This is a genomic window from Neorhizobium populisoli, assembly GCF_019430945.1.
Lineage (GTDB): Bacteria > Pseudomonadota > Alphaproteobacteria > Rhizobiales > Rhizobiaceae > Neorhizobium > Neorhizobium populisoli.
The window spans coordinates 387,949-443,240 of sequence record NZ_JAHYCB010000003.1 but is presented as its reverse complement, the minus strand read 5'-3'; the positions used below and the strand labels follow the sequence as shown (position 1 = coordinate 443,240).

The following is a 55,292-nucleotide window of genomic DNA, read 5'->3' as shown; positions in this document are numbered from 1 at the left end:
CCGACAGGCGGATGAGGGGCTCCCGCACTATACGACACAACAATCCCAAGGAGGACTAAACCATGAGCACAGGCTTTTTCGGCGACATCCAGAAAATCAAATACGAAGGCCCGGACAGCACCAATCCGTTTGCTTTCCGCCATTACAATCCGGACGAGATCGTTGCCGGCAAGCGGATGGAAGACCATCTGCGGTTTGCGATCGCCTATTGGCACACTTTCACCTGGCCGGGCGGCGACCCGTTCGGCGGTCAGACCTTCGAGCGCCCGTGGTTCTCGGACACGATGGAAGCGGCGAAGATGAAGGCAGATGTCGCCTTCGAATTCTTCTCGCTGCTCGGGGCGCCGTTCTACTGCTTCCATGACGCCGACGTGCGTCCGGAAGGCAATAACTTTGCCGAAAACACCAAGAACCTCAACGAGATCGTCGATTACTTCGAGAAGAAGCAGGCCGAAACCGGCACCAAGCTTCTGTGGGGCACGGCGAACCTCTTCTCCAACCGCCGCTTCATGTCGGGTGCCGCGACCAATCCGGATCCGGATGTGTTCGCGTTCTCGGCTGCGACGGTCAAGGCCTGCATGGACGCCACCAAGCGTCTCGGCGGTGCGAACTACGTTCTGTGGGGCGGTCGTGAAGGTTACGAGACGATCCTCAACACCGACTTCACCCGCGAGCTCGACCAGCTTGGCCGCTTCCTCAACCTCGTTGTCGAGTACAAGTACAAGATCGGCTTCGAAGGCACGATCCTGATCGAGCCGAAGCCGCAGGAGCCGACCAAGCACCAGTACGACTACGACGTCTCGACCGTCTACGCCTTCCTGCAGAAGAACGGCCTCGACAAGGAAGTGAAGGTCAATATCGAGCAGGGCCACGCCATCCTCGCCGGCCATTCCTTCGAGCATGAAATCGCCATGGCGAACACGTTCGGCATTTTCGGCTCGATCGACATGAACCGCAACGACATGCAGTCCGGCTGGGATACCGACCAGTTCCCGAACAACGTGCCGGAAATGGCGCTGGCCTTCTATCACGTCTTGGCAGGCGGCGGTTTCAAGAACGGCGGCACCAACTTCGACGCGAAACTGCGCCGCCAGTCGCTCGATCCGCAGGATCTGCTGATCGGCCATATCGGTGGCATGGATTGCTGCGCCCGCGGCCTGAAGGCTGCCGCCAAGATGATCGACGACGGCGCACTGAAGGCTCCGCTCGACGCTCGTTACGCCAAGTGGGATAGCCCGGAATACCAGAAGATGCTGCGCGGCGAATACAAGCTCGACGACATCGCTTCCTGGGTCGAGAAGCAGAACATCAACCCAGAGCCGGTTTCCGGCCGCCAGGAATATCTGGAAAATATCGTCAACCGTTACGTCTGATTGGTTTTCGAGAACGAAAAGCCCGAGCTTCGGCTCGGGCTTGGATTGCTTATAGAGGCCTGAAACCTCTCCTCCGTCATGCTCGGGCTTGTCCCGAGCCTCTGTCCGCGTTCAATGCGTGGTGATGTGGTTAGATTCTCGGCACAAGGCCGAGGATGACGCCGGTTTCCAGTAAACGCCTCAACGAACGAAGCCTGAGCGCGGCTTTTTTCACGTTCATCTCAGTCGATCGGCGGGCCGGCAATTCGTGCAGGTGTATTGATGCGCCTTCTGCCGGGCTGGGTAATTGCGACCATGCGGATACATGCTGTCTATCCGCCATATCGCGTTGAAGATAAGCGCTTTTGTGCAGCTTTTGACTGAGCGTATCGCCGGTCATCCGGACCTTGCGTGCCGAACATTACGTCTGTGTTTTCGGGGCCGTGACTCACGACGCAATCACACGTTTCTTGCTTTACGTACCTCAGAATTTAGGCTAGCTTTTGGCCTGGGAGGAATTCAAGTGCTGTCTGCTATCTACAGGTGTGCTGCTGGCGATGCGGCGTTCCGGTGCCGGAACGTGCGTCCTGCTGTTTTGACCGGTGCCGGCAGATGAGCGCGGCTGTTCCTGGTGCAGTTGCACCTCTCTTGGAAGCGACAGGCCTTTCCAAAACCTTCAGTATCGTTGAAGTCCTCAAGGATATCAATATCACCGTCCGTCCGGGTGAGGTTCACGCCATCATCGGCGAAAATGGCGCCGGCAAATCGACGCTGATGAAGATCCTGGCCGGCAATCAGCCGCCGACGCGCGGTGAGATGCGATTGGGCGGCGAAGTCGTGAGCTTTTCCGGCCCCGTCGATGCGGAAAGCCGTGGCATCGTGCTGGTGCACCAGGAAATCCTGCTGGCGCCCGATCTCACCGTCGCCCAGAACATCTATCTCGGCCGCGAAATCCGCAAAGGGTTGACGCTCGACGACCGCACCATGAACGAGGGCGCCGCCAAGGCGATCCGCGATCTCGGTGGCGATCTCGATCCACGGACCATCGTCGCCAACCTTTCGATCGCGCAGCGGCAGCTGGTACAGATCGCCCGTGTTCTGCTCGTGCCGCACCGCATCGTCATCTTCGACGAGCCGACCGCTTCACTGACGCCGCATGAGACCGAAGCTCTGCTCAAGGTCATCAAGGATATCCGCGCTAAGGGCGTCGGCGTGCTCTATATTTCCCATCGCCTGCCCGAGGTGAAGGAGATCGCCGACCGGGTGACGGTGCTGCGCGACGGCCGCTTGATCGCGACGCATGACGCGAGCGAACTGCAGCCCGCCGACATGGCGCGGCTTATGGTCGGGCGCGATGTCGCAAAGCTTTATCCGGATCGTCACGCGGCGGAAGTGCGAGAGGTCGTGCTGGATGTCGAGCATTTCAATGCGCCGGGTTATGCGCAGGATGCGTCGTTCAAGCTGCGCAAGGGCGAAATTTTGGGCTTTGCTGGGCTCGTCGGTGCCGGGCGCACGGAGCTGATGGAAGGTATTGTCGGGCTTCGAACAGGTCGCGGTCCGGTTCGCCTCAACGGCAATCCGGTTGCTTTTACCGATGTACATTCCAGCCTCAAGGCCGGCATTGCCTACCTTTCGGAAGACCGCAAGGGCAAGGGCTTGTTGCTCGCCAAGGACCTGCTGGTCAACCTGACGCTTGCCTCGCTGAGCAAGTTCACCGGTCTTTTGCAGATCGACCGGAAAAAGGAGGCGGCGGCACTCGATCAGGCGATCCGTGATTTCGATATCCGCACCGGCACCAAGAACATCCTGGCCGGTCAGCTTTCCGGCGGCAACCAGCAGAAGCTGTTGCTGGCCAAGATGATGATGCTCGATCCGCAGGTCGTCATCATCGATGAGCCGACCCGTGGTATCGATATCGGCAACAAGGAACAGATCTACAAATTCATCGCCAAGCTGGCTGAGGAGGGGCGTTCGATCATCGTCGTGTCCTCCGAAATGCCAGAGCTGATCGGCATCTGCGACCGCATCCTCGTCATGCGCTCCGGCCGGATCGTCGGCGAGGTGACGGGAGACCACATGAACGAAAACGAGATCGTCCAGCTGGCAACGGGCGTCAAATCCGGGGAGGCCGCCTGAGCATGACATCCGTTGCCACTGATACGACGAAGGCGCCGAAAACGTCGCGCGATTGGGATATGGCGGCGATCGCGCCGTTCATCGCGTTGGCGCTGCTGCTGGTGCTCGGTTATTTCGCCAATCCGAATTTCGTCTCGATCGCCAACCTTTCCAACGTCGTCACCCGCAGCGCGTTCATTGCCATCATCGCGCTCGGTGCAACCTATGTGATGACCGCCGGCGGGCTCGATCTTTCGGTCGGCTCGATGCTCGCTTTCGTGGCGAGCCTGATGATCATGTTCATGAATTCCGGATCGATCGCCGATCCGATGCTGATGCTGCTGGCGGCCATGGGCGTGGCGCTGGCGCTCGGCGCCGCTTGCGGATTGGCGAACGGGCTGATCACCACGGTCGGCCGTATTGAGCCTTTCATCGCCACGCTCGGCACGATGGGGATTTATCGTGGCCTCACCTACTGGCTTTCCCAGGGCGGTGCGATCACCGTTCGCGATCGCGATCTGCTGACGCTCTACCGGCCATTCTATTCGGGCTCGTTGCTTGGCGTACCGGTACCGATCATCGTCATTCTCGTGACGACCGCGATCTGCGCCTTCATCCTGTATCGCACCCGCTATGGCCGACATGTGACCGCCGTCGGGTCGAACGAGGACGTGGCAAAATATTCCGGTATTTCGATCAACAGGGTCCGCACGATCACCTATGTGATCCAGGGGCTCTGCGTGGGGGTCGCAGTGCTGCTCTACGTGCCGCGGCTTGGCTCGACGTCGGCCACGACCGGCAGCTTCTGGGAGTTGCAGGCGATTACCGCCGTCGTGGTCGGCGGCACGGCGCTTCGCGGCGGCGTCGGGCGCGTCTGGGGCACGGTCTGCGGCGCGATCATTCTGGAAGTGGTCGGCAATATCCTGCTGCTTTCGAACTTCGTCAGCGAATATCTCATCCAGGCCTTGCAAGGCGCGATCATCATCATCGCCATGCTGGTGCAGAGGTCGCTGATGCGGAAATAACATCGGCTGCGGAGGCGGCCGATGCGGGGCGAAAGCCCCGATGATGGAGGGATTGATCGGGCTTATGGGTCGCGCCCGGTCTTGAAATCAAAGACCTGGAATAAATTGTGGGAGAGAGAAAATGCGTAGAAGAACTTTCGGGATCGCCGCTGCGGCGCTTGCCGCTTCGGTTGCGATTGCCCCCAGCTTTGCGCTGGCGCAGGACAAGAAGGTGACGATCGGCGTTTCCATTCCGGCAGCCGACCATGGCTGGACCGCCGGTGTCGTATTCCATGCCGAACGCGTCGCCAAGCTCCTGATGAAGGAGCATCCGGGCCTCAACGTTATCGTCAAGACCTCGCCGGATGCCGCATCCCAGGCGAACGCCGTGCAGGATCTTGCCGTTCAGGGTCTCGACGCACTGGTCATCCTGCCGAACGATCCGGACCAGCTCGTCAACTCGATCAAGGACGTCAAGGACAAGGGCACGTTCGTGGCGCTCGTCGACCGCGCGCCTTCGGTCAATGACAGCACGATCCGCGACCTTTATGTCGCCGGCAACAACCCGGCGCTTGGCCAGGTCGCCGGCGAATATATCAAGAAGAACACCCCGGACGCTCAGGTCGTCGTCATCCGCGGTCTGCCGATCCCGATCGACCAGCAGCGCCAGGACGGTTTCGACAAGGGCATTGCCGGCTCCAAGGTCAAGATCCTCGACCGGCAGTTCGGCAACTGGAGCCGCGACGACGCCTTCAAGGTCATGCAGGACTTCCTGACCAAGCATCCGAAGATCGACGTGGTCTGGTGCCAGGACGACGACATGGCCGTCGGCGTTCTCGAAGCCATTGCCCAGGCCAAGCGCACCGACATCAAGTATGTCGTCGGCGGCGCAGGCTCCAAGGACATGGTCAAGAAGGTCATGGACGGCGACAAGATGATCCCGGTCGACGTTCTTTATCCGCCGGCAATGGTGGCGACCGCCATGGAACTCACCGCCGGCAACTTCTTCGACAAGGTTCCGGTCAGCGGTACCTATATCCTCGACGCCACGCTGGTGACGAAGGACAATGCGAAGAACTTCTACTTCGCCGATTCTCCGTTCTGATCATTCTCCGGGCGCGCTTGAAAGAGCGCGCCCGTTTTCATGTCCGCACGATACGTTTCAGCCATTCCCCAGGAGGAAATCATGAAGACCATCAAGGGCCCCGCCATCTTTCTCGGCCAGTTCGCGGGAGATGAAGCACCGTTCAACTCCTGGGACGCGATCACCAAATGGGCGGCGGAAAAGGGTTATGTCGGCGTGCAGGTTCCCACCTGGGCCGGTCAACTGATCGACCTGAAGAAGGCCTCCAGCTCCAAGGATTATTGCGACGAATTCGCCGGTGTCGCGCGCAACAACGGCATCGAGGTGACCGAGCTTTCGACCCATCTTCAGGGTCAGCTCGTCGCCGTGCATCCGGCCTATGACGAAGGTTTCGACGGTTTCGCGGCGCCGGAAGTGCGTGGCAATCCGAAGGCGCGCCAGGCCTGGGCTGTCGAGCAGGTCAAGATGGCGCTCACCGCTTCCAAACATCTCGGCATCAAGGCGCATGCGACCTTCTCCGGCGCGCTGGCCTGGCCCTATCTTTATCCTTGGCCGCAGCGCCCGGCCGGTCTCGTCGAGACCGCGTTCGACGAGCTTGCCAAGCGCTGGACGCCGATCCTCAATCATGCCGACGAGTGCGGCGTCGATGTCTGCTACGAAATCCATCCGGGCGAAGACTTGCATGACGGTGTTACCTTCGAGATGTTCCTGGAGCGCGTGAAGAACCATCCGCGCGCCAACATGCTCTACGATCCGTCGCATTACGTGCTGCAGTGCCTCGACTACATCGACCATCTCGACATCTACAAAGACCGGATCAAGATGTTCCACGTCAAGGACGCGGAATTCAACCCGACCGGCCGGCAGGGCGTCTATGGCGGTTACCAGGGCTGGGTGCAGCGCGCCGGCCGTTTCCGCTCGCCGGGCGACGGTCAGGTCGATTTCGGCTCGATCTTCTCAAAACTGGCCGCCAACGATTTCGATGGCTGGGCCGTGGTCGAGTGGGAATGCGCGCTGAAGAATTCCGAGGATGGCGCACGCGAGGGTGCCGAGTTCGTCAACGCGCATATTATTCGCGTGACGGACAAGGCGTTCGACGACTTTGCGTCGGGCGGTACGGACGAAGCGGCAAACCGGCGGATGCTGGGGATTTAATGATTTTCGCCGTGGAACCCCCCTCTGCCCTGCCGGGCATCTCCCCCTCAAGGGGGGAGATTGGCAAGATGCAAGGGCTTCCCGCTGTAACCAGCGTTTGAGTAAGGCGAAACGGCGCCGCAATTCGATCTCCCCCCTTGAGGGGGAGATGGCCGGCAGGCCAGAGGGGGGTGGATGCTCTCCGAAACATCTAATTTTCGAGGAGAGACATCATGGCAATCGAAGGCAAGGACGAACAGGCGCGGGAGCCGCGCATCCGGCTTGGAATGGTAGGCGGCGGAGCCGGTGCGTTCATCGGCGCGGTGCATCGCATGGCGGCGCGGCTGGATGACAAGTTCGATCTCGTCGCCGGCGCGCTGTCGTCGACGCCGGAAAAGGCGATCGCTTCGGGCCGCGATCTTGGCCTCGATCCGTCGCGCACCTATGGCAGTTACAAGGAAATGGCGATCCGCGAGGCGCGGTTGAAGGACGGTATCGAAGCCGTCTCGATCGTAACGCCGAACCACGTGCATTTCGAAGCGGCGAGAGAGTTCCTGAAACGCGGCATCCACGTCATCTGCGACAAGCCGCTGACCTCGAACCTCGCCGACGCCAAGAAGCTCAAGAAGGCGGCGGATGAAAGCAATGCGCTGTTCATCCTCACCCATAACTATACCGGCTACCCGATGGTGCGGCAGGCCCGCGAGATGGTTGCCAATGGCGATCTCGGCAAAATTCGCGTCGTGCAGGTGGAATATCCGCAGGATTGGCTGACCGAAGCCGTCGAGCAGACCGGCGCCAAGCAAGCCGTCTGGCGCACCGACCCGGCGCAATCCGGTGCCGGCGGTTCGACCGGCGATATCGGCACGCATGCCTATAACCTCGCGGCCTTCATCACCGGCCTGACGCTGGAAAGCCTTGCCGCCGATCTCGACAGTTTCGTCGAGGGCCGCCGTCTCGACGACAACGCGCATGTCATGCTGCGTTATGAAGGCGGCGCCAAGGGAATGCTCTGGTGCAGCCAAGTGGCGCCCGGCCACGAGAACGGCCTGAAAATCCGTGTCTACGGCACCAAGGGCGGTATCGAATGGGTGCAGGCCGATCCGAACTATCTCTGGTTCACGCCGTTCGGCGAGCCAAAGCGGCTGATCACCCGCAACGGCGCCGGTGCTGGAGCCGCCGCCGGCCGTGTTTCGCGCATCCCATCCGGTCACCCGGAAGGTTATCTTGAAGCCTTCGCGACGATCTACACGGAAGCGGCGCACGCCATCAACGCCCACAAAAAGGGCGTTGCGGTCGACAAGGCTGTGATCTACCCGACCGTGGATGACGGCGTGAAGGGTGTAGCCTTTGTCGAGGCCTGCGTGGCGTCTTCGAAGAAGAACGGGGCTTGGGTGAAACTCTGAGGACCATTCCTCACCCTCTCGTTCCTAGAGGGTGAGGTTCTGCCTCGTTATACTCAGCTGAGATATTCGACGCCGGAAACCCCGATAAGGCCGCCCGAGGTGCTGGAGACCTTTGCCCGCGCCCTTATCGGTGCCGCTTTCCAAGCATTCGCAATGCATTCGAATGTTTCGTCGCGGAGATAGAAAAGATAGTGGCAGTTGCCGTGTCCCGGCATCGATTGCCAGTCATCCGGTTGATCGCGCAACGGGTCTTCGCCGGCAATCTCGTAAAAATGGCCCCAAGCAGGCGCAAGCCTTCCATAACGGCACTGGCCGCGATACCAGCCCTCATCGTTGAGGTCGCTGAGAAGCCAAGCATGACAATCAGTAAAGGTCAGTTTTATCGCCGCAGATTCTTCGCCTTCCCGGGACGCTACGGTGACGAGGAGTCGTAATTCCAGCGTCAAACCATCGATCGAAATCTCCGGCAGGGGCACATTTGGCTCAACATTCCAATCGGTGTTAAGGCGGATGAATTGTGGAGAGGTCATTCGACTGTTTCGATGTCAGTGGGTTGGTTTCACTAAATCGTTCTAGCGACTCTTCAAGTGATTGTCTGTGGCCAGCTCATTCGAACATCGAGCCGAGGCGGATCACCAGTCTGCGCTCGAAGAGCTGAGGGCGCTCGAACATCCAGCTGAGCGCTTTGGCGGTTTCCCAGCCTTTCTTATAGGGCCTTTCGCTGGTCAGGGCGTCGAAGACGTCGCAGACGGTGCAGATTCGGATGGGCAAGCTGATCTGATCTGCCTTCAGGCCGAGGGGATAGCCGCTGCCGTCCAGCACCTCGTGGTGCAGCCGGCAGATGTCGAGGATCAGCTCGGGGACGTCGGGAAATTTCCTGAGATGCCGATAGCCAAGTTCGGGATGTTCACGTACTATCTTGAGTTCTTCCAGGGTCAGGCTACCGGGATTGTTGAGGATGGCGTTCGGGATCAGGAGCTTGCCGACATCATGCAGCATGCCGGCCTGACCGATCATCCGGGCTTCGGCATCGGACATGTCGAGAAGGGTGGCGAGTTTTCCCATGAGCGCGCTGACGGCGATCGAGTGGATATAGGTCGCCTCGTCCTTTGTTTTCAAACGTGTCACCTCCAGAAACACATCCGGTGCGCTGTCGATCATTCGAATCGCAGCGTCTGCCGCAAGCCCAATGTCGTCGAGGTTCAATTCTCCAGCGCCCGCGGCATCCAGTCCGCGTCGGGCGGTCTTCAGCGTTTCGCCGATAGCGGCTTTCATCTCCGCGGGATTGCTTGACGGTTTGGTTAGGGGATTGGCTCGCTCGAGGAGGGCGGTTACGTCGATGCGGCTTCTGGAGCAGTTTACCAGAACAAACTGAGCCGACGTGTTCCTTATGGCCTGCAGCTCAGCATCGGATTCGAGCATGAAGCGGCGGCGCTTGAACTCGGAAACGGGGCACTCGATCCCCTCGATATACATGCCCAGACGAACCACATTCTTGGAAATGCGTATTGTCAAATCCAACATCCCCCCGATTTTTCCAAGATTGCTCCTCAAAATATAATAAATTACTGATTTTGCATGTTGCGCTTTCAATATTGCTCCGATTATTCGGAGAATAGATTGCGTTTCATTTGGGGCTCTATTTCAGGGTGTTTCTTTGAAGAATGCCTCTGATAAGTGCGCCATTTTGCACGGCCTGGTTTGGGAAATCCTTGCGAAACGCTGTACATCGTCGCTCCCCTTGGCTAAACCACCGGCTAAAATCTGCGGTTTTCCGGCGCTGCAACGATACAGGATGACAAGGCATGACGATCTCCAAGACACCCGATCCCAAGGCCTTCGCTTCTCGTTTCCCTGGCGACTTTCTCTGGGGTGTTGCAACTGCCGCTTATCAGATCGAAGGTTCGACCAAGGCGGACGGGCGCAAGGCCTGTATTTGGGATGCGTTTTCTAACATGCCGGGCCGGGTATATCAGGGCCATAACGGCGACGTTGCTTGCGACCACTACAATCGCTGGGAACAAGATCTTGATCTGATCAAAGACATGGGTGTCGAAGCCTATCGTTTCTCGATTGCCTGGCCGCGCATCATTCCGGATGGCACAGGCCGCATCAACGAGAAGGGGCTCGATTTCTACGATCGCCTGATCGACGGCTGCAAGGCGCGTGGCATCAAGACCTATGCGACGCTTTACCATTGGGATCTGCCGCTGACGCTGATGGGTGACGGCGGTTGGGCGGCACGCTCGACGGCTTATGCCTTCCAGCGTTACGCCAAGGTGGTGATGGCGCGGCTCGGCGACCGGCTGGATTCGGTCGCGACCTTCAACGAACCGTGGTGCATCGTCTGGCTCAGCCATCTCTATGGCATTCACGCGCCGGGCGAGAAGAACATGCAGGCGGCGCTTGCCGCCATGCACCATGTCAACCTGGCGCATGGTCTTGGCGTCGAAGCGATCCGCCATGTGTCGCCGACCGTGCCGGTCGGTCTGGTGCTGAACGCTTCGTCGATCATTCCGGGTTCCGACAGTCCGGCCGATCTGGCGGCCGGAGAACGCGCACACCAGTTCCACAATGGTGCCTTTTTTGATCCGGTCTTCAAGGGCGAATACCCGAACGAATTCCATGAGGCCCTCTCCGACCGCATGCCGGTGGTGGAAGAGGGCGACCTGAAGATCATCAACAAGAAGCTCGATTGGTGGGGTCTCAACTATTACAAGCCGGACCGCGTGCATGATGATGCGGAACGGAAGGGCGATTTCCCATGGACGGTCGAGGCCAAGCCGGCGAGCGACGTAAAGACGGATATCGGCTGGGAAGTCTATTCGCCGGGTCTGAAGTTGCTCGTCGAAGACCTCTATCGCCGTTACGACCTGCCGGATTGCTACATCACGGAGAACGGCGCCAGCTACAACATGGAGCCGGTCAATGGCGAGGTGGATGACCAGCCGCGCCTGGACTATTACGTTGAGCACCTCTCGGTCGTCGCCGATCTGATCAAGGACGGTTATCCGATGAAGGGTTATTTCGCCTGGAGCCTGATGGACAATTTCGAGTGGGCGGAAGGGTATCGGATGCGCTTCGGCCTCGTGCATGTGAATTACGAGACGCAGGAGCGGACGGTCAAGAAAAGCGGCAAGTGGTACCGCGACCTTGCCTCGGAATTCCCGAAGGGCAACCACAGGCCGGGTTGATCTCGCAGTTGCGAGAAGAATTTTTCTGGGATATGGGATAATTGAAAAATCATCCCTGTCAAATGGGCGCGTCTGCGGGCATTTATGCGGCATCCAAAAGAAGCCGCCCGGCTTCCTGTACAACCGCCGAAAGCTGATCGACCATGCTCCGGAACGTCATTTGTCATCGAATGTGCCGTCTGGCCAAATGAAGTGAAGCGGCGAAGTTTCGCCGGGATGACCAGACCAATTCTGAGAGCTTAAAATGACGATCTCCCAAGCCGCGGCTCAAGTCGCGCCGGCCCCGGTGGCCGTTTCCACCCCGATGGTGGCCTTCGAAGCGGTCACGAAACGCTTCGGTAATGACAGCAATCAATTCACCGCGCTGGATGGCGTCGATCTTACCGTAGCCCGTGGAGCGATCACCGGTATTATCGGTCGCTCCGGTGCCGGCAAATCCACCTTGATCCGCCTCGTCAACGGGCTGGAAAAGGCAACGTCAGGCCGGGTTGTCGTGGACGGTATCGAAGTCGGTGGCTTGCCGGAGAGCGGGTTACGCGATCTGCGCCGCCATGTCGGCATGATTTTCCAGCACTTCAACCTGCTGTCGTCGCGCACCGCCTTCGACAATGTGGCGCTGCCGCTGGAGATTGCCGGTCTCGACCGAAAGCAAATCCGCGACAAGGTCGCGCCGCTTCTCGATCTCGTCGGTCTCGGTGACAAGTCGGATCGTTATCCGTCCGAACTGTCCGGTGGCCAAAAGCAGCGTGTCGGCATTGCACGCGCGCTTGCGACTTCTCCGAAGTTGTTGCTCTCCGACGAGGCAACATCGGCTCTCGATCCGGAAACGACGCAGTCGATCCTGGCTTTGCTCAAGAAGATCAATGCCGAACTTGGCCTCACCGTTCTGCTCATCACCCATGAGATGGAGGTGGTGAAGACGATCGCCTCCGATGTGGCGGTGATCGATCGCGGCAAGATCGTCGAGGCCGGGCGTACGTTCGATGTCTTCACCGGTGCCAAACACGAAACGACGCGATCGCTTCTGTCCGCCGCCGTCGGCACGCAGCTGCCGGAATGGATACGCGCAGGCCTGAAGCCGCAGCCTTCGATCGGCGATCGCATCCTGGTGCGGCTGATCTTCTTCGGGGATACGGCCTTCAAACCGCTGACCGGGCGCCTCGTCGCCGAACTTGGCGCCGACGTCAACATTCTGGCCGGCAGTATCGAGGAAATTGCCGGCGAGCCCTATGGTTCGCTGGTCGTCGCCTATCCGGCTGATCCGGCGGTCATGCAACGCGCCAACGAGTTTTATGCCGCAACCGGTCTCGCCACGGAGGTGCTCGGTTATGTCGCTTGATATGCTTATCGGCCTTCTCCTGAAGGCGCTGAACCAGACCGCACAGATGGTGGCGATCGCCGGCCTGATCGGCTCGCTGATCGGCCTGCCGATCGGGGTCTTTCTGGCGACCAGCGGCAAGGGCGAGCTTTTCCCGGCGCCTGTCGCCAATCGCATTCTCGGCGCCATCGTCAACGCGACGCGGTCGACGCCGTTCATCATTCTCGTCGTGGCGATCATTCCGTTTACGCGGTTCGTCACCGGCACGTCGATCGGCACCTATGCGGCGATCGTGCCGCTGACGATCGCGACGATCCCGTTCTTCGCCCGTCTGGTGGAAGCGGCGATCCGCGAGATCGACAAGGGGTTGATCGAGGCCGCCCGCGCCATGGGCGCCACGCCGCTGCAGATCGTCTTCAAGGTTCTGCTGGCCGAAGCCCGGCCGGGCATCACGCTGGCCTTCACCATGACCATCGTCAGCCTGATCGGTTATTCGGCCATGGTCGGCGCGGTCGGCGGTGGTGGTCTCGGTGATCTCGGTATCCGCTACGGTTACCAACGCTTCATGCCGGATGTGATGCTCGCCGTCGTCGTGGTGCTGATCGTGCTCGTGCAGCTCGTCCAGAGCGCCGGTGACGGACTTGCCCGCCGCTTCGACAAGCGCAACCGCAAAAACTGATCGCTCAAAAAACTGAACCTTCAGTCCTCCCAAGACTGGACAACAAACGAACCTAAGGAGACATCCATGAAGAAGCTTATCCTGGCGGCTGCTTTCGCTGCCGCTGCCGTCACCTCCGCTCTTGCCGAAGACATCAAGATTGGCGTCACGCCCGGCCCGCACGCCCAGATCATGGAAAAGGTCAAGGAAGTTGCGGCCAAGAAGGGCCTCAACATCCAGATCCTCGAATTCTCGGACTACGTCGTTCCGAACCAGGCGCTGGCCGATGGCGAGCTGCAGGCCAATTCCTTCCAGCACAAGCCTTACCTCGACAACCAGGTTGCCGACCGCAAGTACGACCTCATCAGCGTCGCGCAGACCGTCAACTTCCCGATGGGCATCTATTCCAAGAAGGTGAAGAACCTCGCCGACCTGAAGCAGGGCGCGACCGTTGCCATACCTAACGATCCGACGAATGGCGGCCGCGCGCTGCTGATCCTCGCCGACCAGGGCCTGATCAAGGTCAATGCCGCCAAGGGCCTGAAGATCGGTCCGGCCGACGTGACCGAGAACCCGAAGAAGATCGAGTTTGCCGAACTCGACGCCGCGCAGCTGCCGCGCTCGCTGGATGACGTCGATGCGTCGGTCATCAACACCAATTACGCAATGGAAGCCGGCCTCAACCCGAAGACCGATCCGATCGCCAAGGAAGGCGAAAAGGCTCCCTACATCAACATCATCGCCGTCAAGGCGAAGGACAAGGATGCCGCCTGGCTGAAGACGCTGATCGAATCCTATCACAGCGATGCCGTGAAGGACTTCGTCAACACCCAGTTCAAGGGCGCCGTGATCGCCGCCTGGTAAGATTTCGGGCTGTCAAAGAACAGTCGAATTTTCGGAAAAACTGTTGAGCCAGCCTTCGTTTCGGAGGCTGGCTCAGCTTTTTTAACGGTATCTGAAGGAATGCCCGCGAAGGATGTGGTTCTCTACGGGGATCTTTCATGCGGCTCATTCCGTATCGCTTTCGCCGCTCCGCCAAACTCGGCCGTCGCTCTCAAGTGACGTCGATGCTGCTTGCCTTTGCGGTGGTTGTGACCCTTGTCACGATCTTCATTCTGACGGCACTCGATCGTATCGCCGATTACGCCAACCGGCTGGATGACGGGCGGTCTCGCGAAACGACGCTCGGCGCCATTCAGACATTCGAAGAGCAGCTGCACGCGACGCTGAACGACTACGCCGCCTGGGACGATGCAGCGCAGTTCGTTTACGCCGATGATCATGAGTGGATCGCCAGCAACTACGGCGAGATGACGGTCAATAGCGACCTCTTCGACGTCGCGCTGATCATGGACGCGCACCAGAACGTGCTGATGGCTTATCAGGACGGCCATCCCGTCAGTTGGCCGCCGGAACGGTATTTCGATACATCGCTGCCGACCTTGTTCGACAAGGCGAGTACCACGGGCGGTCAGACCGCGCCGGAGGCCACGGGATTTGCCCAGACCGAGACCGGGGTTGCTGCTGTCGGCGTCGCGTTGATCCGCCAGAAATCCGGCGAGCTCGATCAGCCGCCGCAGGGCCGCCGTTATCTGGTTTTCGCACGCCATCTCGATCGTGAAAAGATCGAGAAGCTGGCACAGACTTACGTCATCGGCGGGCTGCGGTTTGTCCAGGATGGCGAAAATTCCGGCCATACAGTCGAAATCCGCAACGTTCACGGCAAGGTGCTGACGCGCCTTTCCTGGCTTTCACGCCTGCCGGGCGACTTGGGTTATGCGGAAGTGCGGCCGCTTGTTTATTGCGCGCTTGCCATGGTCGGCCTGTTTTTCCTGCTGCTGTTCGTCAGCGGCAGCAACACGCTGGATCGTCTGAAAGCCGACGAGGCGGCGGCACGGCATCTCGCCATGACCGATCGGCTGAGCGGTCTTCTGAACCGCACGGGTTTCTTTGCGGCGCTCGATGCGCTCGTTGTCGAAAGCAGCCACAGGAACGAGCATGTAGCGCTGCTTTATCTCGACCTCGACGGCTTCAAGGAAGTCAACGATGCCTATGGTCATGGCACTGGCGACAAGCTGATCCGCGGCGTGGCGGCCGGTCTGAAGGCATTGGTCGGGGATCGGGCGGTTCTGGCACGCGTTGGTGGAGACGAGTTTGCAATCGCGCTGTCGACCACGGATCTGGCAAGGGTCGTAGACGCGCTGAGCGACCATATTCTGGGATTTTTCGACGAACCTTTCGTGATCGGCGAACGGGTCGCCACGATTGGTACCTCTATCGGCGTGGCGATCTCGCCGCGCGGCAGAATTGCCGGCGAAGAGCTGGTACGCCGTGCGGACATGGCCATGTACCATGCCAAGGAGACCGGCCGCGGCCGCGCCGAATATTACCGGCCGGAAATGGACGCGCAGCGCGAAGAGCGCAATATGCTTGAAATCGATCTTCGGATTGCAATCGAGCGGCGCGAACTGACGGTGGTCTACCAGCCCGTCGTCGAAGCCTCGACATGGCGGCTTGTTGGCGTCGAAGCGCTGGCCCGCTGGAACCGCAACGGATACGGCCCCGTCTCTCCGGACATTTTCATCCCGATTGCGGAATCAACCGGCCTGATCGACCAGCTCGGCCTGTTTGTGCTGCACAAGGCCTGCGAGACGATTGCCATGTGGCCGGAGCTCAAGGTGTCGGTGAATATCTCACCCGGCCAGTTCCGCGACCCGGCGTTTGCGCTGCATGTCGGCTCCGTTTTCCGCAAGACCGGCACGGATACATCCCGCGTGACGCTGGAAATGACCGAAGGCTATTTTATCCAGAGCCCAGAGCGTGCCCGTGCGGCGCTCGCCAAGCTGAAACAGCTCGGCGTGAAGATCGCGCTCGACGACTTCGGCTCCGGCTTCTCCAGCGTCGGTTACCTGCGCCAGTTCGGCTTCGACCGGATGAAGATCGACAAGTCGCTGCTGGATGCATTGTCCGAAGGTACCCGCGCGATCGACATGCTAAATGCGACCGTGGCGCTTGCCCGTTCACTGGATATCCCGGTGACTGCCGAAGGCGTGGAGACCGAAGCGCAGGCGATGCAGCTGAGGCTGACCGGGTGTGATGAATTGCAGGGATATCTCTTCGGCAAGCCGATGTCGGTTGAGGAAATCGACGAGATTTATCGAGGTGGAAGACGTCCAAGGGCTGTCGGGGCGGCGTGAAGCGCTAGGGCTGACAACACACATTGTCCGCAGAGGAGCCTTCGTGACATCACCGCTGTTCAAAATCCTGCGCCAGCTCGACGAGGCAAAGATCCACTACTTCATCGAACGGCATCAACCGGATACGGTCAATATTACTGCGACGGTCGTTGGGCAGCGTATCGAGATAACGGTTTTTGAGGATGATCGTGTCTGGATATCCCGCTTTATTGGACACGAAGGCATTAAAGACGAAGACGCCCTGCATAAGATTATCGAGCAGACTCGACTCGATAATGAACTGACCGAGCAGGCACGCGACAAGACCTAAAGAAATTGCGGAACCTTGGCCTTCAGTATGTCGACGAGAACGGGATCCATGAAATCGTAGTCGTCGGGGATATGAAGGCAGATCAATCGCTTGCCGTTCATCGCCGAGCGATACTTCTTCAGCAGCTTGTTGCGATGCGCCTTCTCCATCACGAAGATCACATCCGCCCATTCTATCAGCTCGTTGGACAGCGGGTTTTCCGCATCGTTGTTCGTGCCGGCCGAGGAGGTTTCGATGCCGGGCCAATCGGCAAAAACCTGCTCGGCGGTCGGGCTGCGCAGCCTATTCTGGCTGCAGATGAACAGGACGTTTCTGGTCTTCATCCGCCGATATGCTTCTCGCCGCGCTTCTTCGCCAGCGCGATCTGCAGCTGACGCTGGCGATAGCGGAGGCGGTCGTCTTCCGTGCGGCTGTGGTAGCAGTTGGAGCAGGAGACGCCTTCCTCGTAAAGAGGCGAGGTGATCTCTTCGGCCGTGATCGCGTTGCGGCAGGCATGGCAAAGTTTGTGGTTGCCTTCCTTCAGCCCATGTTCGACGGAAACGCGTTCGTCGAAGACGAAGCAGGCGCCCTCCCACAGGCTTTCTTCCGGTGGCACTTCCTCGAGATATTTCAGGATGCCGCCCTTGAGGTGGAAGACCTCGTCGAAGCCCTTTTCCTTCATGAAGGCGGTCGCCTTCTCGCAGCGGATGCCGCCGGTACAATACATGGCGATCTTCGGCTTGTTGTGCAGGCCGGGATTGTTCTTCACCCAGTCCGGAAACTCGCGAAACGTCTTGGTCTGCGGATCGACCGCGCCCTGGAAAATGCCGATCGCCGTCTCGTAGTCGTTGCGCGTATCGATGACGATCGTTTCCGGATCGGAAATCAGCGCATTCCAGTCCTTCGGATCTACATAGGTGCCGACGATCCGGTTGGGGTCGATGTTCTCGACGCCCATGGTGACGATTTCCTTCTTGATACGCACTTTCATGCGCAGGAACGGCATCTTGGACGCGCGGCTTTCCTTGTGCTCGAGCTTTGCGAGCTCCGGCTGCGCGCGCAGATAGGCAAGAAGTCCGGTAACCGCCGCATCCGTGCCGGCGACGGTGCCGTTGATACCCTCGTTCGCCAGCAAAAGGGTGCCCTTGATGCCGTTTTCGTCGCAGAAAGCCTGCAGCGGCTCGCGGAACGCTTCGCAGCGTTCGAAGCGCGCGAAGTGATAAAGCGCTGCCACGAGAAATGCACCCGTCGGTTCCGGGCGGGGAGAGGTCTGGATTTCGGTCATGGCGCTGAAATACAGCCAGATGCCCGGCGGCGCAACGGCTCCGTCCGTCATTTTGCCGCGATGTGATACCGGATTGCTTTAGCCGATCAGCGCTTGCTCTTCGTCCGGTTCGAACTGAGGCTTGGCAGCCTTGATCGGTTTGCGCTTCTTGCGCGGAATGGCGCTCGCCCGCTTCCACAGGACGGCAATCAGGTCCGCCTCGTTGTCCGCGCCATCGGCAAAGACTTCGTGGGCCTTGTCCAGCGCTTCGATCCGCAGCGTCTGCTGACGGGTTATGATGGCGCCGAGAATGAGCGCCAGTGTGTCGCCGGCGCCGAACAGGTTGGGGTTCTCATCGACCAGGCCCGTCAGGACAGAGAGATCGTGCTCATGGCCAAGTAGTTCGACCAGCAGCTTGGCTTCCGCCTGTTTCGCCCGCATCGCCGACGGCCAGATGTCGCGCAGCAGCGAGAGATGCATCCAGTAAATCTGGCCCGATTTGCGCAATTCGTGAAAGACCTCGGAATCGGCATGTTCCTCGCAGCCCGCAAGTGCCGAAAGCGCCTGCAGGCGCTGCTTTTTCCAGACCTTTGCAAGGCGCTTCGCCGTCTTGTGCGGGCCGTCGTCGAGATTGAGCTCGCCGAGTGCCGCGGTCGCTTCGTGGCAGGCATCGGCTGCGGCGGACATTCGGGCGGGCAGATCGTGTTCTTCGGAGGCAATACGGTCGCGGCGCTCCGTCAGTGCCTTGGAGGCAACGCTCAGCGCGGCGAACTCTTCCCGCGAGCCGGCGTAAGAGGCGAGGTAGTCAACCGTTTCGACGAGCGCCGTCGCGTCGCGCACGGCTGACAGGGTCTGCGCCATATCGCGGATGCGGGCATTCTCCCGGGCGCGAAAATCCTTTGCATCGAGCTGGATCAGGCGATAGAGGGCGCGCACCCGCTTGAAGCGCTTGCGGGCCTCGTGAACGGCTTTGTGCGGCCCGTCCGGTTGCTCCTCCAGAAGGTGGATCGCATGCGAAAGCTGGCTTTCGGCGACCGAGCGGATTTCGGCCGTGAAGGATTTACGGGGCCGAAGGCGATAAGGCATCAACGAGTTCCTTGCTCAAATCCTCGGTGGCCATCACGGCGTTCGAATAACGCCGGTCTCCGGTGATCTCCTGGCCGACCCAGGATGGAATATCCGGCTGCGCAGTTTCGCTTTCCAGTTCGACTTCTGCAACGACAAGACCGAGATAAGTGCCGCCGAACACGTCGACCTCCCAGGTATATCCCTGGTGTTCGATCCGGTGACGGGTCTTTTCCAGCACGATGCCGGTGGCGCATTTCGCCATTTCCTCGGCATCGGCAAGCGGGATTTCGTATTCGAATTCGTCGCGCGCGACGAGGTTCTTGCCGAGCTTGATGGTGAGTTTCGCGTGCCTGCCATCGACGATACGCACCCGCACCGATCTGTCTTCAGCCGCCGCGACATAGGCCTGCAGGAAACGGGAGGATGTCGACGCGGCATCGCGCCAGTCTTCGCCGGTTACCAGAAACTTGCGCTCGATTTCCTTGGCCATGCCGTCCCTTCGCGTACCCACCGGGAGCAACCGTAGTCCAAAGGCTTTGTCCCGCAAAGCCATATGCGCGCAGGACCGGTTTTTTCTCGACAACGGTGGTTGCGGACGTTATTTCCTGCGGCAGATTTCAATCGTTTTAGCGGAGACCTTCCATGACCGGCAAAACCGAAAAGCTGCTTTCCATCCTGAAACTGCAGCCGGTGGTGCCGGTGCTGATCGTCGACGATGCGAAGTCGGCAGTCGGCCTCGCAAAGGCGCTCGTCGCCGGTGGCCTGAGGGCAATCGAGATCACCATGCGCACGCCGGCCGCACTGAATGCCGTGAAGGCTGTTGCCGCCGAAGTGGAAGGCGCCAATGTCGGCGCCGGCACGATCCTCAATGCTCGCGACTGGGAAGCGGCCGTCAAGGCCGGCTCGACCTTCATTGTTTCGCCGGGTGTTACCCCGGGCGTTCTCGCGGCTGCCAAGGATTCCTCCGTGCCGCTTCTTCCGGGTGCGGCGACTGCCAGCGAAGTGATGACGCTGCGCGAGGCCGGTTACGACGTGATGAAGTTTTTCCCGGCCGAACAGGCCGGCGGCGCTGCTTATCTCAAGGCGCTGTCGTCGCCGCTCGCCGGCACGCTGTTCTGCCCGACCGGCGGTATCTCGCTGAAAAACGCCAATGATTATCTTTCGCTGCCGAACGTCGTCTGCGTCGGCGGCTCGTGGGTGGCTCCGAAGGAGCTGGTTGCCGCGGGTGACTGGGCGGGCATTACCAAGCTCGCTTCGGAAGCTTTTGCGCTGAAGGCCTGAGCTTCAGATTAAGCAATAGGTTCGGCGCGATCGTCTGGGAGGAGCGATCATGCACAAGGGATCATGTCTTTGCGGTGCGGTGAGCTTCGAGATCGAAGGTGACCTTGCCGCGCCCGATGCCTGTCATTGCTCGAAATGCCGCAAGCAGACCGGTCATTATCTGGCAACGACAGACGTGCCGAGGGATCGGCTGACGGTTCACGGCGCTGAGAATGTCAGCTGGTATCAGTCCTCCGAAAAGGTGAGGCGCGGGTTTTGCAAGACCTGCGGCTCGTCGCTGTTCTGGGATCCGCCGCATCGGGACTGGATGGGCGTGGCAATGGGCGCGTTCGACACGCCGACGGAAACGCATTTGAAGATGCATATCTTCGTGGCGGACAAGGGCGACTATTACGACATTGCCGATGGGCTGCCTCAGAACCAGAAATGAACCAGCAGAGACACGTCAAAGTGGTATGTTGAAGTGTTGAGCGGGCTTCATGACTGTATTTTCAACCCGTCTTTGTAATTTCACAATCGCATTCCTATCTTCCTGCTCAAATGCTTTGAGGGAGATCAAGCGATGTTCGACGCGAAAAAACTTCTCGACCAGTTCCTGGGGTCGCAAATTCCGGGTCTGTCTGGAACGGTGAAGGATCGGGCAGGGCAGGCGGGCCAGCTTGCCAAGGACAACAAGCTCGCCACCGGCGCGATCCTCGCAGCCGTCCTCGGTACGAAGACAGGCCGTCAGCTTGCGGGCAATGTGGCGACCGTCGGCGGCATCGCGGCGATAGCCGGCCTCGGTTATCTTGCCTACAAGAACTACCAGTCCGGCAAGTCGCCGGAAGCCGTACAGCAGCCCGCACCGCAGGCTGAAACGCCGCTTCTGCCGCCGCCGGCCGATTCTCCCTTTCATCCGCAGTCCGCTCAGCTTTCCAACGATTTCGCGTTGACGTTGATCCGCGCGATGATCGCCGCCGCAAAGGCGGATGGTCATATCGATGCCTCCGAGCGGGCCAATATCATGGACAAGGTTCATGCGGTCGATCTCGGGTCCGAGGCGGAAGCCTTCATCCAGAATGAACTCGCCAATCCGGTCGATATCGATGATCTCGTCGCGGCCGCCCGCACCGAGGAGCAGAAGGTCGAGCTCTACGCCGCGACCCGCCTGACGATCGATCCGGATACGCGCGCCGAACGCGGTTATCTCGATCTGCTCGCCGGCCGTCTCGGCCTCGACGATGCGCTGATCGACCATATCGATGCGACGGTTTCGGCTGCGAAGGTGAAGGTCTAGTCTTTCGGGACCAGCCTGACGGCGGTGCCGGTGGCGGCAACGAAAAGGATGCCGCCGCCCGAGCCTGTCGATAATTCGTTGAAATCGAACTTGATGCCGATGATCGCGTCGGCATCAAGTTTGGCGGCGGCAAGACGCAGCTCGATCAGGCAGGCAGTACGCGCATCTTTCAGCGCTAGTTGCACCGTACGGCTGCGGCCGCCGAAGAAATCGCGGAAATTGGCGGTCCTTGAATATGTTAAGCCCGACCGCGGCTTCGGAGCCGACGATATCGATGATGCCGTCGATCTGGCGGTTGGGGATTTCATTTGTCGTGGAAACGATCAGCGCCAGAACGCGCGGATCATTCAGCTCTTCCGGCGTCGGGACTGTTTCGATCTCCTTGATCGCCGAGGCCATGCGCCCGGCTTCCGCTTTTTCGCGGCAATCCCGGCAGCGGCCGCCCTTCAGATCACTGAAGCTGACGTCTCTCTCGCATGATGTGCAGACTGGCATTCGAACCCTCCTGTCACCTAGTCAGAGGAAAGCAGAGGAATGGCCCAGTGTCCAACGAGAAATTGGGACGATCGGTCGCCCGGCGGCGCGCGTGCTCCCGGTTGCGTTTCGTCTGATGCTGTCCTAAGCCTCTTGGCTTCGAACAGAGGCTTCCATGCGCGATCTCAAGAATTACAAAGTTTCCGCTCCCGGTCCCGTCACCCTGAAGGGCCGGTTTCTGACGCTAGAGACTTACGATCGGGAAAAGCATCTCGCAGGTCTCTGGGATGCGCTGGGCGGGGCCGAGGCGATCAACGATCTGCTCAAATATTTCCCGAACGACGATTATGCAACGGCGGACAGTCTGGATCTCTGGCTGCAGTCGATTCGCCAGAGCGGCGGTTACGTGACGCTGATCGCGATCGAGAACGCTTCGGGCAAGATCGTCGGCATGGCGAGCTACATGCGGCCGGATCCGAAAAACGGTGTGATCGAAGTGGGTTCCGTGGCGCACGGGCTGGCGATGAAGCGCTCGCCGATGTCGACCGAGCTGCATTACCTGATGGCGAAACATGTCTTCGAGGGGCTGGATTACCGCCGCTACGAATGGAAGTGCCATAACGAAAACGAGCCGAGCAAGGTGACCGCGCGGCGTTACGGCTTCACCTTCGAAGGTGTTTTCCGCCAGCACGTCATCTCGCGCGGCGCCAACCGCGATACGGCGTGGTTCTCGATGATCGACAGCGAATGGCCTTTGATCAAGGCCGGTTTCGAAGCCTGGCTTTCGCCGGATAATTTCGATGCGAGCGGCCAGCAGAAGCGCAAGCTGGAAGATATCCGCGCCGAGCTTGCGAAGGACGTAGCATGACGCCGGAAGCAAAATCTCAGGCGATTGCCGCGGCCGTCATTCTCATCGTGGTCGGGCTCGTCATCTATTTCCTGCCGACCATCGTTCTCGGCATCGCGCAGTTTTCGCCGGTGCTCGGCGTGATCGTCGGCACGCTGCTGCTGCTCGGTTTCTTTGCGATCTTCTGGCTGCGCGCCCGCTACCAGCGGCGCAAATAGGCAATAAGCGAGCGGCGCACGCAGCGCCGCTCGCTTCATCCGCATCAGGCCTTTGCGGCGATGCCGTTCAGTTCCTGCATCGCGTCTTCCGGCAGATCGAGATCGGCGACGGCGAGGTTTTCCCGCAGGTGACCGACCGATGACGTGCCGGGGATCAGCAGGATATTCGGCGAGCGCTTGAGCAGCCAGGCGAGTGCCACCTGCAGCGGCGTCGCGCCGAGGCGGGCTGCAACATCCGACAGCGTCGAGGACTGCAGCGGCGAAAAGCCGCCGAGCGGGAAGAAGGGTACGTAAGCCGTGCCTTCGGCCGCCAGCTGGTCGATCAGCGCATCGTCTTCGCGATGGGCCAGATTGTACTGGTTCTGGACGCAGACGATCTCGGTGATCTTGCGGCCATCCTCGATCTGTTTGCGAGTCACGTTGGACAGGCCGATATGCTTGATCAGGCCCTTGCGTTGCAGTTCGGCCAGCACCGTCAGCGGTGCCTCCAGTGAACCCTCCGCCGGGCCATGGACATCGAACATGGCGCGCAGATTGACGACTTCAATCACGTCGAGGCCGAGATTGCGCAGGTTGTCATGGACGGCAGCTTCCAGGTCTTCGGCTGAGAATGCCGGGTTCCAGGATGCGTCTGCACCGCGACGTGCGCCGATCTTGCTGACGATCACCAAGTCCTGCGGATAGGGGTGCAGCGCCTCTTTGATGATCTGGTTGGTGACGTGCGGGCCGTAGAAATCGCTGGTGTCGATATGATCGACGCCGCTTTCGATCGCCTCGCGCAATACGGCGAGCGCCGCATCGCGGTCCTTCGGCGGGCCGAACACGCCCTTGCCGGCGAGCTGCATGGCGCCGTAGCCCATCCGCTTCACTGTGCGATCACCGAGTTTGTAAGTACCTGCGTTGTTGATGCTGGACATGGTGTCTCTCCTTTTCAGCTTCGAACGAGAGATAGGCCTGATTGATCCCATGAAAAATGGGGTATAATCCGGACGGGCTGTACGGGGAAGCGAACAATGAAAGTCGATCTGGGCGATCTCAATGCTTTTCTGGCGGTGGCACGCGCCGGCGGGTTTCGGGATGGTGCGCGCGTCAGCGGCGGCAGCGCCTCCGGTCTCAGCGATGCGGTGCGCAGGCTCGAGGCGCAGCTTGGGGTGCGGCTCCTCAACCGGACCACGCGTAGCGTATTGCCGACGGAGGCAGGACAGGGACTTCTCGATCGGTTGAGCCCGGCGCTCACCGAGGTTGAGGCGGCATTGGACTTTGCCAGCGGTTTTCGTGATCGGCCGGCGGGCACGCTGAAGCTCAATGTGCCGGTGAGTGCGGCCCGGCTGGTCCTGCCGCGGATCATACCCGGTTTTCTCGCAGCTTATCCGGATATCCGGCTGGAGATCATGACCGATGAGAGTTTTGTCGATGTGATCGCGGCGGGCTGCGATGCCGGCATTCGCTATGACGAGCGGTTGGAGCAGGACATGATCGCGCTGCCGATCGGCCCGCGCATCCAGCGGTTTGCCAGTGCGGCGTCATCCGCTTATCTCGACCGCCGGGGGCGGCCGGAGCATCCGCGCGATCTTCTTGTCCATGACTGCATCCGAGGCCGTTTTGCGAGTGGTGCGCTGATCGTCTGGGAGTTCGAGAAGGATGGCGAGGTTGTGAAGGTCGATCCGAACGGTCCGCTGATGGTGCAGCCCGGTGGCGGGTCCGATCTTGCGGTGGATGCGGCGATTGCCGGCACCGGAATCATATCGCTATTCGAAGACTGGCTGCGGCCCTATTTCGAGAGTGGAGTTTTGGAGCCGGTATTGAAACCCTGGTGGGTGCAGTTCTCGGGGCCGTTTCTTTACTATCCCGGCCGTCGCCTCGTGCCGGCGCCGTTACGCGCCTTCATTGACTATATCAAGGAAAACGGAACTTGGGACTAGCCGCCGATGCTTGTGCTTTGCAGCGATGCGCCAAGCAGCGACAGGCCAACCAGAAGCACGAAGAGTGCGCCGCCGATCTCTATGGCATGGCTGATCCGCCGACCGGTGCGCGAACTCGGGCCGGCGATCTTCAGCGCGATATCCTTTGCCGAGACGGCTAGAATCGCAAGGATCGCGACGGTGATTGCCGTGCCGACAGACATGGCGAAGACGGACAGGATGCCGCCGAGATAAAGGCTGTTCAGCAGCGAAAAGCTCATGACAAGGATCGCACCGGAACAAGGGCGCAGGCCGACCGCGATGATCGCCGACCACGCCTCCCGCAGGCTGAAATCCTTGGCTTTCAGCATCTCGGGATCGGGCATATGGCTGACGCCGCAGGTTTCGCAATAATCGCGGTCACCCTGGTAGTCGTGATCGTCGATCTCCACCGCCTGGAATTTCAGGCCCGTCGAGTTTCGCCCGGTTGACGGGGCGTTGAAGAGCATGGCCGTTGCGGTTTCGGGCACGCGGACGACGCGCATGCGTAGCGCGCGGATTTTCTTCACCAGCAGCCAGGCACCGAACAGGGCGACCAGTGCGAAACTGGCAATCTCCATTGCCTGGGTCGCTGCCGTCATGGTGATGCCCGACCCGCGCAGCACGAAAAAGGCGGCACCGACCAGCGCGATCGCCACCACACCCTGCAGCATGGCCGAGATGAAGGAAATGACGATGCCGCGCTTCAGGGCGATCTCGTTGGCGATCATGTAGGAGGAGATGACGGCCTTGCCGTGGCCGGGGCCGGCGGCATGGAAGACGCCATAGGCGAAGGAAAGGCCGATCAGGCCATAAAGCGCCGAGGGGTCTTGGCGCATCGCTTTCAGCGCGCCGGTGAGCGAGCGGTAAAAAGCCTGCTGATAGTGGTTGATCCAACCGAAGAAGGGACCAAGCGGGCCGCCGATGGAAAACGACGGTTCGGCCGAGCCGACGCCGAGCGGGGATTGCGCATGCGCGACGCTGGCGACTGCCAGCAAAGTCAGCGCGGCAAGGGCGAAGGCACGGCGGTTGTTCAGCATGTCACTTCCAGCCGGGTGGCGAAGAGTTTGGTCATGTCGGTGCCGGTCGGATCATTGAAGAAGGCGTCCGTCAGGCTGGCGCTGTTCTGCGAGATGATTTCGTCCGGGTCCGGCCGCACGACCTTGTGCTGGCACTTTGCAAAACCTGCGCCTTTGGCGATGAGGTCCTTGTCGGTCGGGAAGTCGATCGAGGTGTACATGGTCGGGTCGTAGATGCCGAAGGTAAGGCGGCCCTTCAGCTGCACCGGCTTTTCGGGCTTCACGGCGAAGATGACGAGAAGCTGGTTGCCGTCCAGCGTCGCGTGGATGACATCCGGCTTCGTCACGCCGACGCTCGCGCCATTCACCGTGATGGTGGTGAAATAGTGATAGTCCGCAAGCGACTTGCGCATCGTCTCACCGAGTTCTGCGAGTTCCTTGGCGTCGAGCTTCAAATCGGTGTTCTTGTCGAAATCGAGAAGCACGCTGGAGGAGAAGACCTCGTCGAAGCGCCAGACATTCTGGAGCTCCGCGACATTGCCATCGGCGCCCGCGACGACTTCGAGCCTTGCTTCCGCGAAGATATGCGGGTGGGCGAGGGCGGGCAGAGGGGCGGCGCAGAATGCCAGCGCTGCAAGGGTCAGTCTTCTCGATCGCATGCGGCGTTGTCCTGGCTTTTTAACAAATGGATTTACCCGGAGCCCCCTCACCCGTCCTCCGCTTCGCTCGGATACCCTCTCCTCGATGGGTAGAGGGGGACGGTGGCGTTGCGGCTTTTCCCTTCTCCCCTAGGGTAGAAGGTGCCCGAAGGGCGGATGAGGGGGCTCCGAGTTGATTCCTATATCTCGTCCGTTTGTGCTTTGCAGCGTAAATAGGACGGAATTTCGACTCACTTCCAAGTGGTCAGGGCTGCTGGCGACGGAACCAGGCTGCGAGAAAATCGACGAAGCTTCTGACCTTTGCCGGCAGATACCGACGATGCGGGTAGACGGCATAGATGCCGCGGTCTTTCGGAATATATTCGTCAAACAGCGAGACGAGTTCGCCGGTCTGCAATGCATTGGCCGCGATGAAATCAGGGACGATCGCAACGCCTAAGCCGGCGCGGGCGGCGCGCAAGGTCGCTTGCGGGGTATTGATTTCGATCGGCCCGGCAACGGCGACCGAAATCGTCGAGCCGTCGGTGTCCGTGAACCGAACGCTATTGTGCCAGCGCAGATTGGTGTCGATGATGAAGGGGACGCGGTTCAGGTCCTGCGGATGTTCGAGCGGGCCGTATTCGGCCACGAAATCGGTCGTCGCGACCGCATAGACCCGAAAATCGGAGAGCTTGCGGGCGATCAGGCCGGAATCCTCGAGCTTGGTGATCCGGATCGCGAGATCGAAGTTTTCCTCGATCAGGTCGACGAACCGGTCTTCCGCGACGATCTCCAGTTGGACATCTGGATGACCCTTGGCGAAATCGATCAGTGACTGGCCGACTTCCGCATCGATGAAGGTGCGCGGTACGGAAACGCGCAGGCGCCCCTTCAGATCGGCATTGTTCTCGCGCACCAGGTCGGCGAGATTGTCGATCTCCTTCAGGATGTCGGCAGCGGTGCGATAATACGTATGGCCGGCCTCGGTCATGGAGAACTGGCGGGTCGTCCTGTTGAGGAGAAGCGCGCCCAGATCGTCCTCCAGTTCGCGCACATATTTGGAGAGCAGCGCCTTGGATCGACCGGTCCTCCGGGCTGCGGCTGAAAAGCCTTCTGCTTCAACCACATCGATGAAGGCCCGCATGCGCGTCAGCGTATCCAAATGTCACCCCATTGGTTCTGCGAATTTTTAGGTGGGATGTTCTCTTTCCATGTGCAATGCGAATTTTCGATGAAGGTCAAAAAAACTCTTGATTATGACCGCGAATATTCTTATCTCCCGGTCAGCCCAAAGTCGCACGTGCCCGTGGGTGTCCGCCGACCCTCTATTTGGTGAGGTCATCGGTAAGGTACCTGGAACTAACCCCTCCAGTCGCTATTCCGGCCATCCGGGAAATGCGAGGACATCTGAAGCAACGACGGTGCGGGCCTTTTTGTTCTCTCCCTGCTTTCCATCAGCGGGGGTTACTGAAGAGGCACACCATCATTGCCGGAAGTGCGGTAGGGACCTCCCTCCAATCCATGGCAGACAAAGCCGGATCATTGTCCGTGGCAGGACGTTGATCTACTTACCGCGCGTTTGAGCGTGTCAAGGTACCAGTGTCTCCACCGACTGGTCCTGGCGCATGTTCATTCGTCCTTTGTCCTCCGGTTCATAGCCGGAGCCTTGAGATTTGAAGGGACTGACCCGTGACCACTGCTCGTATCCTCGATTTCATCAAGACCCGTCGTCCGGAAGGCCCGTGCCTGGTTGTCGATCTCGACGTCGTGCGCGACAATTTCCATGCGTTCCGTCATGCCCTGCCGGATAGCGCGATCTACTATGCGGTCAAGGCAAACCCGGAACCGGCAATCCTCAAGCTGCTCGCCTCTCTCGGCTCGAGCTTCGATTGCGCTTCCGTCGCCGAAATCCAGATGGCACTCGACGCCGGTGCAACGGCCGACCGCATCTCCTTCGGTAACACGATCAAGAAGGAGCGCGACATCGCTCGTGCCTTCGCGCTCGGCGTTGGCCTCTTCGCCACCGACAGCCATGAGGAAGTCGAGAAGATTGCCCGTGCTGCTCCGGGTGCGAAGGTATTCTGCCGCGTGCTGACCGATGGTGAAGGCGCCGAATGGCCGCTTTCCCGCAAGTTCGGCTGCGTACCGCAGATGGCCGTCGACGTTCTCGTCTACGCTCACCAGCTCGGCCTCGAGTCCTACGGCGTATCCTTCCATGTCGGCTCGCAGATGACCAAGGTCGATGCCTGGGATGCGGCTCTTGCCGATGCCAAGCGTGTCTTCGGCCAGCTCGCAAAGCAGGGCATCGTGCTGCAGATGGTCAACATGGGCGGCGGTTTTCCGACCAAGTACCTGCGCGACGTGCCGAAGGCCGAAGAATACGGCAAGGCGATCTTCGCTTCGCTCCGCAAGCATTTCGGCAACAACCTGCCGAAGACGATCATCGAGCCGGGTCGCGGCATGGTCGGCAATGCTGGCGTGATCAAGGCTGAAGTCGTCCTCGTGTCGAAGAAGTCCGACAACGACAACCACCGTTGGGTTTTCCTCGACATCGGCAAGTTCGGCGGTCTCGCCGAAACCATGGACGAAGCCATTCGTTATCCGATCCGCACCGAGCGCGACAGCGACGAAATGGAGCCCTGCGTTCTAGCCGGCCCGACCTGCGACAGCGCCGACGTGCTGTACGAGAAGAACATGTACCCGCTGCCGATCACCCTTTCGATCGGCGACGAAGTTCTGATCGAAGGCACAGGCGCCTACACGACCACCTATTCGGCCGTTGCGTTCAACGGTTTCGACCCGCTCAAGGCCTACGTCATCTAAGGCGTTTTGCTGGTCTGACGTGACCTGATTGCCGCGGCCCCCGTTCCTCCAGGCGGGAGCCGCGAATTCACAATGATCCTCCGATACCGTCTGAATCGGTTTTGAGTTCGGGAGGCCAAGATGGCCACTGTTCTTGATTCTGTCCGCGCCCTGTTTGCGCCGAACAACACTTTCACCATCGATGCCGAAAACCCGGCTGACGTCGTGGCTCGCGAAACCCTGCTCGATCGCGTCATGGGCGCCGATCGCCGCAAGAAGTCGTCGGAAAAGATCCGCCGCAACCGCGTTCCGGCCGAAGGCCTGGCGCTGGTTGCCCGTGACAGCCATGGCCATGTCATCGGCACGGTGCGCCTGTGGAATATCGAGGCCGGTATTTCGCCGGACGGCCAGGCGCTCGAAGCCTTGCTGCTCGGCCCGCTGGCGGTCGATTGCGCCCATGAAGGCAAGGGCATTGGCGGCGCGCTGATGCGTGCGGCGATCGCTGAGGCTCACAAGCGCGAGCATGGCGCCGTTCTGCTCGTCGGCGACGCGGCTTATTACGAGCGTTTCGGCTTCTTTGCCGACAAGACCCGGCATCTCGTCATGCCCGGCCCGTTCCAGCGCGAGCGCTTTCTAGCGCTTGAGCTGAAGGCCGGCTGGCTGGAAGGTGCCGCGGGCATGATCGTTGCAAGCGGACGCAAGCTGGCCTGATATAAATCATTCCAGAGGCCTCGCGTCTGAACGATCTGTCCCCAAACCGCCTGCTCTGCGAGTGCACGTCTTGAGTGCTTGCGGGCAGGCGGTTTTGTTTTAATTGTTTAGTACAAATCCCGTAAACAGGCGTCGGTCATCTTCCAGGTTTGATCATGGTGTAAGCCGCGAAGCCGCCGTCTTAACTATATGATAATTGCCGGTGAGTTTTGTTGGACTTCGGATTTAAACCTTGTAGTTTGGGAAAAATTTCAAGGAGATCGGTTTGAAGCAGGTTAATATACCAGGGATTGAATTGCGTTGTTCTAAATTTGCTTTGGGAACTGCCTCGCTTTTCAATGCTGGAAGCAAGGATAAGCGGTACAGGCTGCTTAAATCTGCGGTTGATGCCGGCTTCACCCATTTCGATACTGCGCCTTACTACGGTTTCGGCGCTGCGGAACGGGATCTCAACCAAGTCCTGCGAGAGCATCCAGATCTCACGGTCACCACCAAGGTTGGAATCTACTCGCCAGGTGGGGAATCTCAATTCGACACTGCGATCTTTCTCAGGAAGGTTGTCGGCAGGCTGATAAAGCCGATTTCTAGGCCGACGAAAGACTTCGGTCTTTCGCGGGCGAAGGTTGCCCTGGAGCAGAGCCTTAAGCGGCTCGGGCGAGACCATATTGATGTCTACACCCTGCATGAGCCGGATCCTGAATCATTCAGAACCGATGAATGGCTTTCCTGGCTTCAGGATACAGTGAAGTCCGGCAAGATTCGATATTTCGGTATCGCAAGCACGATAGACCGAGTGGGACCGATCGCGGAAGAATGCATTGGTCTTTGCCAATATGTGCAGGTGCTTGACAGCCTGGAAGGCCGGGAAGCTGATTTGCTGGGTCGCTATGGCCTGCCGATGCAGGTTACCTATGGTTATGTGAGCGGCGCGCGCAAAAACGGCAGTACCGCCTCTGTCGAACAGATTTTGTCCGACGCGTTGAAGCGCAACAAGGACGGTGCCATCCTCGTCAGCACGCTGAAGCCTGAACGTATGAAGCAATATGCGAGAATCGCAGAGACGGCCCAATGATCAAGGACCTCGCCGGTGCGAAGGCGGCTGAGATCACGGCCGAGTTTCTGATAATCGGCGGCGGGACCGTCGGCTTGCTGACCAGTGTATGGCTGGCGGAGGCCGGACATAAGGTCGTATGCCTTGAATCCGGTGGGTTTCACCAGGAGGAGGACGAGCACCCGCTCAACGAGGTCGTCCATCTGAAGTCCGTTTACAGTGGCGCTGCGCACGGCCGATTCAGATGTATCGGCGGCACATCGACAAGATGGGGTGGGGCGCTCATACCGTTTCAGGAGGCGGATCTGAAGGCGGCCGAGTGGCCTATTTCCATGCGCGAGCTCGACCCGTTTATTCCAGGAATACAGGCGCAGTTCGATCTTTCCGGCGGCGATTATGACCTGCCTGAATTGTCCTCGCCTACTCATGTCGCGCGCCTCGCCAAATGGCCTCCCTTCAAGAAAAGAAACGTTTTCAATCTGTTACAGGAGAAGGCAAGAACGCTGCCCAATCTCGAGATCTGGCTGAATGCAACCGCGACGGATTTTTCTGTTCAGGATGGTTTGTTGCGGAAGGTCCGGGCTCGGACGGTTTCCGGTGACGAGTTGTCGGTATCAGCCGATCACATCATCATCGCTGCAGGAGCCATCGAGACCACCCGTCTCGCATTGCTGATGGATTTTCAGAACGGGGAAATCGTATCCCGCACTTCGCCGGCACTGGGACGATATTTCAGCGATCATCTCTCCGTTCCAGTCGGGGAAATGGTGACGCGGGCGCGGGCCGAGTTGAACCGGCATGTCGGTTTTCGTTTCGAAAGCAACGGGACGATGCGCAATCTGCGCTTTGAACTCGGTCAAGACGCCGATATCCGTGCTGCTGCCCCTGCCAGTTTTGCGCATATTGCCTTTGAGACTGACGGTAACGGCGGATTTGACGTTTTGCGTAACATATTCCGCAGTTTACAGAAAAGGCGGCTTCCCGGCGCGTCGGATATACTCGGACTTATCCGCACCGCTCCCTGGTTGATAAGGGCGGTGTGGGCAAGGTTTTACGGCAAACGCTTGCTGTTTCCAGATGGAGCGAAGCTGCCGGTGCATATGGTTATCGAGCAGGAGCCCTCGCAGGAGAACAGGATATCCCTGTCGAAAAACAGGGAGGATGTGTTTGGCAAGCCTTTGGCCGAGATTACCTGGACGGTTACCGACAGCGACAAGGCAAATCTGACGCACGCAGTCGATGTCTTCCAAGCCATGTGGCGCAAGCTCCCGTTGTCTGCTTCGACCGAATTCATGCGGAAGCCGGAAGGTGCAGCAGAAGGGGAAATGGCGCTCGGTGGCGGTATCTATCATCCCACTGGCTCCACGCGCATGGGACGGACTCCAGATGAGGGTGTCGTCGATATCGACCTGCGAATGTTTGCTGTCCCAAATGTTCGTTTGCTCGCGACCTCTGTTTTGCCCACTGGTGGCGGAGCCAATCCGACGATGATGTTGCTGCTCCTGGCGGCACGCTACGTGGCCCAGGTTTCAAAATAGTCGATACGCCTGGAGATCATCGCAGCTGCATGAGGCAGGTGCGATAATCTGATGATCGTAATTCTCCGGGCCGAGAAAGCAGTTTTGCGTTGAACTAGACGGGGTCCTTCGCCCGGTATTCCGGAGGCAGGATGAAGATCTCGTCGGCGCGGCCGTAACCGCCGTCCTTGACTTCCTCGATCAGCACCATGGTATGCGGCCGGGCTGCTTCGGAGAAATACTCCACCAGCATGTCCGTCGCACGGTGCATGATTTCTTCCTTCTGGGCACGGCTCAGCGCGCCTTCGGGGGTTTTGATGTTAATGAATGGCATCGGTTTTTCCTTTCTGTTTTCTCAGATCATGCCGCCATTGGCGCGCAGCACCTGACCGTTTATCCAGCCGCTTTCCGGGCTCGCCAGGAAGGACACGACCGAAGCGATGTCGTCCGGCTGGCCAAGACGGCCAAGCGGAATGGTGCCGACGATCCGCTGCACCAGTTCGTCCGACTTGCCGTTCATGAACAGCTCGGTTTCGACCGGGCCGGGGGCGACGGCGTTGACGGTGATATGACGCTTGCCGAACTCCTTCGATGCGACATGCGTCAGGGCTTCGACGGCGGACTTGCTGGCGACATAAGCGCCGTAGCCCGGGCCATAGAGGCCGACGGTGCTGGATGAAAAGTTGATGACGCGGCCGCCCTCGCGCAGGCGTTTTCCCGCTTCGCGAATGCCGCGGAACACGCCGGTCACGTTGGTGACGATGTGCTGGTCGAAAAGCGCGTCATCGGTATCGGCCAGCATGGCGAACTTCATGATGCCGGCGTTGTTGACGAGAATATCCACGTGGCCGAATGCCTTTTCCGCGGCGTCGAAAAGATCGCTCATCGCCGTTGCTCCGCCGACATCTGCCTGCACGGCAATCGCCTTGCCACCTGCAGATTCGATTTCGGCCACGGCTTCGTCGGCGGCAGCACGGCTCGATGCGTAGTTGACGACGACGGCAATGCCGTCATTGGCAAGGCGTAGCGCGATGGCTCTGCCGATGCCCTTCGATGCGCCGGTAACGATGGCGACGCGTTGTTCGTTGATGCTCATGACATCTCTCCTTGGTTGGTGACCAAGAGATATGCCTGACGCCAATTCAGAACAATTGCCGAGCAATTGACATCAGAATTCGTCTGTGCTGAACAAGGTCATGGATCGTCTCGACCGCATGCAGCTTTTTACCAGGGTCGTGGAGCGCCGCAGCTTTTCCGCTGCGGCGACCGATCTTGGCTTGGCGCGCTCTACGGTTACGGAAGCGATCAAGCAGCTGGAGGAGGGTGTCGGCGCGCGGCTTCTAGAGCGTACGACGCGCCACGTAACTCCGACCCTTGATGGCCGTGCCTTCTACGAACGTTGCCTGGCGATCCTTGCCGAAGTGGACGAGGCGGAAAACGTCTTTCGCGATGCGCAGCCGCGTGGTCTGCTGCGGGTGGATGCACACGGGCACCTAACGCGGACCTTCCTGCTGCCGCGCCTGCATGAGTTCCTGGAGCGCTATCCGCTGCTCGACCTGCAGATCGGACAGGGCGACCGGCTGGTGGATCTGGTGCGGGAAGGGGTGGATTGCGTCATCCGCGCCGGCGAGGTCGATGACAGCGCGCTGATCATGCGGCGGCTCGGCACGATCGGCGAGATGACCTATGCAAGCCCTGACTATATCGCGAGACACGGCATGCCGGAGCATCCCGATGCGCTGGAAGGACATAAGGCCGTCAGTTTCATCTCGTCGCGCACCGGGCAGATCATCCCGCTGGAGTTCATGGTCGGCGGCGAGCTGCGTTATGTGACGCTTCCAAGCCGGCTGACGGTCAACAATTCCGACACGATGGTGGATCTCGCGCGACGCGGTTTCGGGCTCATCCAGGTGCCGCGTTATCGGCTTCAGAAGGATGTCGAGGACGGGCTGCTGGTGGAAGTGCTTCCCGATTTTCCGCCGTCGCCGACCCAGCTTTCGGCGCTCTATCCGCAAAACCGCCAGCTTTCGCCACGGGTGCGCGTGTTCATCGACTGGATTGCCAAGGTATTTGCCGACGCAGGGCTCTAGCGCGGCCTTTCCCTCGGCGTTTTCGGCTCTATCTGGTGCGATGAAACTGAGGAGCCTCCGATGCGAATCGCGCCCCTGGCGATATTGTCGGCAGCCGTGCTGCTGAACCTTTCCACATCCGTCTCGCAGGCGGCCGATGCCACCTTCAGATCGCTGATGGTGGAACCGGCGGTGACCAAGGACGACGCCTGCCGCAACGGAATCATTGCCCATCGCATCGAGAAATGGCGGAAGAAGGATTCCTTGGCATCATCTTCGTCGCAGGCTTTCATGAGCGTCGAAGAGATCGTCAAGGACGTCATGCCGGATGCGATCAGATCGCTTCAGGATCAGGGTTGCGATCCCCGTTACCTCTGGGGTTTCATGGCCTGTACAGGAATTGATGATCCGGGCGTCAAATCGGAATACATCGTCCCGAGCGGTGTCACTGCCGAAACCGATGAGGAAATGGCGATCATCATGAAGGAGTGCGTCGATGAAATCGGAGCTGCAGGCGTGTCCCCGGCGCTTTGAGCGCGGTGTTCGTCACAACCCTTCATTTCCGCGTGAATCCGGATTTCGCGCCATATTCGCGAACGATGTCCCGCTCTAGATTGCGGACATGATCACACGCCGCGCAACGCTTGCCTCGCTCCCGTTTATACTCGCCGCCGGCCGCAGCTTCGCGCAGCAACCGGTGCCACAGCCGCCGGTAACGTTGAAGGCGGTTCTTGACGGTGCGGCGGAGCTTAAACCGCTCAAGGTCGTGCTGGTCTCGCGCCATGGCGAGATGCTGGCGGAGCGCGCTTTCAACGGCCGCGCCCTGGACGCATCCAGCAATATCAAATCGGCCTCGAAATCGATCATCTCCTGCCTGGTCGGCATCGCCATCGACCGGAAGCTGCTGGAAGGACCGGAGCAGAAGATCGCGCCTATCCTCAACGCGGATTTGCCGCGCGATGTCGATCCGCGCATCCACACGGTCACGATCGGTAACCTGCTCTCGATGCAGGCAGGCCTGTCTCGCATGTCGGGACCGAATTACGGGCGCTGGGTCGCAAGCCGCAACTGGGTGCGGTTTGCGCTTTCGGAACCCTTCGATGGAGAGCCCGGCGGTTCGATGCTGTATTCAACCGCCTCGACCCACCTGCTTTCCGCCATCCTGACGCGTGTCGGTGGAAAATCGACGCTGGCGCTCGCCAATCAATGGCTAGCACCCGTCGATGGTTTTCGTATAGGCTCCTGGGAGCGCGATCCGCAGGGGATTTATCTCGGCGGCAATCAGATGGCCATGACGGCGCAGTCGCTGCTTGCCTTCGGCGAGCTTTACCGCAATGGCGGCAAGGCGGCCGACGGGCGGCAGGTCGTTTCGAAAAGCTGGATCGATCAATCCTGGACGCCGCGGACCAATTCCCGCTTCTCAGGCGATGGCTATGGTTATGGCTGGTTCCTGCGCAATATCGGCGGCGAAGACATCAAGTTCGGCTGGGGATATGGCGGGCAGATGGTCTATATCGTACCGCGGCTTGGCCTGACCGTCGTGATGACCTCGGACGACAGCGGCCCTTCCGCCCGCAGTGGATATAGAGATGACCTGCATTCGCTGCTTGGCGAGATTATCGGCGCGGTCAGGCAGGCTTAAACCGGTTTTCACTCAAGTTTCAGCTATCGGCCGTACTCGATGGGAATCTGATGATGCGCTGTTCCAGTGCAGAGCTGGAACAGCGCGAATTTATCGTTTGAAAGATCAGGCGCTGATATCGATCACGCCACAGTCGCCGGCTTCGGAGCCAAACGCGATGAGCTTGCCGTTGGCGCTCCAGTTCATGCCGCTGATCGCGCCCTTGCCGGGCCGACGCAACAGCGCCTCCTTGCCGTCCGCCAACCGGACGCCGAGGATCATGCCGTCGATAAAGCCGATGGCCAGCACCTCTTCCGCCGGGTGGAAAGCCACCTGGGTGACCATGATATTGGCGCGCGTACCGAGTTCCTGCGGCGCCTTGCCCATCGGTCCGTCTTTCGACGAAAACGGCCAAACGATTGCCGCCGGTGCGCCGGACGAGGCAAGCCACTTGCCCTTCGGCGACCAGGACAGTGACTTCACCTTGGCCGGATAACCGGTCATCCGCATATGGCGGTTTTCGCCCGGTTTGCCGTCCAGCTTCCAGCCATGCAGGGCATTTTCCTGCATCATGGTGACGAGGAACCGGCCGTCCGGAGAAAAGGTGACGCCGGTATGGGCGCCCTTCCATTCCAGGTCGACCGGAGCGCCGTTGGTGCCGACCCAGTGCAGCGTCACGCCGTTATAGCGGGCTGCGGCGACGCGCATGCCCTTGGAAGCGAAGGCGAGACCTTCGACGCTACGCTCCTCGGTAAATTCCTTCGTCGTGCCGTCGGCCAGCTTCACGAAAGTCGATTTGCCATAGGCATAGGCGACCGCATTCTGCGGTCCGCCGGCAACGACGTTGATCCATTTGCGGGGTGCTTCGGCGACGAGCGTCGCGCTGCCGTCGGCACCGATGCGCAGAATCTTTCCGTCCTCGCCGCCGGTCAGGAGCGACGCGCTGTGTGGATCGCGAATACAGGTCAAAAGGCCTTGATGTGCCTCGGTAACCTTGTCGCCGCCGTCGAGCCTGTGGATCGTACCGGCGGCGGTCGCGAAGAAGGGAATGTCGCCGAGGAAATGGGCCGCGACGACATGGCCTTCGAGATCAAGCGGTGCAACTGTGGGCATTACTCGGCATTTCCTCTCGGCATGACATTATCCGAGCACCGCTTTACACGTTTTGACATCATGCTGCAGTGGTTACAGCCTGGCAGGCCAGAAAACTCTTTTCGATCTTGTCGAAATCGAGATCGCGGCCGATGAAGACCAGACGGCTTTCGCGCTTTTCGCCATCCTTCCAAGGGCGCTGATGATCGCCCTCGACAATCATGTGGACGCCTTGAACGACATAACGTTCCTCATCGCCCTTGAAGGCGATGATTCCCTTCAGGCGTAGAATGTTCGGGCCTTCCGCCTGGGTGATCTTCTGGATCCAGGGGAAGAAGCGCTCCGGGTTCATCTCGCCGCCGCGCAGCGAGATCGACTTCACCGTCACGTCATGGATCGGCGACATGGCACCATGTTCGTGATGGTGATCATGATCGTGGTGATGATGGTCATGATCGTGAGCATGGTCGTGATGGTGGTGGTCGTGGCCATGATGATGGTGATCATGATCGCAATCCGGACCGCAGACATGGTCTTCATGATCGTGATCGAGGAAATGCGGATCGTTTTCGAGCGCACGTTCCAGATTGAAGGCGCCCTGGTCCAGCACGCGAGCCAGATCGACACCGGAACGGCTGGTCTTGTAGACACGGGCGGCCGGGTTGATGGCGCGAACGACGTCTTCGATGATGGCCAGCTCTTCCGGCGAGACGAGGTCGGTCTTGTTGATGACGACGACGTCGGCAAAGGCGATCTGGTCTTCGGCCTCGCGAGAGTCCTTGAGGCGTAGCGGCAGATGCTTGGCGTCGACGAGAGCGACGACCGCATCGAGCTCGGTCTTGGCGCGGACGTCATCATCCATGAAGAAGGTCTGGGCGACCGGGACCGGATCGGCCAAGCCGGTGGTCTCGACGATGATGCCGTCGAAACGGCCGGGGCGGCGCATCAGGCCTTCAACGACGCGGATCAGGTCGCCACGCACCGTGCAGCAGACGCAGCCGTTGTTCATCTCGTAGATTTCTTCATCGGACTCGACGATCAGGTCGTTGTCGATGCCGATCTCGCCGAATTCATTGACGATAACCGCATATTTCTTGCCGTGGCTTTCGGACAGGATGCGGTTCAAAAGCGTCGTTTTGCCTGCGCCGAGATAGCCCGTCAGCACGGTGACGGGAATGGGCTTTGCGGCGACTGTTTCGGTCATGGGAAACCTCGAGGATATGGGAAGCGTCCGGCGGGCGCGGGTTGGTCTGCCCCATATAAGAGCAAGCCGCAGCGAGTTCAAAGGGTTTCGATGTTATAAAATCACATCAGGGAGAGGTCCACGTCAGAGCGCTATGGACAAGATCGCCGATCTTGCATCCGTCCGAGCAAAATCGCCGCCGATATAGAGACGCGGGCAGTCGAATTCTTTTGCCGTAGCGTAAGAAAAGCAATCGCCGAAATTGAGCGAAGCTTTGAAAGTTTTTGCCCCACTGGGCCTATGCGACCGCGGCTCTTTATGCCCGTATCTCATCCACCGTCACAATCTCCTGGTCCATCTAGTTGGTCCAAGATAGATCAAATTTCAGTTCTTCAACTTTTGGTAAAGCGACTTAAATCAAACCGCGCCACATCTTCCAGCAATTCAACAAAGCCTTTGACCGAATGTGCCACAAGCCGTTCGCCACGTTCGGCCGTCGCCGCTGCCGCATCGCCTGCCACGCCTTTCTCGTTCAGGTCGGACATTTTCCAACCGAATGCATGCGGGCCATAGGCACGCAGATGTTTGAACGACGTCGCAAAATCCGACTGACGCGATGAGAAAGCCTCTGCCTTTGCCATATTCACCCGGTCCGGCCACATCGCCAGCATGACAGACGTTTCGATGTCGCCGCCGTGGATGTCGATCGCCTTTTCCTCCGGCGATATCCACCCTTCCGGCTGCCCGAAACGGGTCCAGCTTGTCGCGACGACCAGCATGTTGAAGCGCACGCGTGCTTCAGTCGCGACAACCGTCAGAAGCGGGGAATTGCCGCCATGGGCGTTCAGAAGGACCAGCCTGCGGATGCCCTTCCGGTTCAGGCTCTCGGCAATGCCGAGCCAGCGGTTCACGGCTTCGTCGAAGGCAAGCGTTTTGGTGCCGGCAACATCCATGTGCTCGATGGAATAACCGACGGGCTCCACAGGCAGGAAAGTAACGGGCAGATTCGCCGGCAAGGCCTTGATGATCCGTGCGACCAGACTTTCGGCGATCAATGTATCGGTCTCGAACGGCAGGTGCGGACCATGCTGTTCATGGGCACCGAGCGGCAGGACCGCGATCCATCCGGCTCTTTCTGTGGATGGCTTCGTCGTATCATTGTCATGATAGTGAGGCAGGGGGGGCAGCATCTGGCGGTTACTTCCCGGTTTCGCTATGTATGTGAGAACGTTAGCGTTACAGATACAACGCCACCTTCGATGGGTCAAAACAGGCGGAGCCGATGAGCAAGAAGAAGGGTGACAAGAAGTCGAAGTCCGGAAAGAAGAAAGACCTTGAGGGCCTGTCGGCCATCGATGTCGCACCGGCGATCACCCAGACGGCACGCTCCATGCGCACTGCGCTGAGCCGAAGCCTCGGCGATAGCGGGCTTTATGCCGGACAAGACGGTGTTGTGCTGACGCTGGCGGAAGAGGATGGAATGACGCCCGGCCAGCTCGCAATTCGCCTCGGGGTCAAGGCGCCGACCATGACGCGCACGATCGGCCGCATGGAGGCTCAGGGGTTTCTAGAGCGGCGTGCTGACGGAACCGATGGACGACTGACCAAGGTCCATCTGACGGAGGCCGGGTTGAAAAGCATCGAGCAGATCGGTCGCTCCGTCGCTGATTGCGGCGCGCTTGCCGTCAAGGGCTTCTCTGACAAGGAAATCCGTACTCTTCTGAAGCTGTTGCGTGCCGTTGAGCACAACCTCCAGCCGGTGGATAGTGAAGACTAGCCGTTTTTACACCCCTGGTTTCGCTGGAAAATTGCTGTCACAGGATTGTCGCACGGAATTAAATTGTTTATTTAAATTTTAATTCCGGCGCCGAGAGGATGGCGCCCTGCCGTTTATGAGTGGGGAAAATGGCGCAAAAGATCAAGTTGTCGACGATTGCCGAGAGCCTCGGTCTTTCTACTGCCACCATTTCACTTGCTCTTCGCGACAGTCCGCTCGTGGCAGCGGACACGCGTGAGAAAATCAAGGAACAGGCCCGCGCGCTCGGCTATATCTATAATCGCCGTGCAGCCAGCCTGCGGACCTCGCGGTCCGGCATTATCGGTGTCGTGGTGCACGACATCATGAACCCGTTCTACGGGGAAATCCTGAAGGCGATCGAGAGCGAACTCGATCGCAGCCGGCAGACCTTCATTCTCTCCAACCATTACGATTCGGTCGAAAAGCAACGAACGTTCGTCGAAACACTTCTCCAGCTTGGCGGCGACGGCGTCATCATGTCGCCGGCGATCGGCACGCCGCTCGAAGATCTTCGCCTGGCGGAAGAAAACGGCATGCCGGCAATTCTGGTTGCGCGTTCGATGGAAGGCGTCGAGCTGCCGACATATCGGGGAGATGACAGTTACGGGATTTCGCTCGCAACCAACCACCTGATCGGCCTTGGACATCGCACGATCGCGATGATCGGCGGTACCGACCAGACCTCGACCGGTCGCGATCGCTATCAGGGTTATGTCAATGCGCTGCGCAAGGCAGGTATCGAAGTCGATCCGAACCTGCGCATTCCCGGGCCCCGTTCGATGCAGGGCGGGTTCGAGGCTGCGGTGCATTTTCTCTCTCTGCCGCAGAAGCCGACAGCCGCCGTCTGCTGGAACGATCTTGTGGCGATCGGCCTGATGAACGGGGTCGCCCGTGCAGGCCTGGTGCCGGGCCAGGATATTTCCGTGACGGGCTATGATGATCTGGAGCAGGCATCGATCGCAACGCCGGCACTGACGACGGTCTGGAACGGACAGGCTGAAGTGGGACGGCTTGCGGCGCGGGCATTGCTAGACCGGTTGGTCGGAAGCCACGAGCCGGACGGTATCCATCTCATCAAGCCTGAAATGCGTATTCGTCAATCGACCGGCATCTGCAAGCCGCGAACCTGATCTTAGCTCTGCCGTGAGCCGCTAGTCATCTTGAAATACACGGCTTGAGAGGGTGTCGTGGGCGGCCTACGCGGCCACGTTAGTCAGCGTCTTGCGGGCTGCGTATGCGCGGACGGCATCGCCAAATGCGCGGAAGAGGGCCGCTGACGGGGCGTCGGTCTCCGCCCAATATTCCGGATGCCACTGGACGCCGACGGCGAAGTTCTTCGAATCGATGACCGATACGGCCTCGATCGTGCCATCCTCGGCGGTCGCCTCGACTTTCAGGCGTGGCGCGGTTTCGGCAATCGCCTGGCGGTGCAGCGAATTGACCTGCACTTCGCCGGTCAGACCAAGATAATTGGCGATGCAGGAGCCTTCCTGCACGAAGACCGGCTGGCGGATCGCGTACATGCCGTCGCGTTCCTTCACGTCCGGCTTGCGGTGATCCCAGATACCCGGTTCATCCTGGATTTCGCTGGCGAGCGTGCCACCTAGCGCCACGTTGAGTTCCTGGATGCCGCGGCAGATTGCCAAAAGCGGAATGCCGCGATCGATCGCCCGGCGGATCAGCGGCAGCGATGTTGCGTCGCGCGCCGGATCGAAGGGACCGTCGGCTTCGGTTGCCTGCTTGCCATAAAGCGACGGGTGGACGTTGGTAGCGGAGCCGGAGACGAGCAGTCCATCGACCCGATCGAGGATCGCGTCGATCTCGTTGCCCTCTTCGAAGGCCGGAACGATGAATGTCATCACGTCCGCGACTTTCAGCGCTGCCTGTACATACTGGTTCGGAGTCGCATGCCAGATCGCTCCGTCCAGCTGACGAATATCGGCGGGCAGGGCAACAATCGGCTTGGGCATCGGTATCTCCGGTCGGCAGGCGGTAAGTTCGTGATCAAGATGTGATGCAGGAAGCCTGTGTAAGTCAAGATTGGCGGAAGTATGGATGACGGTTTGTTTGCCCAAAGAATGAGCATTTCCCTTTGAAATCTTTCATGAATCCGGTTTCAACCGGATATCTACGAAAGTCTAAGATCAAAAGGCCTTGCCACATTAAGGAATATTAGCCGCGCCGCTTGCAACCCTTGGAGCAAAATGTTTACCTCGCAGATAAGCCGGGGGAGTGGGAACGGAAACCCTGCGGTTTGTCTCTATGGGAGGAAATTCATGGATCGTCGTACATTCTTCAAAAAGGCTGCCGTGACCGGCGCCGGGGCCGCCGCCGCATCGGTGCTGGCAGCTCCCGCCATCGCGCAGTCCAATCCCAAAATTACCTGGCGTCTGACGTCGTCTTTCCCGAAGTCGCTGGACACCATTTATGGTGGCGCTGAAGACATCGTGAAGCATGTTGCAGCTGCAACCGACGGCAATTTCACCATCCAGCCGTTCGCCGCCGCCGAAATCGTGCCGGCTATGCAGGCGCAGGATGCGGTGAGCAATGCCACCGTCGAAATGTGCCATACCTGCTCGTATTATTTCGTTGGCAAGGATCCGACGTTTGCGATCGGTACCGCCATTCCCTTCGGCCTTAATGCCCGCCTGACGAACGCCTGGTTCTATCAGGGCAACGGCAATACGCTGATGAACGAATTCTACGCCAAGCATAACGTCTATGGTCTCCCGGCCGGCAATACCGGTGCCCAGATGGGTGGCTGGTTCCGCAAGGAAATCAACACTGTCGACGACTTCAAGGGCGTCAAGATGCGTATCGCCGGCATTGCCGGCAAGGTTCTCGAAAAGCTCGGCGCCGTGCCGCAGCAGATTGCCGGCGGCGACATCTATCCGGCGCTCGAAAAGGGCACGATCGATGCGGCCGAATGGGTCGGTCCTTATGATGACCACAAGCTCGGCTTCTACAAGGTCGCCAAGTATTACTACTATCCGGCCTTCTGGGAAGGCGGCCCGACGATCCACGCCTTCATGAACCTCGACAAGTGGAACCAGTTGCCGAAGGCTTATCAGGCGGCGCTCTCGGATGCCTGCGCTTTCGCCAACACCAACATGATGGCGAAGTACGATCTGAAGAACCCGACTGCGATCAAGCAGATCGTTTCTCAGGGTACGACATTGCGTCCGTTCAGCCAGGAGATCCTGGAAGCCTGCTACAAGGCAACCCTTGAGGTCTACAAGGATATCTCGGCCACCAACGCCGATTTCAAGAAGATCTACGAAGACCAGGTCGCCTTCAAGAAAGAAGGTTACCTCTGGATGCAGCTGTCGGAATACACGTTCGACACGTTCATGATGATCCAGCAGCGCAACGGCAAGCTCTGATCGTTTCGATCCGCAGATATGGAAAACCCCGGGCCTTCGGCCCGGGGTTTTTATTTGCTCATGGCAGCAATGGTTGCGGCCGGTTGTGTCGCCTCGACAATTGCACCTGATTATCTATGATTGCAGCGTTCGAGGGCTGAAGCAGCACGCTCCTAGACCCATCGGAGCATCGGTGAAGACGGGCTTCACCGACTTAGGCAAGAGCCTTGCTCTCGAACTGGAGGTAGTGTGATGTGGAAACCACTGAGCATTACGTTGCTGTCTAGGAAAAGCCGGACAAGCTGGTCAATAACCGTCCGGCTCTATTTCTTACGCAGATAGCAAAGGCGGGCAGAGTTCGCGCTCTGTCCTCAACTCCAAATATACGATTCCCTTGTTCAACTGACAAGGGAAGTCGCTTTTACGGATTGATCTTCGGCGGCTCACCGAAGTTCGGCATTGCCGGAGAGGGGGCGCCGCCGGGCTGTGCCGGGGCACCGTCCATCGGGGGCAGGCCAAAGTTGGGCATGCCGCCGCCGTTGCCGGTGCCGAAGCCCGGGACTTCGATCTTGATCGTGTTGAGATCGACATCCGGTGCCTTGTCCAGCCAGTAGGTGACGGATTCCGGCCAGAAGATGATGATCGCGACCAGGATCAGCTGCATGAACAGCCACGGAATGGCGCCGAGATAGATATCCTTCGTCTTCACGGACTTCGGCGCGATCGACCGCAGGTAGAACAACGCGAAACCGAACGGCGGATGCATGAACGAGGTCTGCATGTTGACGCAGAGCAGCACGCCGAACCAGATCAGGTCGATGCCGAGCGCACTCGCCACCGGCGCCAGCATCGGCAGGACGATGAAGGCGATTTCGAAAAAGTCGAGGAAGAAGGCCAGGAAGAAGATGAAGATGTTGACGAAGATCAGGAAGCCGATCGCGCCACCGGGGACGTGAGACAGCAGATATTCGATCCACAGACCGCCATCCATGCCTTGGAAGACGAGGCTGAAGCAGGTGGCGCCGACCAGAATGAAGACGACCATGGAGGTGATCGTCATGGTCGAATGCATGCCCTGCTTGATCAGGTCCCAGCTCAGGCGGCCGTGCATGGCGGCAAGCACCATGGCGCCGACGACGCCGAGTGCGCCCGCTTCCGTAGGCGTCGCAAGACCCATGAAGATGGTGCCGAGCACGAGGAAGATCAGCACGATCGAGGGGATCATGCCCCACAGGACCTTCATGACCAGGGCCATGTTCAGCTCGCCGCGTGCTTCGAGCGGCAGCGGCGGAACGTCCTTGGGACGGAAGATCGACAGGCCGAGGATGAACAGCAGGAAGATACCGACCTGCAGGATCGAAGGGCCGATTGCGCCGAGATACATGTCGCCGACGGAACGGCCGAGCTGGTCGGCAAGAACGATCAGCACGAGCGACGGCGGGATGACCTGGGTGATCGTGCCGGATGCGGCGATGACGCCCGTGGCGAGCCGCGGGTTATAGCCGTATTTCAGCATGATGGGCAGGGAGATGACGCCCATGGTGATGACCGAGGCGGCAACCGTGCCGGTGATTGCGCCGAGAATGGCGCCGACCAGGATGACGGCATAGGCAAGGCCGCCCGGAATGGCGCCGAACAGCTTGCCGGTACCTTCGAGTAGATCCTCCGCCAGCCCGCAGCGCTCCAGCACGGCACCCATGAAGGTGAAGAAGGGAATGGCGAGCAGCAGGTCGTTCGAGATGATGCCGAAGATGCGCAGCGGCAGCGCCTGCATGAAGGCGAACTCGAAATGGCCCGTGGCGATGCCGAGCAGGCCGAAAAACAGGCCGACGGCGGAAAGCGAGAAAGCGACCGGGAAGCCGTAGAGCATGAAAATGATCATGCCCAGGAACATGGCCGGCGGCATTATACCGTATTCGAACATTAGCGGTTATCCTCCGGTCGGGGCGTTATTGCAGCGGTTTTTCGTAGGTCGTATCGACCTGGAGGACGCCCATGAGGCCAGCGGCACGCTTGATGAGCTCGGATATACCTTGAAGTGCGAGCAGCGCGAAGCCGGCTACGAGGACAAGCTTGATCGGCCAGCGGATCAGGCCGCCGGCATTCGACGAGACTTCGCCCTGCGCGTAGGAAATGGTGAAAAACGGCAATGCCAGCCAGGCCAGATAAATGCAGGCCGGAATGAGGAAAACGGTCAGGCCGATCGCGTCGATCCAGAGGCGAACCCGATCGGAGACGGCGCCGTAAATGAGGTCGACGCGTACATGTTCGTTCAGCTTGAGCGTATAGGATGCACCGAGAAGGACGATGAAGCCGAAAAGATACCACTGGATCTCGAGCCAGCCGTTCGAGCTGTAATTGAACAGGTAGCGGATGATGGCGTTGCCGGCACTGATAAGAGTGCAGAAAAGAACGAGATATCCAGAAAATTTACCGACGATTTCGCTGAGACCGTCGATGAAACCGCTTAATTTCAGTAGTGCAGCCATGGCTTCCTCAATTCTGAAAACGGGTCTCCTTTTATCCCGCCCGTCTGGGAAGGCGATGTAAACCAAGGTCTAAGAAAAGGAAAGTGCTAATAGACCGTGCTTTCGTCTATAGAAACCTGTGGCGCGGCAGGCTTTCCCGGCGTTTTGGCACCGCCGCTTCCGGTGCCGCCTGAGATGTCAGGCAGCCATGCGGTGAGCCAGCTCAGGCGACTTTTGAAAGATTCTAACGAGTATGTTTTGAATTTGTTGAGCAAGTTCCGAACTACCCCCCTGATGTTGGGGGTGAAGCGTCCCGGGAACAAGCAATTCTTAAAGGGTTTTCCGCACTGTCAATCGGAAGCCAAGGGATGAACCCGATGAAAGAGATCGAAGCGAAGTCGTTGTCGACAGATGTCTATCTGTCCTTCGTTGCGTCGCTGTTTGGAAATCGCGGAACATTGTGGACCGGCGTGGTCGTTCACGTTGCCTGGTGCACCCTTATCTATGTCTATAGCGGCTCGCTTTTCTATCTTCTGTTCGCAGCCGGCTTTGCGGCCGTTTTCGCCTATCGCATCTATTGGTTCTATCGTTTCGACAAGGTCGACAAGCCGTCGCTGAACCATCATGAGATTGCCGCTTGGGAGCAGCAATACGTCATCGGTGCCTTTCTGGCTGCGTTCATGCTGGGCGTTGCGAGTGGTTATGCCATCCTGGTGCTGGAGAACCAGTTCATCGGCTTCACCTGCGTTGCCATGACGCTTGGTTCGATGATGTCCGTCGTCGGCCGTAACTACGGTTCTCGCATTGCCGTTGACCTGCAGACGCTCGGCTGCTGCGGCCCCATCCTGATTGCCTGCCTGTTCACCAACGACATCTATCTGGCGTTGATGTCGCTGCTCCTCATTCCCTTTGGCCTCACGACCCGCTCGATGGCGAACGGCGTGCGCGACTTCCTGTACGAAAACGTCATCTCCTCGCGCAAGATGTCGATCATCGCCAGCCGTTTCGACATTGCGTTGAAGACAATCTCGCATGGTCTTGTCATGCTCGACGGTGACGGCCGCATCCAGGTCATCAATCGCCGTGCGCGCGATCTTTTGGGCCTCGACAAGAAGACGGAACTGAAGGATCGGGATTTTGCGGGCGTGCTTTGTGAAGGCGCTGAAAATGCGCCGGAAGCCATCCTGCGCCAGCTCTCGAAGCTCGGCGACGGTTCGCTGGAGCGTGCGCTGTTCACGTTCAAGAACGATCGGCACCTGGAATTTTCGGTGAGCCCGCGTTCCGACGGCGGCGTCGTGCTGATTTTCGAAGATGTCAGCGCGCGTATCGCGGCTGAAGAGAAAATCCTGCACATGGTGCAGTTCGACGCGCTCACCGGCCTGCCGAACCGTGGTCATTTCGCCGATCTTGCGGCAGCCAAACTTGCCGATCGCGGCGAGGCGCTGGCGGCACTTGCGGTTTTCAACGTCGACGGCTTCAAGCATGTCAACGACATGCGCGGTCACGTCATCGGTGACCGCCTTCTTGCGGCGATTGCCGGACGGCTCTCCACCATAAAGTCGGAAAAGCTTCTGACCGGCCGCCTTGTCGGCGACGAATTTGTCGTGCTCCTGACCGGCGGCGAAGACAGCTGCGATATGGAACGTCAGATTCGGATGATCCATACGGAAATCCAGGGCGACTATATGGTCGAAGGCTCGCGTCTGAGCGTTTCGATGAACAGCGGCTGCGTTATCCTGCCATCGCAGGATTTCGAGATGGAGAACTGGCAGATCAAGGCCGATCTGGCGCTCAACCATGCGAAGTCCGCCGGCAATGGCACGCTGACCGTTTTCCGCGCCGAGATGGATGCACAGTATATCGATGAGCAGCGCCTGCGCGCAGATCTGCGTCTTGCGATCGACAATCACGGTCTGCACGTCGCCTATCAGCCGATGTACCGCCCCGATGGTTCGGGGATCGAATGCAGCGAAGCCCTGGTGCGCTGGCGGCATCCGGAACGTGGCATGGTCGGCCCGAACGTCTTCATCCCGATGGCCGAGGATATGGGGCTCGTTTCGCATGTCACCCGCTTCGTTATCGATCAGGCCTGCCGGGACTGCGCGAGCTGGCCGGACAACATGGCCGTATCTGTCAATCTGTCGATCCAGGACCTGCGCAACGACGATATCGTTCACTACGTCGCCGACGTGCTGAAGCGTTACGAGCTGGAGCCGTCCAGGCTGCATCTCGAAGTCACCGAAAGCTGCTTCATGGATGAGCCGGTGGCGGTAAGCGCCATCCTCAACCAGTTCCGCGCGACGGGCGTGACGATCGCGATCGACGATTTCGGCACGGGTTTCTCCAGCCTCAGCTATCTCGACTCCCTGCCGCTCGATATCGTCAAGATCGATCGCGCCTTCATCCGCAATATCGCCGACGACCAGCGCAAGCTGAAGCTGCTGCGCGGCATCGTCCATCTGTCGCGCGAACTCGGCCTCAAGATCGTCATCGAAGGCGTTGAGACCAAGGAGCAACTGGCGCTGATCAATCGCCACCGCTTCGCGGATCTGGTCCAGGGTTATGTCTTCTCGATGCCGGTTGGCGCCGGCAGGATCATCGAGCTGGTCGCTGAAGCTTTGCCTGCCACAAAGGTTTCGAACATGCGTCGTGGAGCCAAGGCATCCAACAACGCACCGTTGAGGGCTGCTGCCCGCTAATGGCCTGAAACGCGACGAAAGTGTCTCGGTCCCTGCCTAAATTTCAGACAGTGTTAACAGTTTCCCGCATGGCGTAAGTCATTGTTAACTCTTTATTAACCATAGATTTTAGAAATTTGTTAAATTCTCTCAGCTTTTGTTGCGGTGCGCACTGCTTTTAGGGTTAATCCTTGGTTAAAGCCCAAGGAATGACCGCGATGCCGATTGATAAATCTTTTCTTGATGGAAATTTTTCAGCCAAACTCCTTTCCACTCTCGATCATGTGGAATACCGCCGCATCGAAAGCCATGAGGATTTCGAGGATGTCGCCCGGTTGCGCTACAAGGCTTACAAGACGCATGGCGTCCTGCCGGTCAACGCGACGCGATTGATCGACGAGATCGATTTCGACCGCAATGCCCATGTCTTCGGCGTCTATTATGACGAGGAACTGGTCAGCACGATCCGGCTTCATTATGTGACGCCGGAGCACCGGGTCTGCCAGTCGATCAGCATATTCCCGGAAGCGGTGAACGAGATGCTCGATGCGGGCATGACCCTGATCGACTCCGCGCGGTTTGCGATCGCGCCGGAATTTGCCAGCGAACTGTCAGCCATGCCCTATCTTACCGTGCGGCTGACGCCGGTTGCGGCGATCTATTTTGATGCGGACCGAGTGTTGCAGCCGATCCGTCCGGCCCATGCGGCATTTTATCGCCGCTTCTTCTATGCACAGCCGATGGTCGCGCCGCGGCGCATCCCGACCTATGATTTCGACCTGATGTTGCTTGCCTCGGCAACCCGCGAATTGCGCTCCAAGATGATGAAGCGGTTTCCGGCTTTCCAGTCCGAAGCCTACGAGCGACGGATGTTGTTTGCGCGCCCGTCGAATTTCGAGACTGCGCCGCTAACCATCCTGCCGACGGCAAGGATTGCCGGGCGGCCAGGTTCGTCGGAAATGTCCTATCTCGGCTAATGAATCCGCGGTCGCGCGTACCGCTCGGGCATTCGAGCGGCATTGCGCTTTCACATCGGTTTGTGTAAGGCCTGAAGGGAGGTCCGGCATGCCGATTGCGGCGTGATTCCGGATATCGAAGAGGGTTTTCCGCCGACGCCATCTTATGCTTTCGCGATGCGTGCGGCTGATCAAGGAGACGGGACTGATGGACAATCACCAGAGCGGACCGGTGGAAACTGGCGCCCCCATGGACTACGCCGAACATGACCACACCTACAACATGTTCCTTGCCGGCGCGAAATGGGGCACGATGATCCTCGTCGTCCTGATGATCGCCATGGCAGCCGGCTTCTTCGGCGGTGCGGGCTTCATCGGCAGCTTCATCCTCTTCGTCGTTCTCAATGTCGCGGGTGCTTTCCTGCTGCGCTGATACCTGACGCCAGCTTGCCACTGGCCCGCAAGTTGAAGCGAAGATCGTGTACGCTGGGGAGGCGTAGATTTTCGCTCATTGCGGAGGTGGCAAGCGCCCGCTTGGGAGGCGATCAATCGCCCCTGTAGGTATCGACTGGGAGGAGACAGTCTTTGGCGAAGATCGTATTTGTATGCCGCGAAGGTTCGGATGAGCCTCGTGTTGCCGCCTCACCGGAAACGGTGAAGCGGATATCCGCCCTCGGCCTTTCCGTGATGGTGGAAAAGGGCGCCGGCGAACGATCTGGCGTTCCGGATGCTGAGTTCGAGGCTGCGGGCGCGCAGATCGCAAGCTCCGGCGATGTGGGCAAGGCCGATATCGTTCTCAGGGTCAACCGACCCACATCGGCGGAAATCGCATCCTACAAATCCGGCACCGTCGTTTTCGCCGTCATGGATCCCTACGGCAATGAAGCCGCGCTGGCGGTCATGGCCAAGGCAGGGATCACGACATTCGCCATGGAACTGATGCCGCGCATTACCCGCGCCCAGTCGATGGACGTCCTGTCGTCCCAGGCAAACCTTGCCGGTTATCGCGCCGTGATCGACGCTTCGCATGAATATGGCCGCGCCATGCCGATGATGATGACTGCCGCCGGCACCGTGCCGGCCGCCAAAGTCTTCGTCATGGGCGCCGGTGTTGCCGGTCTGCAGGCGATCGCGACGGCTCGCCGGCTTGGCGCCGTGGTCTCCGCGACCGATGTTCGCCCCGCCGCCAAGGAGCAGGTCGCCTCGCTCGGCGCCAAGTTCATTGCCGTCGAGGACGAAGAGTTCAAGGCTGCCGAGACTGCGGCTGGTTATGCCAAGCCGATGTCTGCCGAATATCAGGCGAAACAGGCGGCACTGGTCGCCGAGCACATCGCCAAGCAGGATATCGTCATTACCACGGCTCTCATCCCGGGCCGCCCGGCGCCGAAACTCGTCAGCCGCGCCATGCTGGCTTCGATGAAGCCAGGTTCGGTCGCCGTCGATCTGGCCGTCGAGCGTGGTGGTAATGTCGAAGGTTCCGAAAAGGGCAAGATCGCTTCCGTCGAAGGTGTTGCCGTGATCGGTTACGCCAATGCCGCCGGTCGCATCGCGGCTTCTGCCTCGGCGCTGTACGCTCGAAACCTCTATGCCTTCCTGGAGACGATGGTCGACAAGGGTACCAAGGAATTCGCGGTCAAGCTCGACGACGAGCTCGTCAAGGCGACCATGCTGACCCATGATGGTGCCGTCGTTCATCCCAATTTTGCTGCAGCCGCGGAAGCTTTGGCCGTGCCGATCCCGGCAACGGAACCGGTCGCCACTGATATAGAAGCAAAGCCCGCCAAGCCGACGCGCTCGCGCAAGAAGGCTTCCGAGACTGAAACGGGCGCAGGCGCCGTTACCAAGGACGAGCTGTAATGGCGAGTGAAGCTATGGACAAGGCGCTGGAACAGCTCGATCAGGCCGTTACCACCGTGATCACCGCGGCCGCCCAGGCGCCGGAAGCCGCGAGTGCCGCGACCGGCGGCGCGATCGATCCCTTCGTCTTCCGGTTCGCGATCTTCGTCCTGTCGATCTTCGTCGGCTATTACGTCGTCTGGTCGGTGACGCCGGCGCTGCATACGCCGCTGATGGCCGTCACCAACGCGATTTCCTCGGTTATCGTGGTTGGTGCGCTGCTTGCCGTCGGCGCTTCGGCGGCGGGCTTTGCCACGGGCTTCGGTTTCGTGGCGCTCGTGCTTGTCTCGGTAAATATCTTTGGCGGGTTCATGGTGACCAGCCGGATGCTCGCCATGTACAAGAAAAAAGAACGCTGACGGGTTCTGGGGGGAATATGTCACAGAATTTCGCAGCCTTTCTTTATCTCGTCTCCGGTGTCCTGTTCATCATGGCGCTCAGGGGCCTGTCGCATCCGACGACCAGCCGCAAGGGCAATGTCTACGGCATGGTCGGCATGGGCATCGCCATCGTCACCACGCTTCTGCTGGCGACGCCGAGCTTCGGCGGCTTCATGCTGATCATTCTGGCGCTCGCCATCGGCGGCGGGGCAGGGGCCTATATCGCCCGCACCATTCCGATGACGGCGATGCCGCAACTTGTTGCAGCCTTCCACTCGCTGGTCGGCCTTGCCGCCGTGATGGTTGCGGCCGCGGCACTTTATGCTCCGCATTCGTTCGGCATCGGTGAGATCGGCCATATCCATGGGCAGGCGCTTGTCGAAATGGCGCTGGGAGCGGCGATCGGTGCGATCACCTTTACCGGTTCCGTCATTGCGTTTTTGAAGCTCGATGGGCGGATGTCCGGCAAACCGATCATGCTGCCCTACCGGCATTTCATCAATGCGGGGCTGCTGTTGCTGGTTGTCGTGTTCATCTTCGGCCTGGTGCAGACCGAAAGCCATATGGACTTCTGGCTGGTCGTCATTCTGGCATTGGCGCTCGGCGTGCTGATCATCATCCCGATCGGCGGCGCCGACATGCCGGTCGTCGTGTCGATGCTGAACTCCTATTCCGGCTGGGCTGCCGCCGGCATCGGTTTCACGCTCGGCAATCTGGCGCTGATCATCACCGGCGCGCTGGTGGGTTCGTCCGGTGCGATCCTGTCCTACATCATGTGCAAGGGCATGAACCGCTCCTTCATCTCCGTCATTCTGGGCGGTTTCGGTGGCGAGACGGCATCTGCCGGCGCTGACGACGGTGTGCAGCGGACAGTGAAGCAGGGCTCGGCCGACGACGCGGCCTTCCTGATGCAGAACGCCTCGAAGGTGATCATCGTGCCGGGTTACGGCATGGCGGTGGCGCAGGCGCAGCATGCTCTGCGCGAGCTTGCCGATACCCTGAAGGGCCACGGCGTCGAGGTGAAATACGCCATTCATCCAGTGGCCGGCCGCATGCCCGGCCATATGAACGTGCTGCTCGCCGAAGCCAACGTACCTTATGACGAGGTTTTCGAGCTGGAAGATATCAATGCCGAGTTTGCACAGGCAGACGTGGCCTATGTCATCGGCGCCAACGACGTCACCAATCCTGCGGCGCGCGACGATAAGTCTTCGCCGATCTACGGCATGCCCATCCTCGACGTCGACAAGGCAAAAACCTGCCTCTTCATCAAGCGCTCGCTCGGCTCTGGTTATGCCGGCATCGACAATACGCTGTTCTACAAGGACGGCACCATGATGTTGCTCGGCGACGCCAAGAAGATGACGGAAGACATCGTCAAGGCGATGAAGCACTGAGGCGCGTCAGCGAAAACTACCGCTTAGTGAGTTGAAGCCCGGCTTTGCCGGGCTTTTTTATTACAACGGATCATGTCACAGTCGGCTTAGCAGGAGGCCGATGATGGCGACGATGACCGTATCTATCTCCGATCCGATCAAGGACTGGATCGACGAGCAGGTTCGCAGTGGCGGATATGCAAGCTCGGATGACTATCTGAACGATCTCGTGATGCGGGAACGCCTTCGGCAAGGCGAAGAGCTGTCGGTCGAGGAACTGCGCCAGATGGTGGCGGCTTCACGCGAGAGCGGCATAGGCACACGCGGCGTTGACGAGATTTTTGCCGAGGCGGAAAAGATCGTCGCACTGCGGAAAGCAAGACGTGCCTGAATTCAGACTGACGCGCCGGGCGGATAAGGACATGCTCGACATTTTCGTATTCGGTTTGGAGGCCTTCGGCCATCCTCAGGCGCGAAAATATGCGACAGAGCTGCAAGCCTGTTTCATGCTGCTTGCCAAAAATCCTAGAATGGGGCGTGTCGCAGCGGCGCTAGGCTCGGAAGTTCGCCGGCACGAACACCAGAGCCATGTCATTCTTTACGAGATAGCCGAATACGGCATTCTCATCCTTGGCATCGTTCACAAGCGAAATGCGCGACGCCTGACTCCGCATTGATCATAAAAGCTGCGCAAGATTTTCCATGACCGTTCCCACCCGACACCCCTACAATTTCGACCCCACTTGCGGCATGAGGCTAACCGAATTGCAAGCCGTCGAGCCGCCAGATGCGCCATCCGGGTTCGATGCTTTCTGGCAGGAGCGCTACAAGCGGGCTATGACCGTCGATCCCGAGCCAGGCCTGCGCAAGAGCGCGATCGACCATCCGAAATGGCATGTTTTCGATATCGTCTATATGTCGACCGGCAAGTTCCCGATCGGTGGCTGGCTGCTTTTGCCGAAGCAGGGGGAGATCCAGCGCGGACTAGTCGTCGGTCACGGATATGGCGGGCGGGATGCGCCCAATCTCGACATGCCGGTCGAGGAAACGGCTGTCCTGTTTCTCTGTTTTCGCGGCATGTCGCGCAGCGCCCGGCCGCCGATTTCGAGCGATTCCAACTGGCACGTGCTGCACGATATCGACAAGCCGGACCGCTATATCATCGGTGGCTGCGTCGAGGATCTGTGGCTGGCGGTCTCTATGCTGCTCGCTCTTTACCCGTGGCTCTATGGTCATATCGGCTATAGCGGCATCAGCTTCGGCGGCGGCATCGGTGGGCTGGCGATTCCTCACGACAACCGCATCGACCGCGGTCACCTGTCTCTGCCGACATTCGGGCATCAGGAACTCAGGCTGACTTTACCGAGCGTCGGCAGTGCCGCCTCCGTCCAACGGTACCAAGCGCAATACGGCAATGCCTGGCCGACGCTGAAGCTGCACGATTCGGCAGTCGCCGCGAGCCGCATCACCCAACCGATGCTGATGAGCCTCGCGCTTTTCGATCCCGCCGTGCCGCCACCCTGCCAGTTCGCAATAGCCAATGCGCTGTCGAAGGA

58 protein-coding genes (1 of these 58 running past the window's edge) are annotated in these 55,292 nt (G+C 59.5%); 37 read left to right on the top strand and 21 right to left on the bottom strand.

All coding sequences use genetic code 11. From position 1 onward, the window contains the following. Positions 1-62 precede the first annotated feature (62 nt). Positions 63-1,373, top strand: coding sequence for a xylose isomerase (gene xylA / locus KX729_RS10075; RefSeq protein WP_219742300.1), 1,311 nt, complete (start codon positions 63-65; stop codon positions 1,371-1,373). A 130-nt stretch (positions 1,374-1,503) separates the two neighbouring features. On the opposite strand, the gene KX729_RS10070 is transcribed toward xylA, so the two are convergent. Next, positions 1,504-1,752, bottom strand: a complete 249-nt coding sequence (locus KX729_RS10070) for a hypothetical protein (protein WP_219742299.1) — start codon at positions 1,750-1,752, stop codon at positions 1,504-1,506. Positions 1,753-1,964: 212 nt separating this feature from the next. On the opposite strand from KX729_RS10070, the gene KX729_RS10065 reads away from it, so the two are divergent. From KX729_RS10065 to KX729_RS10045, 5 genes are all read left to right on the top strand, one after another. Beyond that, positions 1,965-3,488: a sugar ABC transporter ATP-binding protein gene (locus KX729_RS10065; RefSeq protein ID WP_219742298.1), complete on the top strand. Its 1,524-nt coding sequence runs from the start codon at positions 1,965-1,967 to the stop codon at positions 3,486-3,488. A 2-nt stretch (positions 3,489-3,490) separates the two neighbouring features. Beyond that, a complete protein-coding gene (locus KX729_RS10060; protein WP_219742297.1) occupies positions 3,491-4,492 on the top strand; it encodes an ABC transporter permease in 1,002 nt (333 codons plus the stop codon). Positions 4,493-4,613: 121 nt separating this feature from the next. Next, on the top strand, positions 4,614-5,576 hold the full coding sequence (locus tag KX729_RS10055) for a substrate-binding domain-containing protein (RefSeq protein ID WP_219742296.1): 963 nt from the start codon (positions 4,614-4,616) through the stop codon (positions 5,574-5,576). A gap of 81 nt (positions 5,577-5,657) precedes the next feature. Beyond that, entirely contained in the window at positions 5,658-6,710 is a 1,053-nt protein-coding gene (locus tag KX729_RS10050) for a sugar phosphate isomerase/epimerase family protein (RefSeq protein WP_219742295.1), read from the top strand. Positions 6,711-6,922: 212 nt separating this feature from the next. Next, positions 6,923-8,095, top strand: coding sequence for a Gfo/Idh/MocA family protein (locus tag KX729_RS10045; protein WP_219742294.1), 1,173 nt, complete (start codon positions 6,923-6,925; stop codon positions 8,093-8,095). 53 nt (positions 8,096-8,148) lie between these two features. Here KX729_RS10045 and KX729_RS10040 read toward each other — a convergent pair whose 3' ends face one another. Further along, entirely contained in the window at positions 8,149-8,625 is a 477-nt protein-coding gene (locus KX729_RS10040; RefSeq protein ID WP_219742293.1) for a hypothetical protein, read from the bottom strand. A 76-nt stretch (positions 8,626-8,701) separates the two neighbouring features. After that, positions 8,702-9,619, bottom strand: coding sequence for an HD-GYP domain-containing protein (locus KX729_RS10035; protein ID WP_219742292.1), 918 nt, complete (start codon positions 9,617-9,619; stop codon positions 8,702-8,704). A gap of 281 nt (positions 9,620-9,900) precedes the next feature. Here KX729_RS10035 and KX729_RS10030 point away from each other — a divergent pair, with 281 nt between their 5' ends. The 6 genes from KX729_RS10030 to KX729_RS10005 all read left to right on the top strand — a co-directional run bounded on the left by KX729_RS10030 (position 9,901) and on the right by KX729_RS10005 (position 16,772). Continuing rightward, the gene (locus tag KX729_RS10030) at positions 9,901-11,289 is read left to right on the top strand and encodes a GH1 family beta-glucosidase (protein WP_219742291.1); all 1,389 of its coding nucleotides are present in this window, start codon (positions 9,901-9,903) and stop codon (positions 11,287-11,289) included. A gap of 304 nt (positions 11,290-11,593) precedes the next feature. Next, positions 11,594-12,628, top strand: coding sequence for a methionine ABC transporter ATP-binding protein (locus tag KX729_RS10025; RefSeq protein ID WP_219742535.1), 1,035 nt, complete (start codon positions 11,594-11,596; stop codon positions 12,626-12,628). Further along, positions 12,618-13,286, top strand: a complete 669-nt coding sequence (locus KX729_RS10020; protein ID WP_219742290.1) for a methionine ABC transporter permease — start codon at positions 12,618-12,620, stop codon at positions 13,284-13,286. Before KX729_RS10025 ends, KX729_RS10020 begins: the two co-directional genes overlap by 11 nt. Before the next feature lie 66 nt (positions 13,287-13,352). Beyond that, the gene (locus KX729_RS10015) at positions 13,353-14,129 is read left to right on the top strand and encodes a MetQ/NlpA family ABC transporter substrate-binding protein (protein WP_219742289.1); all 777 of its coding nucleotides are present in this window, start codon (positions 13,353-13,355) and stop codon (positions 14,127-14,129) included. A 137-nt stretch (positions 14,130-14,266) separates the two neighbouring features. Beyond that, a complete protein-coding gene (locus KX729_RS10010) occupies positions 14,267-16,462 on the top strand; it encodes a bifunctional diguanylate cyclase/phosphodiesterase (RefSeq protein ID WP_219742288.1) in 2,196 nt (731 codons plus the stop codon). A gap of 43 nt (positions 16,463-16,505) precedes the next feature. After that, on the top strand, positions 16,506-16,772 hold the full coding sequence (locus KX729_RS10005) for a hypothetical protein (protein WP_219742287.1): 267 nt from the start codon (positions 16,506-16,508) through the stop codon (positions 16,770-16,772). Here the strand turns inward: KX729_RS10005 and KX729_RS10000 are convergent. The 4 genes from KX729_RS10000 to KX729_RS09985 all read right to left on the bottom strand — a co-directional run bounded on the left by KX729_RS10000 (position 16,769) and on the right by KX729_RS09985 (position 19,573). Beyond that, entirely contained in the window at positions 16,769-17,095 is a 327-nt protein-coding gene (locus KX729_RS10000; RefSeq protein WP_219742286.1) for a low molecular weight protein tyrosine phosphatase family protein, read from the bottom strand. The two genes, KX729_RS10005 and KX729_RS10000, sit on opposite strands and share 4 nt — an antisense overlap. Further along, positions 17,092-18,036, bottom strand: a complete 945-nt coding sequence (gene trhO / locus KX729_RS09995) for an oxygen-dependent tRNA uridine(34) hydroxylase TrhO (RefSeq protein ID WP_219742534.1) — start codon at positions 18,034-18,036, stop codon at positions 17,092-17,094. The genes KX729_RS10000 and trhO overlap by 4 nt, the downstream gene beginning before the upstream one ends. A 78-nt stretch (positions 18,037-18,114) precedes the next feature. Continuing rightward, positions 18,115-19,101 (bottom strand): CHAD domain-containing protein, encoded by a 987-nt coding sequence (locus KX729_RS09990; RefSeq protein ID WP_219742285.1) that lies wholly within the window; start codon positions 19,099-19,101, stop codon positions 18,115-18,117. Continuing rightward, entirely contained in the window at positions 19,076-19,573 is a 498-nt protein-coding gene (locus tag KX729_RS09985; protein WP_219742284.1) for a CYTH domain-containing protein, read from the bottom strand. The genes KX729_RS09990 and KX729_RS09985 overlap by 26 nt, the downstream gene beginning before the upstream one ends. Before the next feature lie 152 nt (positions 19,574-19,725). Between KX729_RS09985 and KX729_RS09980 the strand changes: the two genes are divergently transcribed. From KX729_RS09980 to KX729_RS09970, 3 genes are all read left to right on the top strand, one after another. After that, positions 19,726-20,364: a 2-dehydro-3-deoxy-phosphogluconate aldolase gene (locus KX729_RS09980; RefSeq protein WP_219742283.1), complete on the top strand. Its 639-nt coding sequence runs from the start codon at positions 19,726-19,728 to the stop codon at positions 20,362-20,364. A 49-nt stretch (positions 20,365-20,413) separates the two neighbouring features. Next, complete coding sequence (locus KX729_RS09975) at positions 20,414-20,794, top strand: GFA family protein (RefSeq protein WP_219742282.1); 381 nt, start codon at positions 20,414-20,416, stop codon at positions 20,792-20,794. 132 nt (positions 20,795-20,926) lie between these two features. Beyond that, positions 20,927-21,640, top strand: a complete 714-nt coding sequence (locus KX729_RS09970; RefSeq protein WP_219742281.1) for a tellurite resistance TerB family protein — start codon at positions 20,927-20,929, stop codon at positions 21,638-21,640. Here KX729_RS09970 and KX729_RS34530 read toward each other — a convergent pair. Next, the gene (locus KX729_RS34530; protein ID WP_376775947.1) at positions 21,637-21,825 is read right to left on the bottom strand and encodes a heavy metal-binding domain-containing protein; all 189 of its coding nucleotides are present in this window, start codon (positions 21,823-21,825) and stop codon (positions 21,637-21,639) included. The two genes, KX729_RS09970 and KX729_RS34530, sit on opposite strands and share 4 nt — an antisense overlap. Next, entirely contained in the window at positions 21,755-22,135 is a 381-nt protein-coding gene (locus KX729_RS33475; RefSeq protein ID WP_246617502.1) for a YbjQ family protein, read from the bottom strand. The genes KX729_RS34530 and KX729_RS33475 overlap by 71 nt, the downstream gene beginning before the upstream one ends. A gap of 154 nt (positions 22,136-22,289) precedes the next feature. Here KX729_RS33475 and KX729_RS09960 point away from each other — a divergent pair, with 154 nt between their 5' ends. Then, a complete protein-coding gene (locus KX729_RS09960) occupies positions 22,290-22,982 on the top strand; it encodes a GNAT family N-acetyltransferase (RefSeq protein ID WP_219742279.1) in 693 nt (230 codons plus the stop codon). After that, positions 22,979-23,179 (top strand): hypothetical protein, encoded by a 201-nt coding sequence (locus KX729_RS09955; protein WP_219742278.1) that lies wholly within the window; start codon positions 22,979-22,981, stop codon positions 23,177-23,179. The genes KX729_RS09960 and KX729_RS09955 overlap by 4 nt, the downstream gene beginning before the upstream one ends. Positions 23,180-23,223: 44 nt before the next feature. On the opposite strand, the gene KX729_RS09950 is transcribed toward KX729_RS09955, so the two are convergent. Continuing rightward, positions 23,224-24,096, bottom strand: a complete 873-nt coding sequence (locus KX729_RS09950; protein ID WP_219742277.1) for an aldo/keto reductase family oxidoreductase — start codon at positions 24,094-24,096, stop codon at positions 23,224-23,226. A gap of 96 nt (positions 24,097-24,192) precedes the next feature. On the opposite strand from KX729_RS09950, the gene KX729_RS09945 reads away from it, so the two are divergent. Then, the gene (locus KX729_RS09945) at positions 24,193-25,101 is read left to right on the top strand and encodes a LysR family transcriptional regulator (protein ID WP_219742276.1); all 909 of its coding nucleotides are present in this window, start codon (positions 24,193-24,195) and stop codon (positions 25,099-25,101) included. On the opposite strand, the gene KX729_RS09940 is transcribed toward KX729_RS09945, so the two are convergent. The 3 genes from KX729_RS09940 to KX729_RS09930 form a co-directional block, all read right to left on the bottom strand. After that, positions 25,098-26,159: a nickel/cobalt transporter gene (locus KX729_RS09940; RefSeq protein WP_219742275.1), complete on the bottom strand. Its 1,062-nt coding sequence runs from the start codon at positions 26,157-26,159 to the stop codon at positions 25,098-25,100. The two genes, KX729_RS09945 and KX729_RS09940, sit on opposite strands and share 4 nt — an antisense overlap. After that, the gene (locus KX729_RS09935) at positions 26,153-26,797 is read right to left on the bottom strand and encodes a DUF1007 family protein (RefSeq protein WP_219742274.1); all 645 of its coding nucleotides are present in this window, start codon (positions 26,795-26,797) and stop codon (positions 26,153-26,155) included. The genes KX729_RS09940 and KX729_RS09935 overlap by 7 nt, the downstream gene beginning before the upstream one ends. A 244-nt stretch (positions 26,798-27,041) precedes the next feature. Next, positions 27,042-27,938, bottom strand: coding sequence for a LysR family transcriptional regulator (locus KX729_RS09930; RefSeq protein ID WP_219742273.1), 897 nt, complete (start codon positions 27,936-27,938; stop codon positions 27,042-27,044). Between the two features lie 527 nt (positions 27,939-28,465). On the opposite strand from KX729_RS09930, the gene odc2 reads away from it, so the two are divergent. The 4 genes from odc2 to KX729_RS09910 all read left to right on the top strand — a co-directional run bounded on the left by odc2 (position 28,466) and on the right by KX729_RS09910 (position 32,878). Then, positions 28,466-29,599 (top strand): ornithine/lysine decarboxylase, encoded by a 1,134-nt coding sequence (gene odc2, locus KX729_RS09925; protein ID WP_219742272.1) that lies wholly within the window; start codon positions 28,466-28,468, stop codon positions 29,597-29,599. 120 nt (positions 29,600-29,719) lie between these two features. Continuing rightward, positions 29,720-30,289, top strand: a complete 570-nt coding sequence (locus KX729_RS09920; protein WP_219742271.1) for a GNAT family N-acetyltransferase — start codon at positions 29,720-29,722, stop codon at positions 30,287-30,289. A 265-nt stretch (positions 30,290-30,554) separates the two neighbouring features. Further along, positions 30,555-31,361: an aldo/keto reductase gene (locus tag KX729_RS09915; protein WP_219742270.1), complete on the top strand. Its 807-nt coding sequence runs from the start codon at positions 30,555-30,557 to the stop codon at positions 31,359-31,361. Further along, positions 31,358-32,878: a GMC oxidoreductase gene (locus tag KX729_RS09910; protein ID WP_219742269.1), complete on the top strand. Its 1,521-nt coding sequence runs from the start codon at positions 31,358-31,360 to the stop codon at positions 32,876-32,878. Before KX729_RS09915 ends, KX729_RS09910 begins: the two co-directional genes overlap by 4 nt. 94 nt (positions 32,879-32,972) lie before the next feature. On the opposite strand, the gene KX729_RS09905 is transcribed toward KX729_RS09910, so the two are convergent. Then, entirely contained in the window at positions 32,973-33,191 is a 219-nt protein-coding gene (locus KX729_RS09905) for a tautomerase family protein (RefSeq protein WP_219742268.1), read from the bottom strand. Positions 33,192-33,212: 21 nt separating this feature from the next. Then, on the bottom strand, positions 33,213-33,953 hold the full coding sequence (locus KX729_RS09900; RefSeq protein WP_219742267.1) for an SDR family oxidoreductase: 741 nt from the start codon (positions 33,951-33,953) through the stop codon (positions 33,213-33,215). 100 nt (positions 33,954-34,053) lie between these two features. Here KX729_RS09900 and KX729_RS09895 point away from each other — a divergent pair, with 100 nt between their 5' ends. The 3 genes from KX729_RS09895 (at position 34,054) to KX729_RS09885 (ending at position 36,568) form a co-directional block, all read left to right on the top strand. Further along, positions 34,054-34,947: a LysR family transcriptional regulator gene (locus KX729_RS09895; RefSeq protein ID WP_219742533.1), complete on the top strand. Its 894-nt coding sequence runs from the start codon at positions 34,054-34,056 to the stop codon at positions 34,945-34,947. Between the two features lie 60 nt (positions 34,948-35,007). Continuing rightward, positions 35,008-35,460, top strand: coding sequence for a hypothetical protein (locus KX729_RS09890; RefSeq protein ID WP_219742266.1), 453 nt, complete (start codon positions 35,008-35,010; stop codon positions 35,458-35,460). 88 nt (positions 35,461-35,548) lie between these two features. After that, positions 35,549-36,568, top strand: a complete 1,020-nt coding sequence (locus tag KX729_RS09885) for a serine hydrolase domain-containing protein (RefSeq protein ID WP_219742265.1) — start codon at positions 35,549-35,551, stop codon at positions 36,566-36,568. Positions 36,569-36,673: 105 nt separating this feature from the next. Here the strand turns inward: KX729_RS09885 and KX729_RS09880 are convergent, their stop codons facing one another. The 3 genes from KX729_RS09880 to KX729_RS09870 form a co-directional block, all read right to left on the bottom strand. Continuing rightward, a complete protein-coding gene (locus KX729_RS09880) occupies positions 36,674-37,660 on the bottom strand; it encodes a WD40 repeat domain-containing protein (protein WP_219742264.1) in 987 nt (328 codons plus the stop codon). Between the two features lie 58 nt (positions 37,661-37,718). Beyond that, positions 37,719-38,843, bottom strand: a complete 1,125-nt coding sequence (locus KX729_RS09875; protein ID WP_219742263.1) for a CobW family GTP-binding protein — start codon at positions 38,841-38,843, stop codon at positions 37,719-37,721. 371 nt (positions 38,844-39,214) lie between these two features. Beyond that, the gene (locus KX729_RS09870) at positions 39,215-40,012 is read right to left on the bottom strand and encodes a creatininase family protein (RefSeq protein WP_219742262.1); all 798 of its coding nucleotides are present in this window, start codon (positions 40,010-40,012) and stop codon (positions 39,215-39,217) included. A gap of 92 nt (positions 40,013-40,104) precedes the next feature. Between KX729_RS09870 and KX729_RS09865 the strand changes: the two genes are divergently transcribed. Both KX729_RS09865 and KX729_RS09860 read left to right on the top strand, forming a co-directional pair. Beyond that, entirely contained in the window at positions 40,105-40,599 is a 495-nt protein-coding gene (locus tag KX729_RS09865) for a MarR family winged helix-turn-helix transcriptional regulator (protein WP_219742261.1), read from the top strand. A 128-nt stretch (positions 40,600-40,727) separates the two neighbouring features. Beyond that, on the top strand, positions 40,728-41,750 hold the full coding sequence (locus KX729_RS09860; protein WP_219742260.1) for a LacI family DNA-binding transcriptional regulator: 1,023 nt from the start codon (positions 40,728-40,730) through the stop codon (positions 41,748-41,750). 66 nt (positions 41,751-41,816) lie between these two features. On the opposite strand, the gene KX729_RS09855 is transcribed toward KX729_RS09860, so the two are convergent. Next, a complete protein-coding gene (locus KX729_RS09855) occupies positions 41,817-42,590 on the bottom strand; it encodes a gamma-glutamyl-gamma-aminobutyrate hydrolase family protein (RefSeq protein WP_219742259.1) in 774 nt (257 codons plus the stop codon). A 306-nt stretch (positions 42,591-42,896) separates the two neighbouring features. Here KX729_RS09855 and KX729_RS09850 point away from each other — a divergent pair, with 306 nt between their 5' ends. Then, entirely contained in the window at positions 42,897-44,003 is a 1,107-nt protein-coding gene (locus tag KX729_RS09850) for a TRAP transporter substrate-binding protein (RefSeq protein ID WP_219742258.1), read from the top strand. Positions 44,004-44,403: 400 nt separating this feature from the next. On the opposite strand, the gene KX729_RS09845 is transcribed toward KX729_RS09850, so the two are convergent. Further along, positions 44,404-45,906, bottom strand: a complete 1,503-nt coding sequence (locus tag KX729_RS09845) for a TRAP transporter large permease (RefSeq protein ID WP_219742257.1) — start codon at positions 45,904-45,906, stop codon at positions 44,404-44,406. 25 nt (positions 45,907-45,931) lie between these two features. Then, positions 45,932-46,471, bottom strand: coding sequence for a TRAP transporter small permease subunit (locus KX729_RS09840; protein ID WP_219742256.1), 540 nt, complete (start codon positions 46,469-46,471; stop codon positions 45,932-45,934). 356 nt (positions 46,472-46,827) lie between these two features. Between KX729_RS09840 and KX729_RS09835 the strand changes: the two genes are divergently transcribed. The 9 genes from KX729_RS09835 to KX729_RS09795 all read left to right on the top strand — a co-directional run. After that, positions 46,828-49,149 carry a putative bifunctional diguanylate cyclase/phosphodiesterase gene (locus tag KX729_RS09835; protein WP_246617501.1) on the top strand — a complete coding sequence of 774 codons (2,322 nt, stop codon included), beginning with the start codon at positions 46,828-46,830 and terminating at the stop codon, positions 49,147-49,149. Positions 49,150-49,346: 197 nt separating this feature from the next. After that, positions 49,347-50,105, top strand: coding sequence for an N-acyl amino acid synthase FeeM domain-containing protein (locus KX729_RS09830; RefSeq protein ID WP_219742254.1), 759 nt, complete (start codon positions 49,347-49,349; stop codon positions 50,103-50,105). A 187-nt stretch (positions 50,106-50,292) separates the two neighbouring features. Further along, positions 50,293-50,517, top strand: a complete 225-nt coding sequence (locus KX729_RS09825) for an aa3-type cytochrome c oxidase subunit IV (RefSeq protein ID WP_219742253.1) — start codon at positions 50,293-50,295, stop codon at positions 50,515-50,517. Positions 50,518-50,669: 152 nt separating this feature from the next. Beyond that, positions 50,670-51,941 carry a Re/Si-specific NAD(P)(+) transhydrogenase subunit alpha gene (locus KX729_RS09820; RefSeq protein ID WP_219742252.1) on the top strand — a complete coding sequence of 424 codons (1,272 nt, stop codon included), beginning with the start codon at positions 50,670-50,672 and terminating at the stop codon, positions 51,939-51,941. Then, complete coding sequence (locus KX729_RS09815; protein ID WP_219742251.1) at positions 51,941-52,339, top strand: proton-translocating transhydrogenase family protein; 399 nt, start codon at positions 51,941-51,943, stop codon at positions 52,337-52,339. Before KX729_RS09820 ends, KX729_RS09815 begins: the two co-directional genes overlap by 1 nt. A gap of 17 nt (positions 52,340-52,356) precedes the next feature. Beyond that, on the top strand, positions 52,357-53,757 hold the full coding sequence (locus tag KX729_RS09810) for an NAD(P)(+) transhydrogenase (Re/Si-specific) subunit beta (protein ID WP_219742250.1): 1,401 nt from the start codon (positions 52,357-52,359) through the stop codon (positions 53,755-53,757). A gap of 103 nt (positions 53,758-53,860) precedes the next feature. Next, a complete protein-coding gene (locus KX729_RS09805) occupies positions 53,861-54,127 on the top strand; it encodes a ribbon-helix-helix domain-containing protein (protein ID WP_219742249.1) in 267 nt (88 codons plus the stop codon). Further along, the gene (locus KX729_RS09800) at positions 54,120-54,413 is read left to right on the top strand and encodes a type II toxin-antitoxin system RelE/ParE family toxin (RefSeq protein WP_219742248.1); all 294 of its coding nucleotides are present in this window, start codon (positions 54,120-54,122) and stop codon (positions 54,411-54,413) included. The genes KX729_RS09805 and KX729_RS09800 overlap by 8 nt, the downstream gene beginning before the upstream one ends. Before the next feature lie 25 nt (positions 54,414-54,438). Next, positions 54,439-55,292: the 5' portion of an acetylxylan esterase gene (locus KX729_RS09795; RefSeq protein WP_219742247.1), read on the top strand. It continues 124 nt past the right edge of the window; 854 of the gene's 978 nt are visible here — the first part of the coding sequence; the start codon lies at positions 54,439-54,441; its stop codon lies off the right edge, out of view.

What these genes read in the sequence shown, in the direction of transcription:
- KX729_RS09830 (WP_219742254.1), top strand. Translation starts at nt 49,347, where the DNA reads ATGCCGATTGATAAATCTTTTCTTGATGGAAATTTTTCAGCCAAACTC.
- KX729_RS09865 (WP_219742261.1), top strand. Translation starts at nt 40,105, where the DNA reads ATGAGCAAGAAGAAGGGTGACAAGAAGTCGAAGTCCGGAAAGAAGAAA.
- KX729_RS09890 (WP_219742266.1), top strand. Translation starts at nt 35,008, where the DNA reads ATGCGAATCGCGCCCCTGGCGATATTGTCGGCAGCCGTGCTGCTGAAC.
- KX729_RS09895 (WP_219742533.1), top strand. Translation starts at nt 34,054, where the DNA reads ATGGATCGTCTCGACCGCATGCAGCTTTTTACCAGGGTCGTGGAGCGC.
- KX729_RS09955 (WP_219742278.1), top strand. Translation starts at nt 22,979, where the DNA reads ATGACGCCGGAAGCAAAATCTCAGGCGATTGCCGCGGCCGTCATTCTC.
- KX729_RS09810 (WP_219742250.1), top strand. Translation starts at nt 52,357, where the DNA reads ATGTCACAGAATTTCGCAGCCTTTCTTTATCTCGTCTCCGGTGTCCTG.
- KX729_RS09970 (WP_219742281.1), top strand. Translation starts at nt 20,927, where the DNA reads ATGTTCGACGCGAAAAAACTTCTCGACCAGTTCCTGGGGTCGCAAATT.
- KX729_RS09975 (WP_219742282.1), top strand. Translation starts at nt 20,414, where the DNA reads ATGCACAAGGGATCATGTCTTTGCGGTGCGGTGAGCTTCGAGATCGAA.
- KX729_RS10000 (WP_219742286.1), bottom strand. Translation starts at nt 17,095, where the DNA reads ATGAAGACCAGAAACGTCCTGTTCATCTGCAGCCAGAATAGGCTGCGC.
- trhO (WP_219742534.1), bottom strand. Translation starts at nt 18,036, where the DNA reads ATGACCGAAATCCAGACCTCTCCCCGCCCGGAACCGACGGGTGCATTT.
- KX729_RS10020 (WP_219742290.1), top strand. Translation starts at nt 12,618, where the DNA reads ATGTCGCTTGATATGCTTATCGGCCTTCTCCTGAAGGCGCTGAACCAG.
- KX729_RS10055 (WP_219742296.1), top strand. Translation starts at nt 4,614, where the DNA reads ATGCGTAGAAGAACTTTCGGGATCGCCGCTGCGGCGCTTGCCGCTTCG.
- KX729_RS09900 (WP_219742267.1), bottom strand. Translation starts at nt 33,953, where the DNA reads ATGAGCATCAACGAACAACGCGTCGCCATCGTTACCGGCGCATCGAAG.
- KX729_RS09875 (WP_219742263.1), bottom strand. Translation starts at nt 38,843, where the DNA reads ATGACCGAAACAGTCGCCGCAAAGCCCATTCCCGTCACCGTGCTGACG.
- KX729_RS09885 (WP_219742265.1), top strand. Translation starts at nt 35,549, where the DNA reads ATGATCACACGCCGCGCAACGCTTGCCTCGCTCCCGTTTATACTCGCC.
- KX729_RS09860 (WP_219742260.1), top strand. Translation starts at nt 40,728, where the DNA reads ATGGCGCAAAAGATCAAGTTGTCGACGATTGCCGAGAGCCTCGGTCTT.
- KX729_RS09815 (WP_219742251.1), top strand. Translation starts at nt 51,941, where the DNA reads ATGGCGAGTGAAGCTATGGACAAGGCGCTGGAACAGCTCGATCAGGCC.
- KX729_RS09990 (WP_219742285.1), bottom strand. Translation starts at nt 19,101, where the DNA reads ATGCCTTATCGCCTTCGGCCCCGTAAATCCTTCACGGCCGAAATCCGC.
- KX729_RS09980 (WP_219742283.1), top strand. Translation starts at nt 19,726, where the DNA reads ATGACCGGCAAAACCGAAAAGCTGCTTTCCATCCTGAAACTGCAGCCG.
- KX729_RS09825 (WP_219742253.1), top strand. Translation starts at nt 50,293, where the DNA reads ATGGACAATCACCAGAGCGGACCGGTGGAAACTGGCGCCCCCATGGAC.
- KX729_RS09910 (WP_219742269.1), top strand. Translation starts at nt 31,358, where the DNA reads ATGATCAAGGACCTCGCCGGTGCGAAGGCGGCTGAGATCACGGCCGAG.
- KX729_RS09850 (WP_219742258.1), top strand. Translation starts at nt 42,897, where the DNA reads ATGGATCGTCGTACATTCTTCAAAAAGGCTGCCGTGACCGGCGCCGGG.
- KX729_RS10015 (WP_219742289.1), top strand. Translation starts at nt 13,353, where the DNA reads ATGAAGAAGCTTATCCTGGCGGCTGCTTTCGCTGCCGCTGCCGTCACC.
- KX729_RS09840 (WP_219742256.1), bottom strand. Translation starts at nt 46,471, where the DNA reads ATGGCTGCACTACTGAAATTAAGCGGTTTCATCGACGGTCTCAGCGAA.
- KX729_RS09960 (WP_219742279.1), top strand. Translation starts at nt 22,290, where the DNA reads ATGCGCGATCTCAAGAATTACAAAGTTTCCGCTCCCGGTCCCGTCACC.
- KX729_RS10045 (WP_219742294.1), top strand. Translation starts at nt 6,923, where the DNA reads ATGGCAATCGAAGGCAAGGACGAACAGGCGCGGGAGCCGCGCATCCGG.
- KX729_RS10025 (WP_219742535.1), top strand. Translation starts at nt 11,594, where the DNA reads ATGGTGGCCTTCGAAGCGGTCACGAAACGCTTCGGTAATGACAGCAAT.
- KX729_RS09855 (WP_219742259.1), bottom strand. Translation starts at nt 42,590, where the DNA reads ATGCCCAAGCCGATTGTTGCCCTGCCCGCCGATATTCGTCAGCTGGAC.
- KX729_RS09870 (WP_219742262.1), bottom strand. Translation starts at nt 40,012, where the DNA reads ATGCTGCCCCCCCTGCCTCACTATCATGACAATGATACGACGAAGCCA.
- KX729_RS10030 (WP_219742291.1), top strand. Translation starts at nt 9,901, where the DNA reads ATGACGATCTCCAAGACACCCGATCCCAAGGCCTTCGCTTCTCGTTTC.
- KX729_RS10010 (WP_219742288.1), top strand. Translation starts at nt 14,267, where the DNA reads ATGCGGCTCATTCCGTATCGCTTTCGCCGCTCCGCCAAACTCGGCCGT.
- KX729_RS10065 (WP_219742298.1), top strand. Translation starts at nt 1,965, where the DNA reads ATGAGCGCGGCTGTTCCTGGTGCAGTTGCACCTCTCTTGGAAGCGACA.
- KX729_RS10040 (WP_219742293.1), bottom strand. Translation starts at nt 8,625, where the DNA reads ATGACCTCTCCACAATTCATCCGCCTTAACACCGATTGGAATGTTGAG.
- KX729_RS09835 (WP_246617501.1), top strand. Translation starts at nt 46,828, where the DNA reads ATGAAAGAGATCGAAGCGAAGTCGTTGTCGACAGATGTCTATCTGTCC.
- KX729_RS09985 (WP_219742284.1), bottom strand. Translation starts at nt 19,573, where the DNA reads ATGGCCAAGGAAATCGAGCGCAAGTTTCTGGTAACCGGCGAAGACTGG.
- xylA (WP_219742300.1), top strand. Translation starts at nt 63, where the DNA reads ATGAGCACAGGCTTTTTCGGCGACATCCAGAAAATCAAATACGAAGGC.
- KX729_RS33475 (WP_246617502.1), bottom strand. Translation starts at nt 22,135, where the DNA reads ATGCCAGTCTGCACATCATGCGAGAGAGACGTCAGCTTCAGTGATCTG.
- KX729_RS09935 (WP_219742274.1), bottom strand. Translation starts at nt 26,797, where the DNA reads ATGCGATCGAGAAGACTGACCCTTGCAGCGCTGGCATTCTGCGCCGCC.
- KX729_RS10060 (WP_219742297.1), top strand. Translation starts at nt 3,491, where the DNA reads ATGACATCCGTTGCCACTGATACGACGAAGGCGCCGAAAACGTCGCGC.
- KX729_RS09805 (WP_219742249.1), top strand. Translation starts at nt 53,861, where the DNA reads ATGGCGACGATGACCGTATCTATCTCCGATCCGATCAAGGACTGGATC.
- KX729_RS10050 (WP_219742295.1), top strand. Translation starts at nt 5,658, where the DNA reads ATGAAGACCATCAAGGGCCCCGCCATCTTTCTCGGCCAGTTCGCGGGA.
- KX729_RS10035 (WP_219742292.1), bottom strand. Translation starts at nt 9,619, where the DNA reads ATGTTGGATTTGACAATACGCATTTCCAAGAATGTGGTTCGTCTGGGC.
- KX729_RS09950 (WP_219742277.1), bottom strand. Translation starts at nt 24,096, where the DNA reads ATGTCCAGCATCAACAACGCAGGTACTTACAAACTCGGTGATCGCACA.
- KX729_RS09940 (WP_219742275.1), bottom strand. Translation starts at nt 26,159, where the DNA reads ATGCTGAACAACCGCCGTGCCTTCGCCCTTGCCGCGCTGACTTTGCTG.
- KX729_RS10070 (WP_219742299.1), bottom strand. Translation starts at nt 1,752, where the DNA reads ATGACCGGCGATACGCTCAGTCAAAAGCTGCACAAAAGCGCTTATCTT.
- KX729_RS09905 (WP_219742268.1), bottom strand. Translation starts at nt 33,191, where the DNA reads ATGCCATTCATTAACATCAAAACCCCCGAAGGCGCGCTGAGCCGTGCC.
- KX729_RS09845 (WP_219742257.1), bottom strand. Translation starts at nt 45,906, where the DNA reads ATGTTCGAATACGGTATAATGCCGCCGGCCATGTTCCTGGGCATGATC.
- KX729_RS09945 (WP_219742276.1), top strand. Translation starts at nt 24,193, where the DNA reads ATGAAAGTCGATCTGGGCGATCTCAATGCTTTTCTGGCGGTGGCACGC.
- KX729_RS09920 (WP_219742271.1), top strand. Translation starts at nt 29,720, where the DNA reads ATGGCCACTGTTCTTGATTCTGTCCGCGCCCTGTTTGCGCCGAACAAC.
- KX729_RS09880 (WP_219742264.1), bottom strand. Translation starts at nt 37,660, where the DNA reads ATGCCCACAGTTGCACCGCTTGATCTCGAAGGCCATGTCGTCGCGGCC.